54 protein-coding genes (2 of these 54 cut by a window edge) are annotated in these 57,671 nt (G+C 34.0%); 27 read left to right on the top strand and 27 right to left on the bottom strand.

Annotated features, from left to right (window positions below; genetic code table 11):
• From EAH81_RS19640 to metG, 3 genes are all read right to left on the bottom strand, one after another.
• Window positions 1–571, bottom strand: partial view of a hypothetical protein gene (locus EAH81_RS19640; RefSeq protein WP_140510362.1) — the start only. Its footprint begins 935 nt before the window's first position; only the first 571 of its 1,506 coding nucleotides appear in the window; its start codon is at window positions 569–571; its stop codon lies beyond the left edge, outside the window.
• 271 nt (window positions 572–842) lie between these two features.
• Complete coding sequence (locus EAH81_RS19635) at window positions 843–1,118, bottom strand: hypothetical protein (RefSeq protein ID WP_140510360.1); 276 nt, start codon at window positions 1,116–1,118, stop codon at window positions 843–845.
• Between the two features lie 571 nt (window positions 1,119–1,689).
• Entirely contained in the window at window positions 1,690–3,747 is a 2,058-nt protein-coding gene (gene metG, locus EAH81_RS19625; RefSeq protein ID WP_140510356.1) for a methionine--tRNA ligase, read from the bottom strand.
• 1,202 nt (window positions 3,748–4,949) lie between these two features.
• Between metG and EAH81_RS19620 the strand changes: the two genes are divergently transcribed.
• Together EAH81_RS19620 and EAH81_RS19615 are read left to right on the top strand one after the other, a co-directional pair.
• Window positions 4,950–5,177 (top strand): CDGSH iron-sulfur domain-containing protein, encoded by a 228-nt coding sequence (locus tag EAH81_RS19620; protein WP_042563543.1) that lies wholly within the window; start codon window positions 4,950–4,952, stop codon window positions 5,175–5,177.
• A gap of 159 nt (window positions 5,178–5,336) precedes the next feature.
• Window positions 5,337–6,467 (top strand): DinB family protein, encoded by a 1,131-nt coding sequence (locus EAH81_RS19615; protein ID WP_140510354.1) that lies wholly within the window; start codon window positions 5,337–5,339, stop codon window positions 6,465–6,467.
• A 37-nt stretch (window positions 6,468–6,504) separates the two neighbouring features.
• Here EAH81_RS19615 and EAH81_RS19610 read toward each other — a convergent pair whose 3' ends face one another.
• The 8 genes from EAH81_RS19610 to EAH81_RS19575 all read right to left on the bottom strand — a co-directional run bounded on the left by EAH81_RS19610 (window position 6,505) and on the right by EAH81_RS19575 (window position 10,823).
• The gene (locus EAH81_RS19610) at window positions 6,505–7,404 is read right to left on the bottom strand and encodes a PhzF family phenazine biosynthesis protein (RefSeq protein ID WP_140510352.1); all 900 of its coding nucleotides are present in this window, start codon (window positions 7,402–7,404) and stop codon (window positions 6,505–6,507) included.
• 100 nt (window positions 7,405–7,504) lie between these two features.
• A complete protein-coding gene (locus EAH81_RS19605) occupies window positions 7,505–7,921 on the bottom strand; it encodes a hypothetical protein (RefSeq protein WP_140510350.1) in 417 nt (138 codons plus the stop codon).
• A gap of 25 nt (window positions 7,922–7,946) precedes the next feature.
• Window positions 7,947–8,504 (bottom strand): YdeI/OmpD-associated family protein, encoded by a 558-nt coding sequence (locus tag EAH81_RS19600; RefSeq protein ID WP_140510348.1) that lies wholly within the window; start codon window positions 8,502–8,504, stop codon window positions 7,947–7,949.
• Window position 8,505: 1 nt separating this feature from the next.
• Window positions 8,506–8,997, bottom strand: a complete 492-nt coding sequence (locus tag EAH81_RS19595; protein ID WP_140510346.1) for a hypothetical protein — start codon at window positions 8,995–8,997, stop codon at window positions 8,506–8,508.
• A 225-nt stretch (window positions 8,998–9,222) separates the two neighbouring features.
• Window positions 9,223–9,639 (bottom strand): hypothetical protein, encoded by a 417-nt coding sequence (locus EAH81_RS19590; protein ID WP_140510344.1) that lies wholly within the window; start codon window positions 9,637–9,639, stop codon window positions 9,223–9,225.
• A gap of 37 nt (window positions 9,640–9,676) precedes the next feature.
• Window positions 9,677–9,958: a hypothetical protein gene (locus EAH81_RS19585; RefSeq protein ID WP_140510342.1), complete on the bottom strand. Its 282-nt coding sequence runs from the start codon at window positions 9,956–9,958 to the stop codon at window positions 9,677–9,679.
• Window positions 9,951–10,298, bottom strand: coding sequence for a hypothetical protein (locus tag EAH81_RS19580; protein ID WP_140510340.1), 348 nt, complete (start codon window positions 10,296–10,298; stop codon window positions 9,951–9,953). The genes EAH81_RS19585 and EAH81_RS19580 overlap by 8 nt, the downstream gene beginning before the upstream one ends.
• A 75-nt stretch (window positions 10,299–10,373) precedes the next feature.
• Complete coding sequence (locus EAH81_RS19575; protein WP_140510338.1) at window positions 10,374–10,823, bottom strand: protease complex subunit PrcB family protein; 450 nt, start codon at window positions 10,821–10,823, stop codon at window positions 10,374–10,376.
• A gap of 257 nt (window positions 10,824–11,080) precedes the next feature.
• On the opposite strand from EAH81_RS19575, the gene EAH81_RS19570 reads away from it, so the two are divergent.
• Window positions 11,081–11,485: a helix-turn-helix domain-containing protein gene (locus tag EAH81_RS19570; protein ID WP_140510337.1), complete on the top strand. Its 405-nt coding sequence runs from the start codon at window positions 11,081–11,083 to the stop codon at window positions 11,483–11,485.
• A 357-nt stretch (window positions 11,486–11,842) separates the two neighbouring features.
• Complete coding sequence (locus tag EAH81_RS19565; protein ID WP_140510335.1) at window positions 11,843–12,256, top strand: helix-turn-helix domain-containing protein; 414 nt, start codon at window positions 11,843–11,845, stop codon at window positions 12,254–12,256.
• Between the two features lie 148 nt (window positions 12,257–12,404).
• Here the strand turns inward: EAH81_RS19565 and EAH81_RS19560 are convergent, their stop codons facing one another.
• Genes EAH81_RS19560 through EAH81_RS19550 form a run of 3 tightly spaced genes read right to left on the bottom strand, consistent with a single transcriptional unit; the run spans window position 12,405 to window position 14,424 of the window.
• A complete protein-coding gene (locus EAH81_RS19560) occupies window positions 12,405–13,097 on the bottom strand; it encodes an outer membrane beta-barrel protein (protein ID WP_140510333.1) in 693 nt (230 codons plus the stop codon).
• 11 nt (window positions 13,098–13,108) lie between these two features.
• Entirely contained in the window at window positions 13,109–13,699 is a 591-nt protein-coding gene (locus tag EAH81_RS19555) for a hypothetical protein (protein WP_140510331.1), read from the bottom strand.
• Window positions 13,700–13,701: 2 nt separating this feature from the next.
• A complete protein-coding gene (locus EAH81_RS19550) occupies window positions 13,702–14,424 on the bottom strand; it encodes a hypothetical protein (protein ID WP_140510329.1) in 723 nt (240 codons plus the stop codon).
• A gap of 216 nt (window positions 14,425–14,640) precedes the next feature.
• Between EAH81_RS19550 and EAH81_RS27650 the strand changes: the two genes are divergently transcribed.
• The 5 genes from EAH81_RS27650 (at window position 14,641) to EAH81_RS19530 (ending at window position 18,296) form a co-directional block, all read left to right on the top strand.
• Window positions 14,641–14,811 (top strand): hypothetical protein, encoded by a 171-nt coding sequence (locus EAH81_RS27650; protein ID WP_170214144.1) that lies wholly within the window; start codon window positions 14,641–14,643, stop codon window positions 14,809–14,811.
• 68 nt (window positions 14,812–14,879) lie between these two features.
• Window positions 14,880–15,422, top strand: a complete 543-nt coding sequence (locus EAH81_RS19545; RefSeq protein ID WP_140510327.1) for a DUF4375 domain-containing protein — start codon at window positions 14,880–14,882, stop codon at window positions 15,420–15,422.
• A gap of 189 nt (window positions 15,423–15,611) precedes the next feature.
• The gene (locus tag EAH81_RS19540; protein WP_140510325.1) at window positions 15,612–16,178 is read left to right on the top strand and encodes a hypothetical protein; all 567 of its coding nucleotides are present in this window, start codon (window positions 15,612–15,614) and stop codon (window positions 16,176–16,178) included.
• Between the two features lie 99 nt (window positions 16,179–16,277).
• Entirely contained in the window at window positions 16,278–16,640 is a 363-nt protein-coding gene (locus EAH81_RS19535; RefSeq protein WP_140510323.1) for a PKD domain-containing protein, read from the top strand.
• 111 nt (window positions 16,641–16,751) lie between these two features.
• On the top strand, window positions 16,752–18,296 hold the full coding sequence (locus tag EAH81_RS19530; protein WP_140510321.1) for a patatin-like phospholipase family protein: 1,545 nt from the start codon (window positions 16,752–16,754) through the stop codon (window positions 18,294–18,296).
• A 145-nt stretch (window positions 18,297–18,441) separates the two neighbouring features.
• On the opposite strand, the gene EAH81_RS19525 is transcribed toward EAH81_RS19530, so the two are convergent.
• The 4 genes from EAH81_RS19525 to EAH81_RS19510 are packed head-to-tail and all read right to left on the bottom strand — an operon-like array spanning window position 18,442 to window position 21,039.
• Window positions 18,442–18,999, bottom strand: coding sequence for an isochorismatase family cysteine hydrolase (locus tag EAH81_RS19525; protein WP_140510319.1), 558 nt, complete (start codon window positions 18,997–18,999; stop codon window positions 18,442–18,444).
• A gap of 5 nt (window positions 19,000–19,004) precedes the next feature.
• Window positions 19,005–20,285, bottom strand: coding sequence for an MFS transporter (locus EAH81_RS19520; protein ID WP_140510317.1), 1,281 nt, complete (start codon window positions 20,283–20,285; stop codon window positions 19,005–19,007).
• 4 nt (window positions 20,286–20,289) lie between these two features.
• Window positions 20,290–20,598, bottom strand: coding sequence for a hypothetical protein (locus EAH81_RS19515; RefSeq protein WP_140510315.1), 309 nt, complete (start codon window positions 20,596–20,598; stop codon window positions 20,290–20,292).
• 12 nt (window positions 20,599–20,610) lie between these two features.
• On the bottom strand, window positions 20,611–21,039 hold the full coding sequence (locus EAH81_RS19510; protein WP_140510313.1) for a MarR family winged helix-turn-helix transcriptional regulator: 429 nt from the start codon (window positions 21,037–21,039) through the stop codon (window positions 20,611–20,613).
• Between the two features lie 326 nt (window positions 21,040–21,365).
• Between EAH81_RS19510 and serS the strand changes: the two genes are divergently transcribed.
• From serS to proC, 7 genes are all read left to right on the top strand, one after another.
• Window positions 21,366–22,637 (top strand): serine--tRNA ligase, encoded by a 1,272-nt coding sequence (serS, locus tag EAH81_RS19505; RefSeq protein ID WP_140510311.1) that lies wholly within the window; start codon window positions 21,366–21,368, stop codon window positions 22,635–22,637.
• A 93-nt stretch (window positions 22,638–22,730) separates the two neighbouring features.
• Window positions 22,731–23,555 (top strand): prolipoprotein diacylglyceryl transferase, encoded by an 825-nt coding sequence (gene lgt / locus EAH81_RS19500; RefSeq protein ID WP_140510309.1) that lies wholly within the window; start codon window positions 22,731–22,733, stop codon window positions 23,553–23,555.
• A 111-nt stretch (window positions 23,556–23,666) separates the two neighbouring features.
• Window positions 23,667–25,448, top strand: coding sequence for a tetratricopeptide repeat protein (locus EAH81_RS19495; protein WP_140510307.1), 1,782 nt, complete (start codon window positions 23,667–23,669; stop codon window positions 25,446–25,448).
• 124 nt (window positions 25,449–25,572) lie between these two features.
• Entirely contained in the window at window positions 25,573–25,884 is a 312-nt protein-coding gene (locus EAH81_RS19490; protein WP_140510305.1) for a DUF4286 family protein, read from the top strand.
• 294 nt (window positions 25,885–26,178) lie between these two features.
• Window positions 26,179–26,958: a 16S rRNA (adenine(1518)-N(6)/adenine(1519)-N(6))-dimethyltransferase RsmA gene (gene rsmA, locus EAH81_RS19485; RefSeq protein WP_140510303.1), complete on the top strand. Its 780-nt coding sequence runs from the start codon at window positions 26,179–26,181 to the stop codon at window positions 26,956–26,958.
• Window positions 26,948–28,354 carry a magnesium transporter gene (gene mgtE / locus EAH81_RS19480; protein ID WP_140510301.1) on the top strand — a complete coding sequence of 469 codons (1,407 nt, stop codon included), beginning with the start codon at window positions 26,948–26,950 and terminating at the stop codon, window positions 28,352–28,354. Before rsmA ends, mgtE begins: the two co-directional genes overlap by 11 nt.
• Window positions 28,355–28,555: 201 nt before the next feature.
• Complete coding sequence (gene proC / locus EAH81_RS19475) at window positions 28,556–29,332, top strand: pyrroline-5-carboxylate reductase (protein WP_140510298.1); 777 nt, start codon at window positions 28,556–28,558, stop codon at window positions 29,330–29,332.
• A gap of 212 nt (window positions 29,333–29,544) precedes the next feature.
• Here proC and EAH81_RS19470 read toward each other — a convergent pair whose 3' ends face one another.
• The 3 genes from EAH81_RS19470 to nhaA all read right to left on the bottom strand — a co-directional run bounded on the left by EAH81_RS19470 (window position 29,545) and on the right by nhaA (window position 31,718).
• Window positions 29,545–30,087, bottom strand: a complete 543-nt coding sequence (locus tag EAH81_RS19470; protein WP_140510296.1) for a hypothetical protein — start codon at window positions 30,085–30,087, stop codon at window positions 29,545–29,547.
• Window positions 30,088–30,098: 11 nt separating this feature from the next.
• A complete protein-coding gene (locus EAH81_RS19465; protein WP_140510294.1) occupies window positions 30,099–30,497 on the bottom strand; it encodes a hypothetical protein in 399 nt (132 codons plus the stop codon).
• Between the two features lie 75 nt (window positions 30,498–30,572).
• Entirely contained in the window at window positions 30,573–31,718 is a 1,146-nt protein-coding gene (nhaA, locus tag EAH81_RS19460) for a Na+/H+ antiporter NhaA (RefSeq protein ID WP_140510292.1), read from the bottom strand.
• Window positions 31,719–32,051: 333 nt separating this feature from the next.
• On the opposite strand from nhaA, the gene EAH81_RS19455 reads away from it, so the two are divergent.
• The 3 genes from EAH81_RS19455 (at window position 32,052) to EAH81_RS19445 (ending at window position 33,921) form a co-directional block, all read left to right on the top strand.
• Window positions 32,052–32,999 carry a 2-hydroxyacid dehydrogenase gene (locus EAH81_RS19455; protein ID WP_140510290.1) on the top strand — a complete coding sequence of 316 codons (948 nt, stop codon included), beginning with the start codon at window positions 32,052–32,054 and terminating at the stop codon, window positions 32,997–32,999.
• Window positions 33,000–33,204: 205 nt separating this feature from the next.
• On the top strand, window positions 33,205–33,630 hold the full coding sequence (locus EAH81_RS19450; protein ID WP_140510288.1) for a DUF805 domain-containing protein: 426 nt from the start codon (window positions 33,205–33,207) through the stop codon (window positions 33,628–33,630).
• A gap of 15 nt (window positions 33,631–33,645) precedes the next feature.
• Window positions 33,646–33,921 carry a TM2 domain-containing protein gene (locus tag EAH81_RS19445; RefSeq protein ID WP_140510286.1) on the top strand — a complete coding sequence of 92 codons (276 nt, stop codon included), beginning with the start codon at window positions 33,646–33,648 and terminating at the stop codon, window positions 33,919–33,921.
• Window positions 33,922–34,248: 327 nt separating this feature from the next.
• Here the strand turns inward: EAH81_RS19445 and EAH81_RS19440 are convergent, their stop codons facing one another.
• The gene (locus EAH81_RS19440) at window positions 34,249–36,051 is read right to left on the bottom strand and encodes a GNAT family N-acyltransferase (RefSeq protein ID WP_140510284.1); all 1,803 of its coding nucleotides are present in this window, start codon (window positions 36,049–36,051) and stop codon (window positions 34,249–34,251) included.
• 118 nt (window positions 36,052–36,169) lie between these two features.
• Here EAH81_RS19440 and EAH81_RS19435 point away from each other — a divergent pair, with 118 nt between their 5' ends.
• The 3 genes from EAH81_RS19435 (at window position 36,170) to EAH81_RS19425 (ending at window position 39,870) form a co-directional block, all read left to right on the top strand.
• A complete protein-coding gene (locus EAH81_RS19435; RefSeq protein ID WP_140510282.1) occupies window positions 36,170–36,931 on the top strand; it encodes an exodeoxyribonuclease III in 762 nt (253 codons plus the stop codon).
• A 219-nt stretch (window positions 36,932–37,150) separates the two neighbouring features.
• Window positions 37,151–38,095 carry an OmpA family protein gene (locus tag EAH81_RS19430; RefSeq protein ID WP_140510280.1) on the top strand — a complete coding sequence of 315 codons (945 nt, stop codon included), beginning with the start codon at window positions 37,151–37,153 and terminating at the stop codon, window positions 38,093–38,095.
• A gap of 737 nt (window positions 38,096–38,832) precedes the next feature.
• Window positions 38,833–39,870: an aldo/keto reductase gene (locus tag EAH81_RS19425; protein ID WP_140510278.1), complete on the top strand. Its 1,038-nt coding sequence runs from the start codon at window positions 38,833–38,835 to the stop codon at window positions 39,868–39,870.
• Between the two features lie 317 nt (window positions 39,871–40,187).
• On the opposite strand, the gene EAH81_RS19420 is transcribed toward EAH81_RS19425, so the two are convergent.
• From EAH81_RS19420 to panC, 5 genes are all read right to left on the bottom strand, one after another.
• On the bottom strand, window positions 40,188–42,152 hold the full coding sequence (locus tag EAH81_RS19420) for a transglycosylase domain-containing protein (protein ID WP_140510276.1): 1,965 nt from the start codon (window positions 42,150–42,152) through the stop codon (window positions 40,188–40,190).
• Window positions 42,153–42,346: 194 nt separating this feature from the next.
• Window positions 42,347–43,708, bottom strand: a complete 1,362-nt coding sequence (gene radA, locus EAH81_RS19415; RefSeq protein WP_140510274.1) for a DNA repair protein RadA — start codon at window positions 43,706–43,708, stop codon at window positions 42,347–42,349.
• On the bottom strand, window positions 43,708–44,862 hold the full coding sequence (locus EAH81_RS19410) for an alpha/beta hydrolase (RefSeq protein ID WP_140510272.1): 1,155 nt from the start codon (window positions 44,860–44,862) through the stop codon (window positions 43,708–43,710). Before EAH81_RS19410 ends, radA begins: the two co-directional genes overlap by 1 nt.
• A 317-nt stretch (window positions 44,863–45,179) precedes the next feature.
• The gene (panD, locus tag EAH81_RS19405) at window positions 45,180–45,530 is read right to left on the bottom strand and encodes an aspartate 1-decarboxylase (RefSeq protein ID WP_017495920.1); all 351 of its coding nucleotides are present in this window, start codon (window positions 45,528–45,530) and stop codon (window positions 45,180–45,182) included.
• Between the two features lie 14 nt (window positions 45,531–45,544).
• Entirely contained in the window at window positions 45,545–46,423 is an 879-nt protein-coding gene (gene panC, locus EAH81_RS19400) for a pantoate--beta-alanine ligase (RefSeq protein ID WP_140510270.1), read from the bottom strand.
• A 78-nt stretch (window positions 46,424–46,501) separates the two neighbouring features.
• On the opposite strand from panC, the gene EAH81_RS19395 reads away from it, so the two are divergent.
• The 5 genes from EAH81_RS19395 to EAH81_RS19375 form a co-directional block, all read left to right on the top strand.
• Entirely contained in the window at window positions 46,502–47,308 is an 807-nt protein-coding gene (locus EAH81_RS19395; RefSeq protein ID WP_140510268.1) for a glycogen/starch synthase, read from the top strand.
• Window positions 47,309–47,329: 21 nt separating this feature from the next.
• Complete coding sequence (locus tag EAH81_RS19390) at window positions 47,330–49,033, top strand: DUF4270 domain-containing protein (RefSeq protein ID WP_140510266.1); 1,704 nt, start codon at window positions 47,330–47,332, stop codon at window positions 49,031–49,033.
• Window positions 49,034–49,042: 9 nt separating this feature from the next.
• Window positions 49,043–50,893, top strand: coding sequence for a glutamine--fructose-6-phosphate transaminase (isomerizing) (gene glmS / locus EAH81_RS19385; RefSeq protein WP_140510263.1), 1,851 nt, complete (start codon window positions 49,043–49,045; stop codon window positions 50,891–50,893).
• 245 nt (window positions 50,894–51,138) lie between these two features.
• On the top strand, window positions 51,139–51,591 hold the full coding sequence (locus EAH81_RS19380; protein WP_140510261.1) for a T9SS type A sorting domain-containing protein: 453 nt from the start codon (window positions 51,139–51,141) through the stop codon (window positions 51,589–51,591).
• 6 nt (window positions 51,592–51,597) lie between these two features.
• Window positions 51,598–57,671: the 5' portion of an FG-GAP-like repeat-containing protein gene (locus EAH81_RS19375; RefSeq protein ID WP_140510259.1), read on the top strand. The gene runs 364 nt beyond the window's last position; only the first 6,074 of its 6,438 coding nucleotides appear in the window; its start codon is at window positions 51,598–51,600; its stop codon lies off the right edge, out of view.

The raw sequence follows: 57,671 nt of genomic DNA, 5'->3' as shown, positions 1-57,671 counted from the left end.
ATGCCGTATATAAGTTTACTTCAGTTGCAGATTCATTGTGAAATTGCAAATTTGACAAATCGATTGTTTTTGTATCTAGATTTCCATCATTATTAGAAATATAAAATTTTAAAATGCTTGTATTTTTAACAATAGTAATTAGATAAAAGACATTGTTTATGGTAAGCTCTTTAACTATTTTTTCCTTTTTTAATTCGAGATTAATTGAAGTTGTTTTGGTTTCTTTTTTAGTAAAATTAAAATATTGTGAATTGATTTCTTTTCTGTTTTCTGATGCCCAAAAAAGAAAATAATTATTATCCTTTTGACTATATCCAATGATATTATCGTATTTTTTTTCTGGCCTTGCAGTAGTCAACGAATCTATAATATTAAACTTTTCATCAAATCTTATAGAGGTAACCTTTTCTTTGTCGTTCAAAAACAGAATAACTTCTTTTTTATCTTCATTAACTACTTGAAAAAAGTCTCTTTTCTTTTCTAATTTCAGATCAAATTCTTTTACAATGTCTTGTGAAAAAGAGCATAAACTATTGAAAAATAAAGAGGCTAAAAGTATTTTTTTTATCATTTTTTGATGGTATTTAATTTTTACGAAGATCTTATTTTTTCTTTTGCAAAAAAAGAAAATGTGCCGTTAGGCACTAAACATTGGTAGAAAATATCAATTGAAAAAAAATAGCGCGCCGTAGGTACGCATCAAAACGTTTCCCATTGCGTACCTACGGCACGCTACATCTATTTAAATTCGTATTTTATTCTACCAACATTTAGTACCTAACGGCACATCTCAAAATTATAATTAATATAAAATTTAGGACTAAATTTGTTTTTGAGTGGTATTATGCATTCATGATTTTCTTGCAGGCATTGTTGATTTCCATATCCGAAAAAGAACCAATCGCATTTGCCAACAATTTACTGGTTCTAATCGAACTTACCATTTTGATTCGGAGATCTTGGTCATCGCCCATTTCGGTTAGGAGAATTGTCTCGAAAATTTCGGACAAATGTTCCGGTTGATCCCTAAAGTCATCTTCAAACCAAAGGTCTGATAGAAATTTTGCCATTGCTTGCATTACATCATTTTCTGATGGTTTTTGATTTTCTCTTGTCATATCGAAAATATTAAACGCACGAAACCCTCGCTTTAGGTGTGACAAAATATTCAGAGAATAGATTAAGGACAGTTTCCTGTTCCAGCACCTTGGCGAGGGTTCGCTTATGTTAACTTTTAATAAGTTTTTTATTAAAGTCTCTAAAATTTTGTCGAGACGAATATACGACTAAAAACTCGGCTAAAAAGAAAAAATATGAGAAATTTCTTATTTTACATGTTTTTGAAGAAGATCAACTATTTATTTTTTAACCATTGTCGCATTTCTAAAATAACATCTTCATTTTTGTGAAAATTTCCATTCTCGATCTCTATACGACTATTCTCAATTGCTATTTTTTGATCATTTGACACTTCATAGAATTCTTGTTCTGATGAATCAAAAATAGTTTGAAGAGTATTTAGAAAATTCAAGTCCATATTACTTATTTAATATGATTAAAATTAAAGATTTATTCTCAGATTGTGTAAATTGAGTATGATTATTTATACAAACGCATTTAAATAAAGAAAGTTATCAGCCAGATGTTTTAGGCTGATAACTTTCTCTTATTTATTGTTTTATCGAAATCTTAGTTTATCGTTTCACCATTTGGTGCATCAGTATCTGGGTTTACAAAAACCAATTTACCTTCAGTATTTGTTGTCATTAAGATCATACCTTGACTTTCAATTCCGCGTAAAGCTCTTGGCGCTAAATTTGCAAGAACCGTAACACGTTTTCCAATGATTTCTTCTGGCGAAAAACTCTCAGCAATTCCCGAAACAATTGTGCGAACATCAATTCCGGTATCAATTTTCAGAACTAGAAGTTTGTTTGCTTTTGGCATTTTTTCTGCTTCGATAATTGTTCCTACACGTAAATCCATTTTGGCGAAATCCTCATATTGAATTAATTCTTTTTGAGGTTCCGGTTGTTTGTTTTCGGCAAGATTTGCAGTTTTTGTAGCTTCCAATTTTTCTATTTGTTTTTGTATTTCTTCGTCTTCGATTTTAGCAAAAAGCAATTCAGCTTCACTAATTTGGTGACCTTCCGGAATCAATTCTGAATTTTCAGAAACGTCATTCCATTTCAATTTACCTTCATTTTTCAATATTCTCGATAATTTCGCCGCAGTAAAAGGCAAGAACGGTTCGGCAAGAATGCTCAAGGCAGCTGAAATTTGTAGCGCCACGTACATTTGAGTTTTTACACGCTCTGGATTGTCTTTCATTACTTTCCAAGGCTCTTCATCGGCAAGATATTTATTTCCCAAACGAGCCACATTCATCAATTCGCCCAATGCTTCACGGAATCTGTAACGCTCCACCGAACTTGAAATTACGGCCGGATACGCTTTTAATTCTGCCAAAGTATTTTCGTCCACTTCAGATAATTCATTTGGCGTTGGGATAAATCCGTTGTAATATTTATTGGTTAAAACCACAACACGATTAATGAAATTCCCGAAAATTGCAACTAATTCGTTGTTGTTTCTCGCTTGGAAATCTTTCCAGGTAAAATCATTATCTTTAGTTTCAGGAGCGTTTGAAGTTAATGCATAACGCAAAACATCTTGTTTCTCCGGAAATTCTTCTAAATATTCATGTAACCAAACCGCCCAGTTTTTAGAAGTCGACAGTTTATTTCCTTCCAAATTCAAAAACTCATTTGCAGGAACATTGTCCGGCAAAATATAGCTTCCTTCGGCTTTAAGCATCGCAGGGAAAATAATACAGTGAAAAACAATATTGTCTTTCCCAATAAAATGAACCAGTTTTGTGTCTTCATCTTTCCAATATGGTTCCCAGTCTTTTCCTTCGCGCAAAGCCCATTCTTTTGTAGACGAAATATATCCGATAGGTGCATCAAACCAAACGTATAGTTTTTTCCCTTCGGCACCTTCAACCGGAACATCAATTCCCCAATCGAGGTCACGCGTCACTGCACGAGGCTCAAGTCCGCCATCAACCCAAGATTTAACCTGTCCGTAAACATTAGGTTTCCAGTCGTTTTTATGCCCAACAAGAATCCATTCTGTTAAGAATTCAGTATATCTGTCAAGAGGTAAAAACCAGTGTTTTGTAGATTTCAATATCGGAGTTTCTCCCGTAATTGTCGATTTTGGGTTAATCAAATCCGTCGCATTCAAAGTCGATCCGCAATTTTCACATTGGTCTCCGTAAGCTCCTTCGTTGCCACATTTTGGACAAGTTCCAACCACAAAACGATCTGCCAGAAACTGATCTGCTTTTGCATCGTACAATTGTTCCGTTATTTCTTCAATAAAATCACCATTATCATACAGTTTTCTAAAGAATTCCTGAGCCGTATCATGATGAATCTTAGCCGAAGTACGAGAATAATTATCAAACGAAATTCCGAAATCAGCAAATGATTTTCTAATAATTCCGTCATATTTATCAATAACTTCTTGTGGTGTAATTCCTTCTTTTTTGGCTTTCATCGAAATTGCAACGCCATGTTCATCACTTCCGCAAATAAACGCAACGTCTTTTCCTTGCAAACGTAAATATCTCGAATAAATATCTGCAGGCACGTAAACCCCCGCCAAATGTCCAATATGTATAGGTCCGTTGGTGTAAGGCAATGCTGCCGTAATAGTATATCTCTTTGGATTTTGTATCATAACTCAATTTTATTGAGTGCAAAAATAAGCAATAGAATTGAGATTTTGTTATTCCACGGAGTTTCACAGAGAAAAAGCACAGAGAATCTGTTTTATCAAATGTGAATTAATCGCGCAAAGACGCAAAGTCGCAAAGAAAATAAGTTCTAAACTTTGCGACTTTGCGTCTTTGCGCGAGATTAATTTTCAATAATTAACTTTCTTTAATATTTTTCAGGAGCTAATCCCGCTATCCGTTACAATCTTTTGCTTTTTAAAGAAAAAAGCAAAAGGATTTTCACTTCTATCGGGGCTAAAAAAACCCGGTTTTATCTATTCTTTATCGTGGCAATGCATATCGTAGACTGGACTGAAGTCCAGCCCTACAAAATAAATCGTTCCTGCGGAACTTTTTCAAGAGAGCTTTAGCTCGAAAGATATTGTAGGGCTGGACTTCAGTCCAGTTTCGACAAAGATTAGCGATTTTAGATACGGAGCTTCTTGTGTGATTTACATTGTCTATTTGTTGTCGTGGCAATGCATATCGTAGACTGGACTGAAGTCCAGCCCTACAAAATAAATCGTTCCTGCGGAACTTTTTTAGAGAGCTTTAGCTCGAAAGATATTGTAGAGCTGGACTTCAGTCCAGTTTCGACAAAGATTAGCGATTTTAGATACGGAGCTTCTTGTGTGATTTACATTGTCTATTTGTTGTCGTGGCAATGCATATCGTAGACTGGACTGAAGTCCAGCCCTAAAAATAAATGGTTCCTGCGGAACTTTTTCAAGAGAGCTTTAGGCTCGAAAGATATTGTAGGGCTGGACTTCAGTCCAGTTTCGACAAAGATTAGCGATTTTAGATACGGAGCTTCTTGTGTGATTTACGTTGTCTATTTGTTGTTGTGGCAATGCATATCTTAGACTGGACTGAAGTCCAGCCCTACAAAATAAATGGTTCCTGCGGAACTTTTTCGAGAGAGCTTTAGGCTCGAAAGATATTGTGGGCTGGACCTCAGTCCAGTCAAAAGTATATATTAAACCTTTGCGCCTTTGCGAGATTATTTCGTCCCTATAAACAAAAACCTTTGTGAATCTCTGCGCTTTTTCTCCGTGCTACTCTGTGAAATAACCCCATAAAATAGAACCAGTTTAAACTAGCACTTCAATTAAAATCTTCGAAATTTATTTTGCAATCTTTGCCCTGAAAAAACAAAGCAAATTTTATGAGCAAGACAAAATTAATCATCAATAAAAATGGATCTATCAAGATAGAAGGCGATTTCGAAATCATGGATTCAGAAGGAACAGTTTATGGGCTTCAAGGAAGATCTGCATTAGGACTTTGCCGTTGCGGATTATCTGCAAACAAACCTTTTTGCGATGGTGGACATCGTAATAACTTCGAACACGATTCAATCGCGTTTGACTTACCACCAATGAAAACGAACTAAGAAATCTATTCTCTAGGTTATCATACAAAAGCTGCATCGTTTGATGCAGCTTTTTTTGTTTCCAATATTTTTGTTTTTGAAAGAATTTTCGAATGATAATTAACAGAAATTCTTAGAAAAAGAATATATATTTACAGAAATTTGTAAGAAAAATAGAAAATGAAAAAAATACCACTTCTAGTACTGTTTTTGAGTTTTGTTTTTGCGCAGGCTCAAACACAAAAAGTTGTTTCGAGCGACTGGACTTCTTTCAATCAGACAATTGCGATTCAAACTTCTGTAAAGAAAAAATTTAAAGTAATCGCTTCCATTAAAGTAGAAACTAGAGAACCAAAATCCTGGGCTGGAGTTTGGGCGCGCGTGGATACTAAAAATGACGAAGACGGTTTTTTCGACAATATGAGTGACAGACCGGTAAAATCAAAAGAATGGCAATCCTACACGGTCGAAGGAACAATCGATGCAAATAGCAAATCATTAAGTTTTGGAGGTTTGTGTTTGTATAACGGAAAATTCTATTTTGATAAATTTGAATTACTTATCGAAAATGATAAAGGTGTTTTTGAGCCTTTAGCGGTTTTAAATTCAAGTTTTGAAACTACAGTAAAAGACGGAAATATCCCTAAATGGGATTTCGGAATATCTAAAGATGCCGTTGTCAAAGTTAAAGAATATAAAATCACTTCGGATAAATCAAGTGCAGACGGAAAAGTTAGTTTATTGATGGAAGGAAGCGGCATAAAACCAAGGCAAGAAGCGAGAATTGGAAATGTTGACGGAGCTTCGCCAAAAATTGGCGATATGATTTCGATGCTCGAAGATCTTAAAGCTCGTGTTGAACGAACGGTTAAGAACATGAGTCAATATGAAATTGATTATTTGCATGATGACGAAGCAAATAGAATTGGCGCATTAGTAATGCATTTGGCTGCAGCCGAAAAATATTACCAGGTTTTTACTTTTGAAAATCGAGGTTTTAATGAAGAAGAAAAGAAGATATGGCAAAAAGCTTTAGATTTAGATCAAGGCGGACGTGACGAATTTAAAGGTCATGATATACAGTATTATTTGGATATATATAATGAAGTTAGAGCAAAAACCATTTCAGAATTAAAGAAAAGAGACGATGCATGGTTTGCCGAAGTTCAGACCAGATACGACTGGACAAATCAATATTGCTGGTTTCATGTTATGGAACATCAGTCGAGTCACTTAGGACAGATTTTGTTTTTAAAGAAGCGAATTCCGCCAGAGCAAAAAAAGACATTGCCACAAGAAATCAAGAAATAAATGTATAAAGAAAGAGCTGCATAACGCAGCTCTTTCTTTATACATAAAGTTCACCTTTCATTGTAATAATAGAAGAACCGCCAACCAAAATATCATTTTCTCTGCACATTACTTCAATTAATGAAGGTTGATTGAGTTTAACACCTTGCAGGATTTTGTATTCTTTATTTAATTTCGCACATTTTTTTTGGGTCAAAAAGCCAATTAACGGACCAGCGGCTGTTCCCGTGGCAGGATCTTCATTTATTCCGATTATTGGATTAAAAAATCGGGTTTCGACTAAATGATCTTCATTTTGACTCATTGCAAAACAATAAAAACCTTCGGCTTGATATTCTTTCGAAATTTCGATTAAAAGTTTATTGTCCGGAACACAATCATTGAGTAATTGACTGTTTTTTATTGGAACCATTGTATGTGTAACTTCTGTTTGCACCACCGAAGGAACAAAATCATTACTGTCTAAATCCTCAATCTTTAAACCAAGTGCCACTGCAATTTTGTAAGTAGGTATTTCTTGTTTGATCACAGCCGGTTTTTGATGCATTTGTACAACAGGATATTGCGTAACAGGGTCAAAACTTACCGATAACGGTATTGGAGCATTTTTCATCATTACAAAACGGTTCGTTTCGTCTTGTTCCTCAAATATGGGTAGTTTTTTAAGTAATGCCCCGCAAACGGCTCCTAATAAATTATGTCCTGCTCCATCTATTTCAAAACCTATAGGCGTAAACGAACGAACATTTAGGGCTTTTTGTGCTGCGGAATAATAAACAAATGAGGTTTCAGAATAACCAAATTCTTTTGCAATGTTTTGATAAACTTCTAATTCTAAATCACCGTCAGTAAAAACAACCGATAATGGGTTTCCCTTATAACTTGTATTAGAAAATACATCTAAAACGTAGTATTGTAATGTGGTTCTTTTTTCCATTGTTTATCTTTTTTAGATGATAAAATACTTTTGCAAATAGTGGTATTACTCCTAAATATTTTATAAAAGTACTATAAAGAACGCAAAGAAAAAGTCAACTTTACTTACTTTTTTGTTTTATTTTATTGTAAAAATAACTGCCAAAGTATATTATCAAAAGGGACGGTAAATAAATTGGATAAAAGAAGAGCACTTTTACGGGCCATCCAATTCCCATGACACTTATTCTTAAGGTTTTTACTTTTTCTAAGTTTTCATGTGCGACATTTTTAAACCTTTCGATGTCATCCATGCCTTCAAAATTATATCCGTAATGCGAAAGAAGAAGTTTGTTTGAAAAGTGAGACCACCAGGCAATAACCAAAACTAAAAAGAAAGTGATTATCAAACTGCTAATGAAATAGGGAATAAATGCGTTTTTTACTTTTCGTTTATTTAATAAATTTAATATCAATATTGGAAAAATGATTAAAGCGGCTAATAACGCAAATGATATTATTTTGATTAAAATCTCCATATTTAGTATGCTATTTTTCTAATTTTTACAACATTCGTTTTTGTTCAGCACTAAATTTTATGGCTTTCTCCAATCTGGAAATTCTTGTTTTTTCTTGTTTGGCGCTCATAATTACATGAATGATTACTTTTTTGTACGATGGTGCCTGATTGTTGAAATATTCCCAAGCTATTTTATTGGCTTTAAATTGCTTTTCGAATTCAGGATCGAGAACATACGCTTCATTTTCATGCGAGTAAATTTTAGATCTTTCTTCAGATCTGAATTCGAAAGCTTTTATTCCGGATTCTTTCATCAGTCCGGCTTTTGTAAGTACTTCGATTTTCTTGATGTTTATGGCGCTCCAAATACTGGTTTTCTTTCTTGGTGTAAACCTGATCGTATAACTTTCTTCATCAATAGATTTGCGAACACCATCAATCCAGCCAAAACAAAGCGCCTGATCTACAGATTCTGACCAGGTCATACATGGTTTTTTGGTACTCACTTTATAGAAACCAACCAATAATTCGGTTTCTTTTTGGTAGTGCTTTTCTAACCATTCTCTGAATTTTTCCTGGGTTGGGAAGAAGGTTGGAATCATATTATAAATGTCGTGATATTATTGCGATTAAAATAGAAACAATTATCACTACAAAAAAATAGGACAAAGCATTTCTTTTTTTCTTGGTTTCAACATAATACTTAAATGAAAATGGAATATTATATTTCATGGATATAATTTTTAACACTTCATTTGCGTACTCATATGATTTTGTTTGACTACTTAATTTTGTTTCCTCGATCACACAAAATCTAAAAAATTCTATTGGTTCTGATTCTTCTTTTTTTAAATAATAGATTGCTGCTTCTTGGCTTAAATTTAAAGCTTTATGAGATATATCTAGTATTTCAAATTGAAATTCCTTGATTTCTTGAGGGAGAAGAATTACTTCTTTTGAGTTTAATTGATATATTATTTTTTCGGCTAAAGCTATTTTCCACTTTATTGTTCGATTAGCCAAGTATAAATATTCGCATTCAATTTTTTCTTCAGTTATTTCAATTTTGCAATTATTGTATGATAATAATGTCATTTAGGACGATTTTAGTTTGCTTGCAAAAAATTTTAAGGAAATAAATATAAAAGCAAAACAGAGAGTAAATTTTAGATAAAGCTTTAAATCATAATTAGATATTCCTTTAATTCCAGGATTCGTAAATTGTTGTATTAAAAAGAAAATCACAATAACAGTCAAAAGCAACCAAATGAAGCTAATTAATTTTCTGGAAAAATTTAAAAATGTTTTCATTAAGGAAGTTTAAATTTTAATTATTTCGATTTCAGGTTTTTCTTTAAAATAATACAAATCAACTAAAATAAAAATTGCAATTATCACATTTCCTAAAACATAAGATAGTCCTTCAAAATCTAAATTGATCATTTTCATGGTGATAGAAATAATCCAAATAATTGATAAGTTGAGATTAAACAGACCAACAAAAGTGTAAAAGAAATTATTTTTAAGCTGAAATTGTTTGCTTTTTCTAAAGAAAGTAATTCTCAATAAAAGTAATAAAATTCCAACTCCTGTTGCCAGCGCAACAAAGGCTAAAAAATTAAAAAACAACGTTAGCGAACTCATTGATCCATTATAATAGGCGAAGAAATTGTATAAAATCCAGATATATATTAAAATAAAAGATAAAGTTACGTGTTTAAAATGTTGTTTAGTCATGTTTTTTATCCATTATTTGTTAGAAAATATTAAATAATTACAAATTCGCAATCGCTCTTATAACCCATAAAAGTACAATAAATGAAAGAAAAGAAAATTGAACTTTATTCACTTTCTGATTTCCGAATTTCCGAACCAGAAAACGATCAATAAGTATGATAAATCCAACCGGAATCAAACCAAACAAAATATAAATTCCCATTAATCCATCTTCTGCCGAATTTCCGTTGATTAGAATTATAGCATAAATTATCCCTGCAATAATCGAAAGTATTCCAAAGACAAAGAATAATGTCAGTTTTTTAGATCCATTATTCATGGCTGCCAGAATTCTCTTTTTTATTTGTGGTTACAATTACAACTCCACCTTCGGCAAAATTTCCATAAATAGCGATTCCCTTTTCTCTGTCCAGCAGAGTTATTTTTTCGATTTGATTTTTATACAAAGGAAGTTTCTCTTTTTCTAAATCCTGAAAACGATAAGGTTTTCCATCAATAACAATTATGGGTTCGGTTTTAATTATTTTTCTATCTGCCATTTGTGTAATGAAATCAGAAAGATAAAACTTGTCTTTTCCCTGATCTTGCAATTCGTATCGGTTTTGCGAGTGCATTGAAAAAGATAAAAGTGAAATAATTGCAATTATAATGGTTCTCATAGTTGTTGTGTTTAAACTGTAAAGTTATATCATATTGTTTATGACCAGATTAAAAATCAACACTTTTTGTAGGTTTTATTTGAAAACTACTTTTTTATTCGTCTTCGGAATTTTAACAATATGGTAAGGTTGGGTAATTACAGTATTAATTCCGCCGGGTTTTAAGTATTCAACTTTAACGAAAATGCTACTATTGGTTTCTATGATTTTGGTTATATCTATAGAATATCCGCCATAATTATAGACGTCGTCAATAACGGCGATCATCTGATATTTGGTAAAATCGACAGTAAGATCAGGAGAAATTACATTTGCATTCGTAATGAAATTGAATTTTAAAAGTAATTTGTTCCATTCAACCTGATCTTTTATAACCAGATTGGCTTTTGGATTGTTATAATCTCCGTTAAAATGATCTCCCTGAAGAATTACGGAATATTTTACTTCTGATGAATTTGAATCATCATTATTGCTGCAGCCTGTTAGCAAAAATAGAATACTAAAAAGGGTAATAATCTGTTTCATGATTTTGGTTTTTGGTGATGAGAAATGCTTTGATATGTTATGCTATTCTCCTTGTTAACAGATAATTATTTTTGTAAAAGGTTGCGTTAGAATGTTATTTTAATTTTTATAAAAATTGAATTTATCTAGCTCGATTTTTATATTTAGGATTACGCAATTTTATTATGAAAATAAGTTCGTAAAGTGTATCTTACAAATACAGTCTTGTTTTCTACCAAATTCCGAAAATGTAACAGAATTTTAAATATCTTTGAATTATGAGCACAGAAATAAAACCAAAACATATTGGGCGAAACATAAGCCGAATCAGAGAGCTTAGAGATATGAAACAAGAAGCACTTGCGATTGCAATTGGCACGACGCAACAATCTATTTCTATTATTGAAGGAAGCGAAAGTGTTGATGACGAAAAATTAAAAGCAATTGCTGAAGCTTTGGGCGTTCCTGCCGAAGTAATTAGGAATTTTTCTGAAGAAGCTGTTTTTAATATTATTGGAAATACTGCAGAAAATAATTCATCTGTAGTTAGTTTCGGATGTACTTTTAATCCATTAGATAAACTTCTTGAAGCATTTGATAAGAATGAAAAACTTTATGAGCGATTGGTTGAAAGTGAAAAAGAAAAAGTTGCTATTTTAGAAAAGTTACTAAGCGAAAAATAATCTACTCGAAAAGCAATTGCTAAATCGTTATACACCTTTGTCAAAGTTTTGAACTTTGACAAAGGTTTTTTTATGTGAAATGTTGTCTTTTTAAAGGAAGAAATGCTATACAAGATCGCGTTAGGAATAGCAGCGAAAAGCCCACAGCCTGACGAAGGAAGTGCGAGGACTTGCAGCGAATAGCCCGACCGAAGGGAACGCCCAAAAAAACATTATTCATTATATTAAAAATCATCAATAGTCAGAAAAATTGTATTTTTGAAGGGTAGAAATCAATTTGTAAAATGTATCTCACAAACACAAGCTTGTTTTCTACCAAACCGGAAAATGTAGCAGAATTTTAAATATCTTTGAACTATGAGCACAGAAATAAAACCAAAACATATTGGGCGAAACATAAGCCGAATCAGAGAGCTTAGAGATATGAAACAAGAAGCACTTGCGATTGCAATTGGCACGACGCAACAATCTATTTCTATTATTGAAGGAAGCGAAAGTGTTGATGACGAAAAACTAAAAGCAATTGCTGAAGCTTTGGGCGTTCCTGCCGAAGTAATTAGGAATTTTTCTGAAGAAGCTGTTTTTAATATTATTGGAAATACTATTGATATAGAAAATAATAATGGTTCTGCAATTAGTTATGGTTGTACTTTTAATCCGTTAGATAAATTTCTTGAATCAATTGAAGAAAATAAAAAACTGTATCAACAATTAATTCAAGCCGAAAAAGACAGAGTTGCTTTTTTAGAAAAGTTACTAAGCGAAAAATAATTTACTCGAAAAGCAATTGCTAAATCGTTATATACCTTTGTCAAAGTTTAAAAACTTTGACAAAGGTTTTTTTATACACTATCTTGTCCTTCTTAAGGTAGTAAAGAGAATAAACCTGTGATTGAAAAGAATAATAAATTAAAGCCAACTATTTTTTGAAATGAAATATGTTATAACTTATTCCAAATGATATAGTATTGGTTTTGCCTTCAAGAGTTGGACCAGTGTAATTATGTGATTCATCATAACTGTTTATTTGTACATCTTGTAATAGATTAGCCATACCCAAGCTATATCTTAAATCAAATCTAAAATTATTATAGCCACCAGTTAAGCCTACGCCGAAACCGTAATTAAATTTTGCAGAATTTGTTAAGTCAGATTCATTAAGCAAGTGGGGCAAATATAGTTGGTCATTAACATCTGCGCCCTTAGAAGGTGCAAGAGGATCTACTACAGCCAGAAACATACCAACCTGAGGTCCCAAAAAGAATTCATCTTCTTCAGGTTTTAAAATGTAGTAATTAACATAAAAACCAAAATTAAGATCGGAGTATTTATATTTTGATTTTTTTGCCTCTTCAAAAGTGTCTTCAACATATTTTACGTCTAAAGTGTTTTGTCTGTAGGCAAATTCTAATTGGAAATTGTAATTTTCATGGTAGCCCATAAGCCCATTTAAACCAATTTGAAAGCCCGGTTTAGATTCACTAAGTAAATCAGATGATTTTAAATTTGTTTGAGAAAACCCTGCGGAAGCATATAATCCTCTTGGGGCCTGACTATACATAGATAAATTGAAAAGTAATGCGCTAATAAAAAGCAATGTTTGGTTTTTCATTATTAAGGTTGTTATTTGCAATTAATATATTCTGTGTCTGAAAAAAAGGATAAGATTGTTTCATTTCTTTCGTCAGCAACATCATATTTTTCAAGTTTTGTTATTAAATCCGGGCAGTCAGGAAAATGTTTTCTAATCATTGCTGCTATTTTCCCCCGCTGTTCTATTTTTTCTTCTGATTTACCAGATCTGGTAATAATTTGCTCTATAACAGTTTCATTGTTATCTATAACATACAATTCATAAAGTGTAGTAGAGCTTGACATTGTTCCCTGAGTTGTTGTTGTAGTTGTGGCTACACCAATAAGTTTTTTATCTGTTTTTTCTCCAAAAACGAAATAGACCTCTGCTCTTTTCTGCTGGTTCAGGTGAAATGATTTTAGCAAACTTGGACCAATTACTGCATAATCGAGATCTTTAAACTTAATGTACTTTTCCCAGCTTTTCCCCACATTTACATATGATATTCTTTTATCGACCAAGAGAACATCGGTTAGTTCTCCTCGAATAAAGGTTTTAGTTCCTTTTTTGTCAACGATGTATGAGTTTTGTGCAAAAGAACTTGAGAAAGTAAAAAGTAGAAGTATTAATAATTTTTTCATTTTTAATTTTCAGTTATTGTTGCGGATGAATTTAATGTAAAGGGAGACTGATCGAAAATTACATTACAAAAAGTAGCTGTTAATTTTCCATTTACTAAGGATACATATACTAATCCACTATTGGCATGCGAGAAAGTAACATAATTCAGGCTAACACACACTTCACTGCTTTTCATGAAAGAAGTTGGACAACTACTGCATATACTGTAAATTCCAGGTATTGGAATTACGTTACTGGCAAACTCTATTTTAAGGGTAGCTTCTAGTGAACCTGCTGTAATATAATAATCATCATTAACATGGGATGAGTACACAGAACCAAATGTAAGCGGACCAAGACCTGCTTTTTCGAAAATCATTGTGTTTTTAACCGGATTACATGGGATATTTGGCGCATTAATGTCAACAACGACAATACTTTCGCTGCTTTCACAGATTCCTTTATTTGTTTTTAGCTTATACTCTCCTGTCATAGAAGGTGTAACACTATTAATAATTGGATTTTGTAAATTGGAGTGAAAGTTATTAGGACCTGACCAATTGTAGCTTACATCTGAACTGTAAGCCGAGTCGGCATTCAATAATAATGTTCCTCCGGGAACTAAAGGTGAGTTGCTCGAAGCTACATTTGCAGGAAGATAACATGTAATTGCTTCGTTTGTTGAGCAGCTAAATAATGAAATACTGCAAACAATGGGCAATAGAAAGAGTAATGTTTTTTTCATAAAATAACGTTTGGTTTTGGATTAAAAAAAGGACTAAAGTATAATATGTTATTAAGGTTTTTACTATTTTTTTTTGATTAAAAAAACATATTACTATGAATGAAAGCTAATTGTCTCATACAGTTTTGTTTGACTAATGAAATGTTTGGTTCTTCATTATTTTAACCGAAATTTGTATCAAACTTTGTACACTGAAATTAACGAAGATCATTTATCATGGCAAAAGGACCCGAAAAAAATACCAAAAACAAGGCTTTGCATACCAAATTGCTGAATAGAAAAAAAGCTAAACTTCAAGCCGAAAAGAAAGAAAGCGCCTTGCGATTGAAAGCTTTGGTTGCAAAAATGAACGAAAAAAAGAATACTGACGGATCTGATGTTATTTAAATTGGATAGTATTTCTTTTCTGTTTTAATTTATCTGAAATTTGCAAAACAATCTCAAAACAAAACAAAATGGAAGAATTTGGTAGAATAATAGTTTCTGAAACGGCAATGAATAGTGAAAATCTTCACGATGTGATTCATTCCAATATTTCGGTAATCAATTTAATGCGCGAGGAAGGTGTTGATGACGAATTTATTCATGAAGATGCATTGATGAGTTATTATTTGGATTATTATTATTCGCAATATGCAGAAGGAAATTTTGCTCAGTTTGTTTACAGATCTGGTTGGAATAAAGAATTGAACGAACTTATCGAAGAAGGTTTGGCTTTGATTGGAGCCGAAAAACATTTGGAATTGTTTCAGCAACAAAGCAAAAAAGTCAAATTGATGAGCAGCGTTAAACTGAATAAATTTGTAAGCGGAAAATTAGAAGGCGTAAACCCAACGCGCGACTTGCTTAATAACGATACATTCTATGAATTAGAAGAAAACCTAATTACATTGAATGCTAATTTCCTGAAAAATCACCCGGATTTCGAAGCGCTTTCTGTTGATGATATGTTTGCTGCCTTGGAGGAATATGTGGGGCATGAGATTAAGAGAGCTTAGTTTTAGGTTCAGAGAGGCAAAAGGTTCAAAGGTACAGAGGTTATGTTTTAATATCGCAAAGTCGCGAAGCCGCAAAGTTTAAAAATAAATTGCTTTGTGACTTCGCGACTTTGTGGTAAATTACTCTTTATAAATATCTGTATTTAAATTAATTACCTTAATTTTAGTTCTATGTAAATTTGATTATTTATGGAAGAACTTACACACATCAAATCAATTATAGGAATTATTCTTGGGTTGAGTTTAACACATCTCATTAGGGGTTCTGTGATATTTATTCAGCATCCCGGGCGAAAGAAAATCTATTTTGTGCATTCGCTTTGGGTGTTTTATGTTTTCTTGCTTATTATTCATTTTTGGTGGTGGGAGTTTAATCTCAAGCTTATTCAGGAATGGTATTTTGTAGACTATTTTTTCATCATTTGTTATATCCTTATTTATTACCTGTTATGCGCTATTTTATATCCGGATGATTTAGTCGATTATACAGGCTATGAAGATTATTTCTATTCGCGAAAAAATTGGTTTTTTGCGATATTGGCCATAAGCTTTATTGCTGATTTGGTTGATACTGCAATCAAAGGCGGCGACTACTTTCTATACAATCAAACAGAATATTATATCAGGATTATTAGTCATGTTTTACTTTGTTTGGTTGCCATCAAAGTTCACAATAAAGTATTCCATACTATTTTGGCAGTGCTTTTTATCGTTTACGAGCTTTCTTATATTTTGAGATTGTTTAATGTTGAATAGAAAAGGCTTTTTGATGATAATTATCAGGAAACTATCGACGAATATTAATTATATTTGTAGAAATGTCAATACAAATACTAATTGAAAAATCCAGATACCATGAAAACGAAATTTAAAATTGTATGTATTGTTGCAGTATTAGTTTTAGGTTATTCTTGCAGCAAATCTGATGTCGAAAAAGGAATTGATTGCTTTGGAGAATCTTTTTTTATGAAATTCAAACATACGACTGATCCTGCAAATGTTAAAAAAGTTGATTTTGTTGTTGACTATACGGGAAGTTATGAGTTTAAATCTGTCAAATGGAATTTTGGCGACGGAACAAGCGAAACCACAACTAGTAAAACATTATCGCATATCTACACTACAGCGGGAACTTATAATGTAAAAGCTGATATCACGATTCAGCACGGAAAGGCAACCTGTACTGCATCGCCAATAAAAAGTGTTACAGTCAATTAAGGAAAAAGGCAAGTTCAAAGAATTATTTTTATTGTTAAAGATTTCATTATTTGAGTTTTAACTTGTTTTAGTTTCTTGTAACTTCGCTTTTTGTGATTTAAAAAAGCCAAAATGAGATATCGATACAGCCAGATAATGTTTCTCCTCTTTCTTCAGATAGGATTTTCTCAAAATAAAATAAGTCTGTTTTCAGAGATCAATTATAATTCTATACCTACTGTATCGTTAAGTGACTACAAATCAGTTCAGGAACGGGACAAAAGGTTTCAAAACCCTAATATTGCGCTTGGAATTGGTATTTCGGGCGGAGGTTCGCGTGCTCAGTTTTTTAGTATGGGCGTACTTTTAGGATTAGAAGAAATTAAGGAAAGTGATGGACAGCGCAATTTTCTAAATGAGATCGATTATTACTCCACCGTTTCCGGAGGCTGTTTTTCGGCGGGATATTATTTGACGATTCTAAAAAATAAATTGTTTTATGACAATTGCACTTTCAATGAATTCTATTTTTCCAAAGCCGATGCTTATAAAGATTACGTTGATAAATCGGCGAATATTTTATCACTTCTAAACAATAGCCGAAACGAAAAAGGCGATAAAATATCGATGACGCAACGAATAGATTCGGATATTTTACAATACGACGCAACGAATCCTGAGAATGCCAATAAGTTTGGAACTCAAATGTTATTATCAGATTTCTTTGTTTCAAAAACGAGTAAGCAAACGCCTTCTTTGCCCATGTTTGTGGCAAACGGAACGGCTTTTAACAACGGAGAGCGCATTCCGTTTATGCCGCATATTATTAGAGGTTTAAATCTCGATTCGTCTTTGGCGCCCAATAAGGCAGATATCGCATTGAATGAAAACAAGATCAATGACGGATATAATTTTCCCGTTACGTATGCCATTACAGCAAGTTCAGCTTTTCCAGGAGTTCTTCCAAAAGTGAAATTTGGAGTAAAAAATAAAGATAAAATATTGTGTATTGTCGATGGCGGTGCTTCAGATAATATGGGCTATAAAACTCTTGTTGAATTACTTCATAATGATACTAAAGTAGACGATAAGAATAAAAAAGCACTTTTTATAGATTGTCTGGGACAAGGAAAAAAAGAACCTTATGTAAACGATGCCAAAATCAAACTGATTTCGTTGTTTGAAACCGCTTCTTTATACACTGTTCAAACCCGATATATGACTTTTGACAAAGATGTCGAAAACACTTTTGAACGCTATAAAATACCCGTTACAAATTATCAAATCATTGGTTTTACTACCATTAGAGATTATTTATTGAAGTTGGATAAAGATCAGCCTTATGAAGATTTAGTGATTGAATTAAAAAATACAAATGACGATTCGAGCAGTTGGTCAAGACTATATGCTAATTTTAAACAAGAACTTCTGAGTAAATTTGGCGAAGATGCCTTCAAAAAAGATAAAGACGGCGTAGTAATCGTTGCCACATTAGACAAAGAAAAGTTTAGCGAATTATCGCCAAGACAAATTTTACTTCTCTATGAATATGCTTCACACGTCGAAACTAAATTAAGAATTACGCCCGAAGAAAGAGAAATGTTACTGCTTTCCGGACGTTTCGCCACCTATTTAAAAACAAACGAATTGAAAGAATTGTTGGTGGAGCATAAATAAGGCGTGTTGTGTCCATGTTTTCAACGGATTAAAATCCGTTGCTACAAAATAGTTCGTTCCTCCGGAACTTGAAGAAAGAGCCTTCGGCTCGATTTATATTGTAGGGATGGATTTTAATCCGTCTTTTTATGCGCAATATTTTATGTTATTCGAGATTCTTCCATTCTTCAATAGTCAACACATTTGCATGACGCAAAAAAACTTTTGTCGTTAAAACGCGGTGAACTTCATCGTCGCGATCTGCACATCCATCAGACAAAATAGTGATTTTATAATCTTTGTCGCTGGCTTCAGTCATCGTCGATAATACAATTCCGCTTGTGGCAACACCGGTAAGAACAAGATGTTTAATGTCATTTGATCTTAAAACTACTTCCAGTTCACTTCCGGTAAAAGCACTCACACGGCGTTTAGTGACAATAATATCGTTAGTTTGTGGCACCAATTCTGGATGTATTTTCGAAAATTCCTCCAGATTAATCTCTTTAATTCGCTCTTTTGTTGTGGCAAAAACCTTGTTATTAGAACTAATTTCCAAAGCTCCGTTATTGAAACCAAGTCGGGCATAAATAATTTGGACGTTTTTGTTTCTTGCAATTTCAATTGCTTTAGCAACATTTTCTATTATTGCAGAAGATTCTGTAAAAGTGGATAGAATCCCCAGTTGCATATCCATTACGAGTAAAGCAGTATTTTGATTCATATTCTTTAAATTTGATTGTTAATAGTATCCGTTTCTTCCGTATTAATTGGAATTAATAATGCACGGTCTCTTTTCTTTTTCTTATAAAATAAATAAAACGAAAGAGCAATAAGCAATGCAATAATTCCCTGAATAAGTAAACTGTTTGGTGCGCCGACATATTTAGAAACCATTCCGATAAATAAACTTCCTATCGGAATCATTCCAAAAGCCGCCATAGCAAAAAAGCTAATTACACGACCTCTCATTGCTTCATCGGCTTCTAATTGTAGAATTGTATTGCAAATTGGGATAAGTGACATCGTTCCAAATCCGCAAATAATTGCGATTGCCATTGCGATTGGAAAAATGTTAAGATGTGAAAACACGATTAAGCTAATTCCCAGAATAACCGTATTTGTAAACAATATTCTATGAAGGTTTGTGCTCGATTTTAACGAAGCCAGATATATTGCTGCGATAACCGCACCAAGACCAATAAAACTATTGATGTAGCCAAATGTTGCAGCGTCGCCTTTAAAAATTACTTTGGCGTAAACAGGTAATAAAGTGTTGTAAGGAACAACTAGCAAGCACAAAAGAGATAACATGATCAGGATAACGCTAATTTTGGGAGTGTTTTTAAGATAAAGCAAACCTTCTTTTAAGTCCGTAGAAATTTTCTTTTTTGTTGGAGTTGGTTTGTACGGAGGCAATTTCATTAGCATTAAGGATATAATTACAGCTATAAAACTTATTGCGTTTACTAAAAAACAGTTTCCAGCGCCAAATTGCGTTAATACAATGCCCGATAAGGAAGGACCAATTAATCTTGCCAGATTATTCAAGGTCGAATTAAGCGCAATCGCATTTGGTAAATCTTCCTTTTTATTGATTATATCGTGAACCAAAGGCTGTCTTGCCGGAATATCAAATGCATTTACAATTCCGAGAAGAACACTTAAACTCAGTATTTCCCAAATAACATAATGCTCCATAAAGACTAAAATGGTTAAAAGCACGGCTTGTAATGCCGAAATTATCTGGGTAATCATTAAAACTTTATAACGATTGTTTCGGTCTGCTACCACTCCGCCAAGAAGCGAAAAAAGAAAAGAAGGAAATTGTTCTGCAAAAACAGTTAATCCCAACATAAAGGTCGAATGTGTCATGCTATAAACAATCCAGACAACAGCAGTTCGCTGCATCCACATTCCGATTCGGGAAATCAACTGACCTCCAAAAAACAAAGCATAATTTCGGCTTTGAAAAGCTTTAAAAGTTCTGATGTTTAAAATGTTTGTCATCGATTTACCCTTTTTCTTTATTAGAAAATCTTTTGCTTAGCCAAATACTTATACAGGCAATTCCCAAGAAGAAAATAAATACCGAGATATTATTTTCCGTCGAAATTTTGGCTTTTATAAAAAGAAGATATCCAATATATAAATTAAACAGCGACCAAAGTACATTCACAGTTGGCGATGATAGCCCTTTTCCCGGCGGATTAGCAAAGGGAGTTGGAAATTTGTTTCCGGAAATTCCGTTGACAAAATGAGGAACAAAGTTGGCGAGAAACATTCCCGACCAGAAACCCATGAAATAATGATACCATTCCATAAAAGTTCTATTTTAGTTAATAGGGACAATTTTATTTAAAACGGGAATTGCTTTTTCGAGTAATTCTATCTCTTCAAGTGTTAAGGTTTGTTCAATAGCTTCAGTAAGCCATTCGTCGCGATCAAATCTTGTTTTTTCCACTGCTTGTTTTCCATATTCCGTTAACGAAATATAGACTTTTCGGCCATCTTTTGTAGAAGGAGTTCTCGTAATGATTTCCAGTTCCTCGAGTTTTTTGATAATCTGAGACATCGATTGTGTTTTAACCCGGGTCAAATTTGCAAGTTCGGATGGAAGTAAAGTCGTATTCCGAATCAAATGCCCAATAGTTTCCATTTCCGTCAATGAAAGAGAATTTACAGAATACATTTGCTTGCGTAAACTCTTATGTAAGATTGATATAACGGTACGCAATGATGAAGCTAATTCTTTAGTTTTCATTTTTATAAAGTTAAACTTGTTAGGTAACCTTACAAAATTAAAACAAAATTGCTTTCCTTGATTGAGGAATTTAATTTTTATGAAAAGTTTCACATAATTAAAATTCGGAAAAGATTTTTGAATTGGATTTTATTTATTTTGTAGGGTTGTCCCGAGGCTTCGCGATAATCCATACAATTGTTAATCTGAAATAGAAAACGGCTGTAAATCTTTGCAGAATAACCTTCAAAATAGCTTTTCCTTTTAAACTTTGTCGTAATCTTATAAAACATTTCCTTAAATTTGCTTCCATTATAAAAAAATACAATAGTTATAAAAAGTAAGCTATGTTACAAATCGCATTTATTAGAGAGAATCAGGAGAAAGTAATCAAGGCTTTGGCAAAACGAAATATCGATGCTAAAAGTGTTGTTGAAGAAGTGGTGCAATTAGACGAAAACCGTCGTGCTACACAAGTTGAATTAGATAATACTTTAGCCGAATCTAATAAATTGTCCAAAGATATAGGCGAATTAATGAAAGCGGGAGAGAAATCTAAAGCCGCAATCTTAAAAGAAAAAACCGTTTCATTAAAAGAAAAAAGCAAAGAATTGGGCGAAAAAGCAGAAGCTTTGGCTGTCGAATTAACCAATAAATTATATACGTTACCAAATCTTCCTGCTGATATTGTTCCTGAAGGAAAAACTCCGGACGATAACCTGAATGTTTTCGAGGAAGGAGATATTCCGGTTTTGCATGAAGGTGCACAACCACACTGGGAATTGGTGAAAAAATACGATATCATCGATTTTGAATTAGGTGTAAAAATTGCGGGTGCAGGATTTCCGGTTTACAAAGGAAAAGGAGCTCGTTTGCAACGTGCCTTAATCAATTATTTTTTAGATAAAAATACCGCCGCAGGATATAATGAAGTTCAGGTTCCGCATTTGGTAAACGAAGCTTCAGGTTACGGAACAGGACAATTGCCGGACAAAGAAGGACAAATGTATCACTCAACAATTGATGATTTATATTTGATTCCAACCGCTGAGGTTCCTGTTACGAATTTATTCCGTGATGTTTTATTAAGCGAAACTGAATTACCGGTTTTATACACCGCATACACGCCATGTTTCCGTCGTGAAGCAGGTTCTTACGGAGCGCACGTTCGTGGATTAAACCGTTTACACCAATTTGATAAAGTAGAAATCGTACGTGTTGAACATCCTGATAACTCGTATGCAGCGCTTGACGGAATGGTTGAGCACGTGAAAGATATTTTGAAAGAATTAAAATTGCCATACCGAGTTTTACGTTTATGTGGTGGCGATATGGGATTCACATCTGCTTTGACCTATGATTTTGAAGTATTTTCTACAGCGCAGGATCGTTGGTTAGAGATTAGTTCAGTTTCTAACTTTGAGACTTTTCAGTCAAATCGTTTGAAATTACGCTTCAAGGACAAAGACGGAAAAAACCAATTGGCACACACGCTTAACGGAAGTTCATTGGCTTTGCCAAGAGTTTTGGCGGGGATTTTAGAAAATTACCAAACACCGGAAGGAATCGTAATTCCAGAAGTTTTACGCCCTTACTGTGGATTTGATATTATAAATTAATTTTATAGTACTTTAGGATTAAACCTAACAGGTTTTTAAAACCTGTTAGGTTTTCTTAATTTAAACTAATACTAAAACAAAAAAAAGAGGAAGATGAAGGGAATTTTAAATTGGAATGTAGATCCTGTTATTGTTATGATAACAGATAGTTTTCCTTTAAAATATTACGGAGCTCTTTTTGCCTGTGGGCTTTTAGTTGGCTATTATATCGTAAGAAATATTTATAAGAAAGAAAATCTTTCGTTAGACAATCTGGATAGTTTACTGGTTTACGTAATCGTAGGAACAATTTTAGGTGCCAGATTAGGGCATTGTTTCTTTTATGAGCCGTCTTATTTTTTGCAACATCCGATAGAAATACTTTTGCCAATTCAAAAATTGGCAGGAGTTTATAAATTTGTTGGTTATCAGGGATTAGCAAGTCACGGAGGATCAATTGGAGTTTTGATAGCAATGATTTTATATTGCCGAAAATATAAAGTGAAGTTCCTATGGCTTTTGGATAAAATGGCAATTGGAGTTCCTGTTACCGGAGCTTTTATCAGATTAGGAAATTTTATGAATTCTGAAATCTACGGAAAGCCAACTAACGGAAACTGGGGAGTTGTTTTTCAAAGAGACGATATGATTCCGAGGCATCCAACGCAATTGTACGAAGCATTTGCTTATCTATTAATTTTTGTAACTTTATATTGGATGTATAATTCCGATAAAATTAGAAAAGCCGATGGATTAATTTTTGGATATTTCCTGACGTTATTGTTTTTAGCAAGATTTATAATTGAATTTTTCAAAGAAAATCAAGAAGCATTTGAAAATAATATGCCAATTAATATGGGACAACTATTAAGTATCCCGTTTATTTTAATTGGTTTATCATTGATCGTTTGGAAAACAAAGAAACGCGTTCAAATTTAGTTTAGTTTACAGTCGCAGTCGCAGTTTTCAGTTTGGATTGCGCTAAAACTGAGACTGAATACTGCGACTGTAAACTGAATACTGCCACTGAATACTAAAAAAGACTGAAATATGAAAAACATCTTTATCTATATCGTTTTGTTGTGGTCTACTTTTGCATTAGCACAAAATGAGCAGCTTGCGCAATATTACTACGATAAAGGTGATTTCGAAAAAGCTAAAATCAGTTATGAAGAGCTTTTAGCCGGTGCACCATCCAATACGCAATATTTTTTAAGAACAGTAGATTGTTACCAGCAATTGCAGCAATATGCGATTGCCGAAAAAGCAATTCAGGATCGATATAACAGATATAAACAAGGAGTTTTTTTGGTAGAATTGGGATATAATTTTCAATTACAGAAAAATGAAGCCAAAGCCAAAAATTACTACGAACAGGCTATAGAAAAAATTAAAACCAGTCCGAATGACGTTTACGGAATTGGAAATTCTTTTGAGAAAAAAGTATTGCTGGAATATGCTTTAAAAGCGTATCAAACCGCTATGGTGGTACAACCAAGTTATAATTTCAATTTCCAAATCGGGATGTTGTACGGACAGTTAGGAAAGACAGATCAAATGATCGAACTTTTATTGACGGAATCCTATAATAATCCACAGAATTCTAATTTAATTCAGACACAATTGTCGCGCTTTATGAGTGGCGAAACAGATAATACGGCTTTTAAAGATGCAATGCGTAAAGCATTAATCCTAAGAACTCAGAAAGATCAGGATGTGTTTTGGAACCATTATTTAAGTTGGTTTTATGTACAGCAAAAAGAATTTGGGAAAGCCTTTATTCAGGAAAAAGCCATTTATAAGCGCGAACCGGAATCCCTTTCGAGTATTGTAAATTTAAGTCAGTTTGCAATGAACGAAGATGACACGGATACTGCGGAGGAAATTCTGAATTTTATTTTGCAGAATACTAAGGATTTAGATTTATTGGTGCAGACTAATTCGTATTTAATGCAAATTAAAATCGATAAAGCACAGGAAAAAGACTATCCAATTATCAATACTGAACTACAACAATTGCTCACAACCTATGAAATAACTCCTTTTACCTTATCTTTGCAAATAATTCAGGCGCATTTCCTGGCTTTCAATCTAAAAAAGACGGAAGAAGGCAAGGCAATTATTAAAAAAGCGCTGGAATTAAATTTGAATGATTATCAGGAAGCAGATGCAAAGATGGAGTTGGCTGATATCTTGCTTTTAGAAGAAAAATTCAATCAGGCGTTAATTTATTATTCACAAATTCAGTTGGATTTAAAGAATGATGTAATGGCGCACGAAGCAAGTTTAAAAGCCGCAAAAACGAGTTATTATAAAGGTGATTTTGAATGGGCTTTAAAACAATTTAAAGAGTTGAAAGCGGCAAATACACAATTGATTGCCAATGATGCTCTTGAATATTTTTTATTGATTAATGATAATACGGTTGCAGATTCGACACAAACAGCTTTAAAGCAGTTTGCAAAAGGTGATTTTCTAATGTATCAGAATAAGAAACCCGAAGCAATTGCACAGTTTCAAAGTATTTTGAAAACTTTCAAAGGGCAGGAAATTGAAGCGGTAACATTGTTGCGTTTAGGTAAAGTTTATGAAAGTCTGAAAGATTTTAATTCGGCTTTAAGCCAATACCAGCAGATCATTGACAATCATAGCGACGGAATTTATGTTGATGAAGCGCTGTTTTTTTCGGCGGAAATTTACAACGATGAATTGCATGATCCTGAAAAAGCAAAGCCTTTGTATGAGAAAGTAATTTTTAACCATCAGGACAGTATTTATTTTGTTGATGCGAGAAAAAAATACAGGGAATTAAGAGGAGATAAGAATTTGTAAATTCCAAAAAGCAAATTCCAATAGATTAAAATTTATAAAGAGATTTAGGGATTTTTAGACATTTAGATTTTAAGCTTTAGCAGAGAATCTAAAATCTAAAATCTAAGATCTAAAATCAAAGAATATGATTATTTACAACGTTACCACCAATATACATGAAAGCGTACATGACCAATGGTTAAAATGGATGCAGGAAAAACACATACCGGAAATTCTGGCTACCAATAAATTTTCTTCAGCAAGAATCGTAAGGGTTTTAATCGAAGAAGAAATGGGCGGAATTACGTATTCGGTTCAATATGTTACTGACAGTAAGGAAACTTTAGATCAATATTATATAGAAGACGAACCCGCTTTTCATCAGGAAGCTTTGGGATTATTTGCTGATAAGATGCTTTCTTTCAGAACAGAATTGGAAGTGATTTCGGAACACTAGTTTTTTAGTTTTCAGTCTCGGTTTTTAGCATGTGAAAGCTTTAACTGAATCTTAATAAAAAATAGCCCACTGATTTTGCGGGTTAAACGGATTTACACAGATAATTTATAATGTTCTGAATTTGTGAAAATTTGTGCAATTCGTGGCGAAAAATAATCGCTAAACAGAATAAAAAAAATAGAGCTTTGTGTCTTTGAGCCTTCGTGGTAAAATAGAAATAAAAAATAAAACTTTGTGTCTTAGCGCCTTCGTGGCAAAAAAACCTTAGTGCCTTCACGGCAAACAATAAATAAAATGGAAAAAGTAAAAGCCAAAAAACATTTAGGACAACACTTCCTGAAAGATGAAAGTATCGCCAAAGCAATTGCAGATACTTTAAGTTTAAAAGGATACGATGAGGTTTTAGAAATAGGACCGGGGATGGGTGTGTTGACTAAGTATTTGCTTGACAAACCAATTAATACGCACGTGATCGAGATTGATGGAGAATCTGTGACGTATTTGGGTGAAAATTATCCGAAATTAAAAGATAAGATTATCTCTCAGGATTTCCTGAAATACAATATAAACGAGGTTTACGAAAATAAGCAGTTCGCTATAATTGGAAATTTTCCATATAATATTTCTACGCAAATCGTTTTTAGAACTTTAGAATACAAACATCAGATTCCGGAATTTTCGGGGATGTTTCAAAAAGAAGTTGCGCAACGAATATGCGAGAAAAAAGGCTCAAAGGCATACGGAATCTTATCCGTATTAGCACAAGCTTTCTATGTTACTGAGTATCTGTTTACGGTAGATGAAAACGTTTTTATTCCTCCGCCCAAGGTGAAATCGGGTGTGATGAAAATGACCCGAAAGGAAGATTATAGTCTTCCTTGTGGTGAGAAGTTATTTTTTACAGTTGTAAAAACGGCTTTTCAGCAAAGACGAAAAACATTACGTAACAGTTTGAAAACATTAAATTTATCAGATGAATTGCGATTAGACACTATCTTTGATAAGCGTCCGGAGCAATTAAGCGTGGAGGAATTTATTGTTTTGACTCAAAAAATAGAAGCCGATGGAGTTTAAAATCAGCAAAGAGCTAATAAAACAAATTGCTCAACTCATTCAAGCTAAAAACAATAAGGAGCTCGAAATTTTATTAAATGACATGCATCACGCGGATTTCGCTGAAATCCTTGATGAAATTGACATTGATGAAGCAACTTATATCTTTAAGGTTTTAGATAGCGAGAAAACAGCCGAGATTCTTCTGGAATTAGAGGATGATTTACGTGAACAAATCTTAAATAGACTTTCTCCTAAAGAAATCGCTGAAGAGCTGGACGAATTGGAGACCAATGATGCGGCAGATATTATTGGTGAACTTTCAAAAGACAGAAAAGCCGAAGTAATCTCAGAACTTCAGGACGTTGAACACGCAAAAGGAATCGTCGATTTACTTCGCTACGACGAAGATACTGCGGGTGGTATCATGCACAAAGAGTTGGTGAAAGTCAACGAAAACTGGAACGTTCTTACTTGTGTAAAAGAAATGCGTATTCAGGCAGAAAATGTTTCACGGGTACATTCTATTTATGTTGTTGATGACGAAAACAGGCTTAAAGGCAGATTGTCACTTAAGGATTTATTGACGACTTCTACAAAAACACAGATTTCTGACATCTATATTAGAAAATTATATCACGTAAACGTTGAAACTCCAGATGTCGAGGTAGCCCGAATGATGGATAAATACGATTTGGAAGCCATTCCTGTTGTAGACGAATTAGGACGTTTGGTAGGTCGCATTACAATTGATGATATTATTGACGTCATAAAAGACGAAATAGAAAAAAGAGATACCGAAGATATTCAGAAATTCGGGGGACTTGAAGCATTAGAATTGCCATACGTTCAAACGCGTCTTGGTGAAATGGTGAAAAAGAGAGCAACCTGGCTTGTTGTTTTATTTATTGGTGAAATGTTTACGGCATCTGCAATGGGATTTTTTGAAGGAGAAATTGAGAAAGCAGTAGTTTTGGCATTATTTGTTCCGCTTATTATTTCGAGTGGAGGAAATTCCGGTTCACAGGCAGCAACATTGATTATTCGTGCAATGGCATTGAAAGAACTGACACTAAAGGATTGGTGGTATGTAATGAAAAAAGAAATTGCATCCGGATTTTTATTAGGAGCTATCTTGGGTGTGGTTGGTTTTATCAGGATTATGATTTGGCAACAAACCGGACTTTATGAATATGGAGAACATTGGCTGGCAATTGGAGCGACAGTTTCACTTTCGTTAGTTTTTATCGTTTTGTGGGGAACGCTTTCAGGATCTATGATACCATTTTTACTGAAAAGACTTAAACTGGATCCCGCAACTTCATCAGCACCATTTGTGGCTACTCTGGTAGACGTAACGGGATTAGTGATTTACTTTACAATCGCATCTTTGTTATTAAAAGGGAAGTTGCTTTAAGAATAAATTGATCCGGTTTATATTGTAAGAGGCTTGTTTATTAAATAATGCTTTTGGAATATCCGGAATGATTCTTGACTTTTAGATTTTTGCCACAAATTGATAGATTACAGTGATTTAAAATCTGTAAAATCTGCGTAATTTACACGTCGAAAAATAGGCTGTTAACCAACCAAAAATAATCAAAAAAACCAACCCGGAATGAAAGTACACATAATAGGAGGAGGGAACCTTGGAGTTTCTATCGCCTTGGGAATTGCAAAGTTCTCAAAAAGTAATCAGGTTACGGTTACCCGAAGAAATACAGCAAGTATTCAATATTTATCAGAGTATGGAATTACGGTTTCATCAGATAACAAACATAATATTCAAGAAGCCGATGTGGTAATTTTAACTATAAAACCCTATCAGGTAGATATCGTATTGGCAGAAATTTTACCGGTAATTCAAGGTAAAACTATTGCATCAGCAGTAAGCGGATTGTCTTTGGACATGCTTCAGGAAAAAACAAATAACGAATATCCGGTAATCCGAATCATGCCAAATATTGCAGCACAATTTGGAGAATCTGCAACTTGTATTTCTTTCCCTGAAAAGGACAGAGAAAAAGCATTGCCAATCGTTGATTTGTTTCAGGATTTAGGAACAGCTCCGGTTATTGACGAAAAATTAATGGATGCTGCAACGGTTCTTGGTGCTTGCGGAACAGCTTATGCGTTAAGATATATTCGTGCTTCGATGCAAGCCGGAATCGAAATAGGATTTGATTCTCAAACCGCTTTAGCAATTGCCGCACAAACGGTAAAAGGAGCTGCAAAAATGTTATTAGAAGAGAAAGTACATCCGGAACAATTAATCGACCGTGTAACAACGCCACAAGGCTGTACAATCGTCGGTTTGAACGAAATGGAACATAATGGCTTTAGTTCTTCTTTGATCAAAGGTATTAAGACTTCTTTGAAACAGATAAAGGGATAATTTTAAAAGAAATTCCAATATAAAAAATCCCAAATTCCAACTTAAATATGGATTTTGGGATTTTTTGTTTTTTTGTCACTTCGACGAAGGAGAAGTCACACTCGTAACTCGTCAAAGATTGGCAACTTTATGCACGGAGTTTCTATTGCAATTTCTCCATTGAAATGACAAGATTGTCGATAATTGGAATTTGGAATTTCAAAAATTGGGATTTATTTTTTTATAAGCTGTATATATTTTCTCCCACACTCTGAAATCTTAGTATACGAATTCATCGAATTACCATAATTCTGAATGGTTAGCGTATCTTTTACATAACTCGCATCAATTCCAACGGGAATTTCAAGTTCCTTATGTTCTGGTTTTTGGTCAGAAATGGAATCAGTTTCATCTTCATTGCTGATATCACCTTCATAATCATCCCATTTAATACTTTCTAAAACAAGATATTTTTCTCCGGATTCATTTGTAGTAAATGTTGCTTTGCCTTTTAATTTTCGAAGTTTAGTTTTTAGAAAATAGAAATAATCATTTTTTACTTTAGAAATTTCAATAGACATTTCACATTCGTCAGCATTATTTGGATCTGGCTGTGTTTTGTATAAACCTTCTATTGATTCTTCACTTTTGGCTTTTTGAGGAACAATAGAATCAAAATTTTTGTTCTCAACAATTGGTTCTGGCTTTTTATTATTACAAGCTGTAATTGATAACAGGATAAAGATTGCGTAGAAAATTTTAGATGTTGATTTCATGCCGTTGACTACTATGGTTTTATTGCTTTACATTTAATTTTTTCTGTCATTTTGTATTCAGATTCAGATACAGTGAAATAATAAATCTTTGTGACTTCACACTCACATTCTTCTTTTCTCAATGATACAGATACAATTCGTGGACCAGTTGGTGGATTATTTCCTCTTCCCCAATTTACAATTTTGAAACCTTTAAGTTTTAATTTTTCAACAAGCTTTAATTTTTCATCTTTATCATCATCAATTTTGTTGGTAAGATTGGCATATAAATCAGGAAATTCAATAGATTCTTCATTTGAATTTTCAATAATTAAGTCAAGCGTTTGATCAATAAAATTGGCTTTTAGTTCTTTGCTTTTGTTGCAAGATAAAAATAAAAAAGTGATGACTAAAAAGTAATAGTTTCTCATTTTATATTGATTGTTTTAGTTTAAGAAGAAAAATAAATCTGCGTTAATCTGCAGAATCCGCGTGAAAAACAATTTCTAAACAACTTTTTTCTTCGAAACCGTATATTTCAGATAGACTAATCCAAAAACGCCGGAAAGTATGGAAGCAATTAAAATGGCGATTTTAGAAAAAACAATAGTTTCGGGATCTTTAAAAGCTAAAATGGTAATGAAGATCGACATTGTAAAACCAATTCCACCCAACATTCCTGCGCCTAAGATATGTGCCCATTTTAAGCTTTTTGGTAAAGTGCATAAACCTGCACTCACGCCAATAGAAGAAAAAAGTAAAATCCCGAGAGGTTTTCCAACAACCAAACCTAAAATGATTCCGAATGTGTTAGGATGATTTAAACCTTCATGCCAGTCAGATTCAATTGCGATACAGGTATTTGCAATCGCAAAAAGCGGTAAAATAAAGAAAGCAACAGGTTTATGTAAAAAGTGCTGCAATTTATACGAAGAAGAATTTTCGTCACCATTTCCAAACGGAATTACAAAAGCCAAAATAACTCCGGTAATAGTTGCATGAACGCCTGAGTTGAGCATAAAGTACCACATTATAACTCCTCCAATTAAGTATGGAATCAAGTTTTGAACTTTCATTCGATTCAAAATAAACAATAAACCCCAAATTCCTAAAGCAATAGAAAGATTTATAAAAGAAATAGTAGTTGTGTAGAAAACTGCAATTACAATAATAGCGCCCAGATCGTCAATAACCGCCAAAGCCGTAAGAAACACTTTAAGCGATGACGGAACTTTTTTTCCTAAAAGTGACAAAATACCAATTGCAAAAGCAATGTCTGTCGCCATTGGGATTCCGGCTCCGTTTTGAGTTGCGGTACCAAAATTTAAAGCCAGGAAAATTGCTGCCGGAACCAACATTCCTCCAAGAGCGGCCATAATTGGTAAAGAAGCATTTTTAATACTCGATAATTCACCATGATAAATTTCGCGTTCCAGTTCAAGACCAATCAGCAAAAAGAAAATAGTCATTAAACCGTCATTAATCCAATGTGTAATCGAATGTCCTCCCAAATCTTTTTCCCAAAAGGCAACATATTCAGTCTGAAAAGAAGAGTTGGCGAGATAAAGTGAGATAATCGTAACAAAGAGTAAAAGTATTCCTCCTGATTTTTCGTTTTCAAAAAAGGCTTTAAAAGTCTTGGTTAGTTTCATATTGGAGGGGAATTATAATTTAGAAAGGATGAATTCAGCGAGAAATGGTGAATCTTATATTTTCAAAGTTAAAAAAAATAATAGCCAATTAAAAATTTTGACTGGTTTAGTGCTTTGATTTGCCACGAAGGCGCTAAGGCACAAAGTTTTTTTATTTCATGTCACAGATTAAAGAATTAAAATGATTCCAAAAAAAATCTGCTAAATCTGCAGAATCTTCGAGAAGAAAAACTTTGCGGCTCTGCGATTTTGCGAGATTGGAAAAGAGTAAACTTAAAGAATAACTTAAATAAAGAATAAACTGTATTTTTGTTTTTATAAATTTTAATAGTAATGAGCATAAAAATTCTACATATCGACAGCAATCATCCCATTCTTTGGAAACAACTTGAAGAAGCGGGTTTTGAAAATCACGCCGATTTTAAATCTTCCAAAGAAGAAATTGAATCTAAAATTCAGGATTATAACGGAATCGTAATTCGAAGCCGTTTTAAAATTGATAAAACCTTTTTGGACAAAGCCACCAATTTGCAGTTTATTGCCAGAGTTGGTGCGGGTTTAGAAAGTATCGATTGTGAGTATGCCGAGACAAAAGGAATCCACTTAATCGCTGCGCCAGAAGGTAATCGCAACGCTGTTGCAGAACATTCGCTTGGCGTAATTCTATCCTTATTTAATAATTTGAATCAGGCCGATGCCGAAATAAAAGCCGGACATTGGAATCGTGAAAGTAATCGTGGTCATGAATTAGACGGAAAAACGGTTGGGATTATTGGTTACGGAAACATGGGAAAAGCTTTTGCTAAAAAACTTCGTGGTTTTCAAGTTGAAGTTTTGTTTCATGATATTCTGGAAAATATAGGCGATGAAAATGCCAGACAAGTTTCGTTGAAAGAATTACAGCAAAAAACAGATGTTTTGAGTTTACATCTCCCGTGGACTCCGGAAACGGACAAAATGGTCAATGCTGATGTTATAAACGCATTTTCGAAGCCATTTTGGATTATAAATACTTCACGTGGTAAAAATATCGTTACAGCAGATTTGGTTGAAGCTATGAAGTCTAAAAAGATTCTGGGAGCAGGATTAGATGTTTTGGAGTATGAGAAATTATCTTTCGAAACCTTATTTCAGGATAATAATACTCCGGAAGCTTTTCAATATTTACTAGAAGCCAAAAATGTTTTGCTTACACCGCATATTGCAGGCTGGACTTTTGAAAGTCACGAACGTTTGGCGCAGGTTATTGTCGATAAAATCAAAGCGGTTTATAAGAAGTAAGTTTTATTTCCTGATAATTACTGAGTTGCGTTTTTCAAGTTCAAATTGTTTGATTTTTAATAACAGGTTTTTTCTGTAAAAGTAACCTTCAGAATTAGTTTATAAGCTTATTTTTTTTTAATATTGTTTCCAAATTTTAACAAAATTTTAAAAAGGAGTATCCGAAAATCCAAAGAGTAGGCGTTAATTAACTAATTTATTTATTATGATTGAATGGTACAAAAAAGTTGTTTTTGAAAATTACAGCAATTTTAAAGGTCGCGCAAGAAGAAGCGAATATTGGTATTTTGCACTTGCCAATGGATTAGTTTCTATTTTACTAATAATTATTGGAGCTAGTATTGGTGGAATTTTTGGAGATGGTATGACAGGTTTTTTCGTTGGATATGGTCTTTTTGTTCTTTATTCTTTGGCTACTCTTTTGCCAGGTTTAGCTGTTATTGCCAGAAGGTTACACGATGTTGGTAAAAGTGGATGGTTTTATTTAGTTGCTTTTATTCCAGTAGTTGGAGCAATCTGGATCTTAATTTTGTTTTGTACTGAAGGAAATCCAGGTCCAAATCAATATGGCCCGGATCCTAAGAATGAAATTGAAGACATTAATGAAATTGGAAAAGTTGAATTACAATAATTAAAAACTGATATAATGGAAAATACAAAACCAGAGTCTTGGAATACTCCATCAACGCCAAGACAAGAAAACAAAAAAGTTGCTGCCGGAATTTTAGGGATTTTAGTTGGAGCTTTAGGGATTCATAAATTCTATTTGGGTTACACTAAAGAAGGAATAATTCAAATACTTCTTAATCTTTTGTGCGGACTAGGCAGTTTAATAGGTCTTATCGAAGGAATTATCTACCTGACAAAAACAGACGAAGATTTTTATCAAACGTATCAGGTTGGTAGAAAGCCTTGGTTCTAAAAAATAAAAGAAATCCCATCCGCATCAGCAGATGGGATTTTTCTTTTTAATCCGTTATTTATAAATATCTTTTTTTCTTGTTTAAATGACTTTTAGGGGATAAATCTAATCTTTTTATAAAGTAATATTGCAACTCTTTACAAGCAAGGTTTAATTGTCTTTTAAAAGGATTTAGATGTAAAATGGACTACATCTGATCTGAAAAATAAAGATTTGGTAAATTGATTGGGGAAGAACAACAAACCTAGTTTGGAGAAGAAATTGTAATTAAAAAATCCCATTCGCTTTTTTAGCAAATGGGATTTTATTTTTTATACTAATCGGTGATTAATCTTCTTTCTCAGATAATTTACGCTCCAATTCTATTTGAAACTCTTCTATAACCGGTTTCATAGTGCTTTCAGGAATATCTGCGATTCTAATGTACATTAAACCATCTATGGCATTGTTGAACAAAGGATCGACGTTGAAAGCTACAACACGGGCATTTTGCTTGATGTACTTTTTGATTAAAACAGGTAAACGTAAATTTCCAGGTTCTAATTCGTCAATGATTTTATCAAATTTATTCAAATCAGATTCTGCTTCATCAAAGATAAAATCTTTATCAGCGTCTTTCAGTTTTACTTTATAAGCCTTTTTCGGGTGGATGTATTGTGCAATATATGGATCGTAATAATTCGATTTCATAAACTCGATCATCAATGATTTAGAGAAATCAGAGAATTGATTGCTAATACTCACACCGCCTAATAAGTATTTATGTTCAGGATAACGTAAAGTAGTATGAATAATACCTTTCCATAAAAGGAACAAAGGCATTGGTTTTTGCTGATATTCTTTGATGATAAAAGCACGACCCATTTCGATCGATTTATGCATCATATCGTGCAATTCAGGTTCGAATCTAAATAAGTCATTCAAATAGAAACCTTCAATTCCGTATTTAGGATAAATTTCAGAACCCAATCCCATGCGGTAAGCACCGGCAATTTTTTTGGTTTCGTCATCCCATAAAAACATATGGTGATAATATTGGTCAAATTTGTCTATGTCGATAGATTCATTCGTTCCTTCACCAACTTCACGGAAAGTAATTTCACGCAAACGACCAATTTCATGCAAGACATTCGGAATAGATTTCGCTCTTGCAAAAAATACTTCATAGTTTTTACTTTGCAATAAGCGGCAGTCGCTATTTCTCAGCATATTCACCTCGTCAATCATTTTTGATTCACTTGCAGGTGTTACGATTTTTTTTGGTGCTTTCGGAATTTTTAAACTTGCTGTATCGATAAGTTTGCTGTCCTTCTCAAAAGGATTTGCCAGCATATAGGTTTTCTTTCTTAAGAACTCAGAATAATCTTCAAACGTTTCAAATTCGTTTTGTTCATTTACAGAAATTGGTTTACCAATACGAACTTTAATTACACGATCCTTCTGCGTAAGCAATTCAGATGGTAATTTTGCAGTTCGCAAAGTATCATCGATTTTAGAAAGCCAATAAAACAATTTGCTGTTTTTGGCATGAAAATAAATCGGAACAACCGGAACTTTAGCTTTTCTGATCAACTTCAAAGCACCTTCTTCCCAAGGTTTGTCCACAACTAATTTTCCGTCTTTATAAGTCGATACTTCCCCGGCAGGGAAAATTCCCAATGGTTTTCCATCGCTTAAGTGGCGTAAAGTTTCTTTGATTCCCACCACACTCGATTTAGCATCCTTATGATTCTCAAAAGGATTAACCGGCATGATATATTTTTTAAGCGGAACAATTCGGTGTAACAAAAAGTTGGCGATGATCTTGAAATTAGGTTCTCTTTCGAGCATTAATTTCAAAAGCAAAATGCCATCAATTCCTCCAAGCGGATGATTTGAAATCGTAATATAAGCACCATCTTTAGGTAAACGCTTTAAATCTTCTTCCGGAATTTCGAACTTAATTTGCAATTCGTCTAATACTCCGTTCAAAAACGCAAGGTCTTCTAAATGTTTATTATGATCGTAAATTTTATTAAGGGTAGAGATCTTAAGGACCTTCATAAGAATCCAGCCTGAAAAAGTACCAAGAACTCCGTACTTATCAACATTTATTGCCTTTGCAACTTCTTTCGCGGTAACTAAACCCATGTACTATTTTTAATTTATTAGAGCAGCGAACAAAGATAACAAAAAACTCTACTTTTCGTTGATTCAAACACAAACTTTCCACTTTTTTATTACATTTGGAATCCTTAAAAAAACACTGATGAAAATTATTTCTTATAATGTAAACGGAATACGTGCCGCGATTACCAAAGGTTTTATCGAATGGCTGCAACAGGCAAATCCAGATGTAATTTGTCTTCAGGAAATAAAAGCGACACAAGAGCAAATTCCCGTTGATGCTATTACTGCTGCGGGTTATCCGTATCAATATTATTATCCTGCAACCAAAAAAGGCTACAGCGGAGTGGCAATTTTGTCTAAAATAAAACCCAATAATGTTGTTTTTGGAACCGGAATTCATCACATGGATTTTGAAGGACGTAACCTTCGAGCTGATTTTGACGATTGTTCCGTAATGAGTTTATACCTTCCGTCAGGAACAAATATTGAGAGATTAGATCATAAATTTATGTTTATGGATGATTTTCAAACGTATATCAACGAATTAAAACTAACGATTCCAAACCTTATTATTTGTGGCGATTACAACATTTGCCATGAAGCAATTGATATTCATGATCCTGTTCGTAACAAAACCGTTTCAGGATTTTTACCTTCAGAACGCGCTTGGCTTGACGGATTTATGAAGTCTGGTTTTGTCGACAGTTTCCGTCATTTCAACAAAGACCCACATCATTATTCATGGTGGAGTTACCGCGCCGGAGCCAGAGGAAACAATAAAGGCTGGCGTATCGATTATAATCTGGTAAGCGATTCGCTGCAACACCGTTTAAAGCGTGCTGTAATTCTTCCGGACGCCATACACTCAGATCATTGTCCGGTTTTAGTTGAAATCGAGTAAAGTTTGGTATTGTTCTTGTTGAAAGGATAGCGAGTTTAGATGTCAATAGTTTGGAATTTGGAATTTTTTTTTTGGAATTTCAAGAAGCTATTTCCTGCTGTCCACTATATCTTTTGTGGCGAACCCCGCCACAAAAGGATGCCGTTCCCATCAGGGCTAGGGCTTTTCGTTAAACAAGAATATTTTGAATTATTAATACGCTCCAAATAAAACTAAAAAATGATTAAAAAGGCCTCCATCGGATTCCTAGTCTTAGCTTTGTCTATGACTTCTTGTGTGTCCAAGAAAATTTACAACGATCTGGAAACAAAATATTCAGATCTAAAAAAAGAAAATCGTTCTGTTACTGATGAAAATGCAAACTTGCAAAAAGCAAAAAATCAGTTAGAATTAGATAAAGATGCTTTAACAAAAGATCTAAACGATACAAAAGCAGATCTTGCCAAACAAAAAGCAGATTTAGCTGCAGCACAAAACAAATTTAAAGTGCTACAGGATTCGTATAATGCATTAGAGAAAAACAGCAACGATGCATTAGAAAGTAATATGGCTAAAAACCGCGAATTATTGGCGCAATTAGAAGCAAAATCTAAAAAACTAGCCGATGAACAAGCACGTTTAGACAAAACGGCAAGCCGTCTTAACGAACTTGAAGCCATGATTGCAGCAAAAGAAGCGGCAATGAAAAAACTAAAAGATACTTTATCGAAAGCCCTAAACGGTTTCGAAGGTAAAGGATTAACAGTTGAACAGAAAAACGGAAAAGTATATGTTTCTATGGAAAACAAATTACTTTTCAACTCTGGAAGTTGGGCTGTTGGAACCGAAGGTAGAAAAGCAGTCGTGGAATTAGGAAAAGTATTAGGTGATAATCCGGATCTTTCGGTTCTTATCGAAGGACATACAGATGATGATCCTTATGCAGGTTCAGGACCAATCGCAAACAACTGGGATTTATCGACTAAAAGAGCAACTGCAATCGTTGCCATTTTAAGTGAAAATACTAAAATCAACAAACAAAAATTAACAGCAGCCGGCCGCAGCGAATTTTCTCCGCTTGCAAGCAACGCAACTCCGGAAGGAAAAGCTAAAAACCGTAGAATCGAAATCATCTTAACACCAAGATTAGATGAAATCGCTGAAATGCTTAATAGTATTAATTAAGGTTCTGAGGCACTGAGTTGCTTAGGTTCTAAGATTTTTTAGACAGAAAGGCTTGAAGTTTATACTTTGAGCCTTTTTTGATTTTTTGTGTTTCCTGTAAGGTTTTGTAATAGTTGTCGAAATTGGTTTGATTATTATTTGGAAAATTAGGTGTAGTCCCATACGGGACATTGTTATTGTGTGTAAACAAAATAGTCTACCAATATATAATCTCTACGAGATAACTTGAAACACTAATTATTTTTAGAATGTTTTTACTATTGTAATAAGTTATCTTAGGAAATACAATTTTGAGAAATACTCCGTTAGGAGTTAAATGTTGGTAGAAAGATGTGGTAGAAAAATATTGGTAGAAAAGAAAAGCAACCCCGAAATGTTGTCCCGTAGGGACTATACATGTTTCGTAAAATTAGAAAAGCATGAGATGTTTTAAAAAAGAAAAAGATAGTTGATCCAGATTTTTTAGAAGAAAAGGATTTATTCTTGACAGAATATAATAAAAAGGTGGAAGCAGGCTTGGACGATGTAAGATATAATAGATTAATTTCGAAAGATGATCTGGAGAGAGAAATGTTAGATTGGGATAATGATTAGATGTAGTTGAATTTATATTCTTATTCTTTTTTTAACTTTTTTCAGATTTCCATTTGGAAAATCTCGCCGTATATTTGAGTTTTATAATTATAAGCAGAAAAGCTTAGCAGCTTAGAATCTCAGAACCTCAGAACCTCAAAAAAATGAAATACACAACATTACCCAACACCGATATAAAAGTTAGTAAAATAAACCTCGGAACAATGACTTTCGGGCAGCAAAACACAGAAGCGGAAGGACATCAACAAATGGATTACGCACTCGAGAGAGGTGTCAATTTTTTTGATACTGCCGAAATGTACTCTGTCCCGGCGCGTGAAGAAACGTACGGAAGCACAGAGAAAATCATTGGAACATGGTTTAAGAAATCAGGAAATCGCGATAAAGTGGTTTTAGCATCTAAAATTGCGGGACCAAATCCAAATTTCACTTACATGCGTGAAAAAGCTGATTTCTCTCCGGAAAGTATTAAATATGCTGTAGAAAACAGCCTAAAACGCCTTCAGACAGATTATATCGATTTGTATCAGATGCATTGGCCGGAACGATTGACGAATTATTTTGGGCAACGCGGTTTTAAAGATCACGATGCTGAATGGGAAGATAATTTTAGAGAAATTCTGGAAACTTTTGACGGATTAATCAAAGAAGGAAAAATAAAGCACATTGGAGTTTCTAACGAAAATGCCTGGGGAATGATGCGTCTTCTGGAAGAAAGCAAATATCAAAACCTGCCAAGAATTAAAACGGTTCAAAATCCGTATAACTTATTAAACCGTCTTTTTGAAGTAGGCTCTGCCGAAGTTTCAAAATATGAGAATGTTGGTTTACTGGCTTATTCTCCTTTGGCATTTGGTGTTTTAACTGGTAAATTTTTAACCGGAGAAGCACATCCAAATGCTAGAATTAATCTTTTTCCGCAATATACACGTTACAATAGCGAACAATGTACAGAAGCAACAAAGTTGTATCAGGAAATTGCTAAAAAACACGGATTAACGTTAACAGAGTTGGCAATGGGATTTGTATTGCAACAGCCCTTTTTGACCAGTGCTATTATCGGCGCCACAACAATGGAACAGCTAAAAGAAAACATCGACACTATTGATGTGTTTTTATCCAAAGAAGTCCTAACTGAGATTGCAGCAGTTCAGGCAATAATTCCAGATCCTGCACCTTAAGACATTCTTGCCACTAAGACACTAAGTCGCAAAGTATTTTTCTTCATTTATAGAAATACTTTGCGATTTCTTGTTTTATGTGTAATTATTTTTTAAGTCTTTTACAAACATAGCCACGCGTATGTCATTTTACACTAGGAACTCCGAATAGAATGTCGCCAATCTTTGTAGAATTACGCGTGTGATTCCTCGTCCCTCGGAATGACAAAAAATGAGAATAAAACATTGCGACTTAACGTCTTTGCGAGATTAAAATATTCAGTAAAGTCAAAAATGAGAATAAGAACTTTGCGTCTTAGTGCCTTCGTGGCAAATAACTACAAATCAAATTCATCACTAATAGACAAAGAATCTGCGGGAACTCCCGTTGAGTCCGGAGCTTTAATGCGAATTAACGAACGCGCATTTCCGGAAATATAAACGGCTGATTGACCAATTGTATCTTCTGGAATTAGTAAACCACGACGAAACATTAAATTCCTTAAGAATTTTTGGTTTTTCACGGCAAAGTCTTTTAAGTTTCCCTGATCGTTAAACTGATACATGAATTTTCTTGGTTTCGGAATTATAGTTGCCAAAAATAAACATTCATCAACATTTAAAGCCGAAGGACTTTTTTGGAAATAGAAATGACTTGCTTCGCCAATTCCGTACACGTTTGGTCCCCATTCTATAATGTTGAAATAAACTTCCAACATTCTTTCTTTGCTTACAACACGATTGTTTTCTAAGATGTAAACCAATAAAATTTCTTCCAGCTTTCGCGAAAGCGTTTTTTCGCGCGTCAGGAAGACATTTTTAATTAACTGCATGCTGATTGTACTGGCACCGCGAGAGAATTTTTTAGTTCGGATATTCTTTAAAATCGATTGTTTGAAAGCTTCATTGATAAAGCCACGATGCGAGAAAAATGACGGATCTTCGGTCGTTAGAACACATTTTCTTAAATAAGGTGAAATCTGGTCTAAAGGAGTGTAATTTGGATTTGCATTTCCAACCAAAACCGGACGTTGCAACACATTCTGAATAATGGCACGATAAACAAATTCCCCATTTAGTTTATTAAGATCGGCTTCTCCGTATTTGGTGATTTTTAAATCTTCTTTGTTTAGTTTACTGTCAAAAACTAAAGTATTGGGTTTGTTTTTATTGAATTTAAAATCCAGTTTGTACTCAAAATTTCCTGTTGCTTCCATTCCCTGAAAGTGTGTAAATAAACCGTCCGGCAATGAACCAATAAAGTTTTGTGCCTGCATTTTCGGGATATTAACTTTCAAAGTATAAACCGTATCTTTTTCAGTATTATAAGATACATACGGGTGCAATTTTATTTGGTTCAACTGCATGGTTGAAGTGCTGTCAATCGAGATAAAATCATTTCCTAATAAAAAACGATAATCAAAACGGGCGTTTTTAATGACTACATCTTTGCTGGCAATCTTTGGGTGATTGATTTTTAGGTTTGTAATCGAAGTGTAACCGTCGATATGCAATTCGCTTCCGTCTTTTTCTATGTTTTGAACATTTAATCGGATCGAATCAAAGCTTGCTTTTAAGTTGTAACGCTCGTCTAAATAAGGCACTCGGATTGCTCCGGTATCTAAATTAAAGAAACGAATGTCGGCTTTTTTGTTTCTTGGATCTGCAAAACCTTTTATGTTCCAGCGCTGGTCAAAATCTTTGCTTTGAACGTGAAGATTAGTTTCTAGTTGTTTATTGTCTAAAACAAGCTTATTAATCGCAATAGACGTTTTTTTGCCATTATCGTCAATTCTGAAATTTAGATTTTTCAAATCCATATCGGTTGGAACCAGGTTTAGCAATTTCGAAATAATACGATAGGCAAAAGTGGCGTATTTTCGCTTTTCGTTTTTATCCGTATCTGATTTGTCTTTTTTCAGGAAAGCATCAAAATTGCGAACATTTCCTTTTTTGACCAATTGAATGTATCCATTGTTGACTTTTAAAGTTCCAACCTGAACGTCTCCAATTAATAGATTCGCTAAGCTAATACTGGTTTCGATTTTTTGAATGTGGCAAAGAGTATCTGCATTTTTTGGAACCAGAATAACATCGGTTAGTTTTATTCCGGATAAACCTTCAAACGTAGCCGATTTTACAGAAAACGTACTGTTATAATCGACAGCCATTTTATGAGTGACTTTAGCAATAGCTTGTTTTAAAAGCGAATCACGAAAGTAGTAAAGCCCAATTAAAAACAATACCAAGATTATGGCAAGTATTTTTAAAGCTTTAAATATTTTTTGTTTTGGAAAAGTCATAGAGTTGATTTCATGAAATTTATGGAATACCACAAAGCTAATATTCTTTTTTGCCACGACCCGAGCGAGAGCGAACAGGCGAAGCAATTCCACAAATTAGACACGAATTTTTATTTGTATTTAATGTGTATTTCATATGTTCAAACAATATATAATTAGGGGAATTAGTGAAATTTGTGGCAAAAAAACAAAAATTACCCAAATAAAATACTGGCAACATCTTCAATTTTAGCCACAAGCTCAATCTTGATTCCGGTATTTTTTAAGGCTATTTTATTGTACTTAGATACAAATATAGTGGTGAATCCTAATTTTTCGGCTTCCTGAATTCTTTGGTCTACACGATTTACAGGTCGGATTTCGCCTGAAAGTCCAACTTCACCGGCAAAACAAAAACCTTTGGTAACCGGAATATCTTCGTTTGATGATAAAATAGCAGCAACAACCGCTAAGTCAATCGCCGGATCATCTACGGAAATTCCCCCCGTAACATTCAGGAAAACGTCTTTTGCTCCTAAACGAAAACCGGCTCTTTTTTCTAAAACTGCTAAAATCATGTTTAGCCTTTTGGCGTTGTAACCAGTGGTACTTCGCTGTGGCGTTCCATAAACGGCTGTACTTACAAGAGATTGTATTTCGATCATTAATGGTCGCATACCTTCCATGGTTGTGGCAATCGCGGTTCCCGACATTTCTTCGTCTTTGTGCGAAATCAAAATTTCTGACGGATTACTTACTTCACGCAAACCGCTTCCGAGCATTTCATATATTCCTAATTCGGCAGTAGAGCCAAAACGGTTTTTTAGCGAACGTAAAATTCGGTAAACGTGATTTCGATCGCCTTCAAACTGTAAAACGGTATCGACCATATGTTCCAGAATCTTTGGTCCGGCGATGTTTCCATCTTTCGTAATATGTCCAATTAGAATAACCGGAATATTGGTTTCTTTGGCAAATTTTATCAGTTCAGCAGTGGTTTCCCTAATCTGAGAAATACTTCCGGCTGTAGATTCAATATAATCTGTATGTAAAGTCTGAATCGAGTCAATAATAACAATTTCAGGCTGAATCGCTTCAATCTGTTTGAATATGTTTTGCGTTTTAGTTTCCGTCAAAATATAGCAATTATCGCTATTTGGCGTTATTCTTTCGGCACGCATTTTTATTTGCTTCTGGCTTTCTTCACCAGAAACATAAAGCGTTTTATAAGGTAATTTTAATGATATCTGAAGTAAAAGCGTACTTTTTCCAATTCCGGGTTCTCCACCTAAAAGGGTTAAAGATCCAGGAACAATTCCGCCACCAAGAACACGATTTAATTCGCCGTCGGTTGTGTCCATGCGGACTTCCAATGCTGAATCGATTTCATTTATTTTTAGCGGACGAGGTGCTTTACCGCTTGAAGTTGGTTCGCTTTTCCATGCTACTTTTTCCTGCTTCTGAATAATTTCTTCGGCAATAGTATTCCATTCTTTGCATGCATTACATTGCCCTTGCCATTTGGCATATTGGGTTCCGCAGTTTTGACAAAAAAAAGAAGTTTTAACTTTTGACATTATTTGGTCTTTTTTGCAAGTGTATTCATTTCGTCGATTTTCTCGTACATCACATCTTTATTCAAATCACCAATTGGCTCCATTTGCGAAGCGTTTTGGTATTTCTTAGAAGCTCTTTTAGGATCTCCCATTTTCTCGTACATCAATCCTAGTTCATATTCTCCTAACATCGCTTTTGGATAATTTACATTTCCAATTTCAGCCATTTTTCCTAATTCGTCGTAGGCATTTTTCTTTAAGATAATATTTTCAATTACTTTGAAATCACTCATTCGAACCGGGATTTGAACACCCATAACTTTTGACATTGTATTGTATTTGTTTTCCAGATAATCGGCGTAACCAGTTTCCAGAACGGCAATCTTATCATTGTATTCGGCGGAATTTATAGGTCTGTAAATTTCAAAAATCTGATATAATGCACTCGGAATTGAATGTAGGACTTCAGTGTAATGAGTTGTTCCTTTAAATAATTCGTATTTATAATTTACTAACGGATTATTGGCAATTTTAATATTGCTGTCTAATTTTTCGATTGGTTCCTTGATTTTCTTAATATCACCATCGGCAGCAGAAAGATAATAGAAGAAAGGTTGTGTTACTTTTGCAAATTTCTCCGGAATACGAACTTCCATTTTTGAAGCAAGTTCAGGGCTTAAGCAGATATAGGCGTTAAAAAGGGGTTCTTCTTTATATAAATAAAAATTGATAAAGCTGGCTGTAATATCATGACCCGCGATAACTCTAAAAGGAGTTGTGCGGTATTTTTTTTCGATATAAGGAACTAGTTCAGCTCCAATAAATTCAAAGAATTTAGCTCCTTTTTCAAAAGGAAGACCTGTATTCTGGTCAATTGTAGAATCGTCCTCACGTTCTCCTTCTTTATTTTGATGAACCCCAATGATTATCATTTCAGGTAAATCATCCCAATAAGCGCCATAACTAAGAGCTCCGGAAAATGGATCGAATAAATAATCGCCATCTAATAGATAAAGTACCGGGTATTTTTTGTCTGGATTGGCTTCATAAGAAGCAGGAAGTCCGATGGTTATTCTTCTTTCTTCTCCAAGTTTTTCAGATTGAATATTGTCGAATTTTTTCTGCGAGAATACAGAAATTGAAATAAAGATAAATAGTAAATAAACTTTTCTCATGATTTGGGGCATTTCAGTGAATTAAAAAGTATTGAAATAATGTAGCAATATAATACTTTATTTGCTTTTCTGTTAATGTGAAATTTTAAAAAAGAAAGAAGTTTAGGACGAACATTAAAATCTCAATTTCATCAAGTTAACCTTTTTTTTAGACAATTAAGGCTAAAAAAAATCGCGCAAAGTCGCAGAGACGCAAAGAAAATGTATGTAAACTTGGCGACTCTGCGACTTTGCGCGAGATATATACGGCAAAAGTAATCCTGTTTGTTCAAAAATAAATTTGACAAATAGTAATAATATAAAGTGTAAAAGGAAACTTACGTTAGAGAATTATCGTTTTCATTAGGGAAAATGATCCATGGTTTGAAGGTTTTAGCTTCTTCAAATTCCAGGGTTGCATAGGATATAATGATAATGATATCGTCTTTTTGAACTTTTCTGGCTGCAGGACCATTTAGTGTGATCTCACCTGAATTTTTTTCTCCTTTAATGGCGTAAGTTTCGAAACGTTCTCCATTATTGATGTTTACAATAGCTACTTTCTCACCTTCAATAATGTTTGAGGCTTCCAGTAATGTTTCGTCGATAGTAATACTGCCAATATAATTTAAATCAGCGCCAGTTACTTTTACACGATGAATCTTTGATTTTATAACTTGAATTTGCATGGTGCAAAGGTAAATTAATTTAATGAAATGGTGTCAATCAACCTTATAGAATTAACAAATACCGCTATAAATGCACGGTAGTTTTTGTCTTTACTTTTGTGATCTATAGGTAATAATGTGGATTCGTCAGCAATTACAAAATATTCGAGATCAAATCTTTCGTTGTCTTTGAAAGAATTTTCCACAAATTTGATGGTTTCTTCGGGTGTACTCGTTTGAAATATTTCTTTTGCTTCTGTTAAAACTTTATAAATAATAGAGGCTTCTTTTCGTTCTTCAGGAGTTAAACGCTCATTTCTGGAGCTCATCGCCAATTGATTTTCTTCTCTAAAAATTGGACAACCAACAACATTTACTGGTAAATCGTTCTTTTCGACCATTTTTTTGACAATCTGCAACTGTTGAAAATCTTTTTCTCCAAAATAAGCATTTGTTGGTGTAACGATTTCAAATAGTCTTTTTACGATGGTTCCGACTCCGTTAAAATGTCCGGGTCTGAACTTTCCTTCCATTTGATTTTCTAATCCGTCAAAGTCAAAAGATTGAGAAATCGTATGTCCTTCATAAATATCATCTACAGAAGGAGCGTATAAAATTATTTTGTCACTTAATCCTCGCATTTTTTTTACGTCTTCTTCGAGTGTTCGTGGGTATTTGTCGAGATCTTCGGCATTGTTGAATTGGGTAGGATTGACAAAAATACTCACAACTGTATCGTCATTTTCTTTAAGTGATCTTTGCATCAAAGCCAAATGCCCTTGGTGTAAAGCGCCCATTGTTGGTACAAATCCAATGGTTGAATTTGCCGTTTTGATAGTTTTTAAATAAGCTATCAAAGCTACTTTACCGTAGAAAATATGCATGCCAGTATTATTAAAATTTAGTGCAAACATAATATATTAGTTATAAACTGCATAAATTTTTGTAATTTTGCAACGTTTTTATTACCAAAAATTAAGTAAAATACTATTATGAAAGATAAGAGGATATTATATGTATCATCTGAAGTCGTGCCTTATTTGGCTGAAAATGAGGTTTCTTTAATGTCTTATGACGTTCCAAAAATGATTAACGATCAAGGAGGTCAGATAAGAATTTTCATGCCAAGATATGGAAATATCAACGAAAGAAGACACCAATTGCATGAAGTTATTAGACTTTCAGGAATGAATTTGGTAGTGAATGACTTGGATATGCCATTGATTATTAAGGTAGCTTCGATTCCCAAAGAGAGAATTCAGGTATATTTTATCGATAATGATGAATATTTTAAGCGTAAAGCAACTTTTGCTGACGAAGAAGGTGTTTTATATCCTGACAATGACGAAAGAGCGATATTTTTTGCAAAAGGAGTTGTTGAAACGGTAAAAAAATTGAATTGGGTTCCTGATATTATTCATGTTCACGGTTGGTTAGCGGCTATGTTGCCAATATACATGAAGCATTACTACAAAAATGAAGCTTTATTTTCTGAAACTAAGATTGTAACCTCAGTTTATGGTCAGTCTTTTGATGAAAATCTAGATTTAGAGATGATAAACAAGGTGAAATTTGACGGCGTTCCACACGAATCTATAGTCGATTTAGAAACACCAAATTACGAAAATATCTTAAAGGCTAGTATCTTACATTCGGATGCCGTAATTATAGCATCTGAAAATGTATCTCCAAGTTTAACAAAATTTATAGAATCTTCAGGAAAACCTTTTTTACCTTTCGCCTCGAAAGATGCATTCGCTGAAGCGTATACAAATTTCTATAAAACGATGGGCCTTTAAAAATTAACATTATTATTAAACATGTATAATACTTCTTTTATTAAGAAAATTCTATTAGTTGCAACTGTTGTTCTTTTGTATTCGTGCGATAAAGATTTTAACGAGATTGGTGAGGGATTAATTGGGGATAATCATTTTGATTTAGTTCCGGAGCAATATGGTGTTACGGCATTCAGCCAGGAAGTAACTCCTGTTCAGTCAAACGGATTGCCATTTTTTGGTTTAGGGATTTATGACAACCCTGTTTTTGGTGTAACAACTGGAAATTTTGTTAGTCAGGTTGGATTGTCTGAGTACAAACCAACTATTGGAGAAAGTCCTGTTATAGAAAGTGTGGTGCTTACAGTGCCTTATTATAATCACGCAACGGCTATTGACCCAAAAGGAGGTAATACTTATGTATTAGATTCTATTTATGGGCCAAAAGATGGAAAACTTAAACTAAGCGTATACGAATCCGGAGCGCAAATGTACAGTAGTTATTATGACAGCAATGGTTCTCTATTTGGAAAGTTGTATTATAGTGATCAGGATACAAATACACCTCCATATCAAGATGAGGTAAATTTTAATACTAAAAAGCTTGGTGTTCCGTTAAATGATTCAAAAGATGAATCGCAGAATGCTAAATTCTTTTTTAGTGCAAAACAAACGATAGATTCAACTGTAGTAGATGCTAATGCTGTTAAGAAAACTTATACCTATCAATATTCTGCACCACAAATGCATTTGGATTTGAATAAAGCTTTTTTTCAGACTAAAATTTTAAATGCTTCGGCTGCAAATCTTTCGGCACAAGATGTTTTTCAGCAGTATTTTAAAGGTTTATATTTTCAGGTTGAAAAAGTAGATGGCAGTCCGTCAAATATGGCATTATTAGATTTTTTAAAACCTGCGGGACCGGCTAAAATTACAATTAAGTACAAAGCAAAAACTGCTATTACGACTGATGGTGATACAACCGAAGATAAAGTTATAACGATTAATTTGACTGGTGCGGCAGCGAGTTTATTAAAGGATAATAAGAATCCTATTTATGCAGCTGCAATAGCAGACAGACTGAATAAAGATATAACCGGTGACGACAGACTTTATATTAAAGGTGGTCAGGGATCAGTGGCGGCTATAGATCTTTTTAGTAAAACAGATCTTATAGGATATGATAGCGACAATAAATTAGTAAATAAGCCTAATCTAGTTTCAGATGAATTGGACGAAATCAGACATAACGTTATAGTTAAAAAATGGCTGGTTAACGAGGCTAATTTAGTTTTTTATATTGATGCAGATAAGATGAAAACTGCAGAAAGAGAACCGAAAAGAATTTATTTGTACGATCTTACTAACAATACAATTATTGCTGATTATGTAGATAATAGTACGAATGCTTTGGATGCAAAACAAAACAGAGCCGTTTTTGGTGGTATCATAACTGTTGATGCAACTACCAAACGTGGAATAAGTTATAAAGTTCGAATTACCAAACATATCAGAAATCTTATAAAAGACGCTACTTTAAAAAACATCAGATTGGGATTGGCGGTAACGGAAGGGATTGATGTTATTGCGTCGAACAAGTTAAGATTGAAAAATGATGTTATTTCAGAAGCGCCAAGAGGTTCCGTTATGGGACCATTAGGAACAATATTATATGGTAATAATGTTTCTGCTGGTGATGCAGACAAGAAATTAAAACTTCAGATTTACTACACGAAACCAAATTAATAAATATATATGTGTGGAATTGTTGGATATATCGGTCATAGAGAGGCGTATCCTATTATAATAAAAGGATTAAAACGACTCGAATACAGAGGATATGATAGTGCTGGTGTTATGTTGTATGATGACCAGGACGGAATAAAACTTTGTAAAACAAAAGGTAAAGTTTCGGATCTTGAAGCAAAGACAAAAGACAATTTTACGACAAATGGAAGTATAGGAATAGGGCATACACGTTGGGCTACACACGGAGTTCCAAATGATGTAAACTCGCATCCGCATGTTTCAAATTCTGGCGAATTGGTGATTATTCACAATGGAATTATTGAGAATTATGCGCCGCTTAAAGAAGAATTGAAAAAAAGAGGCTATACTTTTAAATCGGATACAGATACAGAAGTTTTAGTAAACTTAATAGAAGAAGTTCAGAAAAAGGAAGGTCTTAAATTGGGTAAAGCAGTTCAGATTGCTTTAAATCAGGTTGTAGGTGCATATGCAATTGCAGTTTTTGATAAAAAGAACCCTAACGAAATTGTTGCTGCAAGATTAGGAAGTCCATTGGCAATTGGTGTTGGAGAAGGAGAATATTTTATTGCTTCAGATGCTTCGCCATTTATTGAATATACTTCGAATGCTATTTATCTTGAAGATGGTGAAATGGCAAACATCAGATTGCACAAACCTCTTAAAGTTAGAAAAATAAAAGACGACTCGTTAGTAGATCCTTATATTCAGGAACTTCAAATGAATTTGGAGCAAATAGAAAAAGGCGGTTACGATCACTTCATGCTTAAAGAAATCTATGAGCAGCCAAGTGTTATCAAAGATACTTACAGAGGAAGACTTCATGCAAATGAAGGAATTGTTCAAATGGCAGGTGTTGAGGATAATCTTGAAAAATTCTTAAATGCTGACAGAATCATTATTGTAGCTTGTGGTACTTCATGGCACGCAGGTTTGGTAGCAGAGTATATTTTTGAAGAGTTTACGCGTATTCCGGTTGAAGTAGAATATGCTTCTGAGTTTAGATACAGAAACCCAATTATAAATAAAAACGACGTAGTTATTGCCATCTCTCAATCCGGAGAAACAGCAGATACTATGGCGGCTATTAAATTGGCAAAAGAAAATGGTGCTTTTGTTTTTGGAGTTTGTAATGTGGTAGGTTCTTCTATCTCAAGAGAAAGTCATGCAGGTGCTTATACACACGCAGGACCTGAAATTGGAGTAGCTTCGACGAAAGCTTTTACAACACAAATTACAGTTTTAACGATGATCGCTTTGCGATTAGGAAAAGCTAAAGGAACGTTATCAAATACTGATTTCCATACCTACTTGCAAGAATTAGAAATAATTCCTGAAAAAGTAGCCGAAGCATTAGAAACAAACGACAGAGCAAAAGAAATTGCTGCAGCTTTTAAAGATGCACCAAATTGTTTGTATTTAGGTCGTGGATATAATTTTCCAGTAGCATTAGAGGGCGCTTTAAAACTTAAAGAGATCTCTTATATACATGCCGAAGGTTATCCTGCAGCTGAGATGAAACACGGTCCTATTGCACTTATTGATGAGCATATGCCGGTTATTGTAATTGCACCTAAACAAGGTCATTATGATAAAATTGTAAGTAACATTCAGGAGATTAAATCAAGAAGCGGTAAAATTATCGCTGTAGTTACTAAAGGTGATACACAAGTTCGTGAACTCGCTGATTATGTAATCGAGATTCCGGAAACATCGGATGCTTTATCTCCGTTGATTACAACAATTCCTTTGCAATTACTGTCTTACTATATTGCAGTAATGAGAGGCTGTAATGTCGATCAGCCACGAAATTTGGCAAAATCAGTTACGGTAGAGTAAATACTATAAGATAAATAGAATATTAAAAAACGCGAGATGTGAATCTCGCGTTTTTTTTATGCCTTTTTTTAAGATGTTAAAATAAACAGTTTAAAGTTGTTAAGGCTATGGCTAATCTTTTTTAATATTATAGATCTGTTAATTATATGTTTTTTATTTAAAAGTAAAATTATTTAACAGTATTAATTTTATTATTTGAAATATGTAGTACATTTTTGTAGGAAATATTTCTAATATTAGCCATAATGAAAATAATTCTACTCCCGTTTTTATTCCTGTTCTTTTTTACAGGAAACTCCCAAACCAAAATCACATTCGATTATGATGCCGCCGGAAATCAAATCAACAGAATATTGTGTCTGTCAGGTTGTTCTCCAACTGCAAAACGTGCCGATGTTAAAGAAATCGAAGCCATTACAGAAGATGATTTATTGAAATTTTCTCCACAAGATGTGATCTCCTATTATCCAAATCCGGTAAAAGAAGAATTGTATTTGCAATGGCAGCTTGCCAAAGAGAATTATGTCACTTCGATTATGGTGTATTCCGTAACGGGGCAAATGTTGCAAATGTATCAAATCAATGATAAGACAGAAAGTCTAAATATCCCCTTTCAGAGTTATTCTACGGGTGTATATCTTGTTTTGCTTTCGTACAAAGACGGAGGAGAAAAATCTATTAAAATCATCAAACAATAATTTGCTATGAAGAATATTTACTTAACCCTGGTTTTTTTATTGTTTGGTTCTTTAGGTTTTGGGCAGTCAGCAGAAGTTGGTGTTACAGAAGGACAATTATCCGTTTCTTTATCCGGAGGAGCTAATTATACAATTCCTGTCGCTGTGCCTCCGGGAATCAATGGAATAGTTCCACAAATAAGTTTGGCGTATAATAGTCAAGGTGGTAACGGAATAGCTGGTTATGGGTGGAATATTTCTGGTGTTTCCGCAATTTCCAGAATTCCAGCAACTAAATTTCATGATGGAGTAATTGATGCTGTTGATTTTAATGCTTTAGATCGTTTTGCACTAGATGGACAAAGATTGATTGTGAAAAACGGAACAAATGGAGTTTACGGGGCTGACAAAACTGTTTATGAAACAGAAAGTTTTTCAAATATAAAAGTAACCTCTTTTGGTGTAAACCCAATTGGAGTTAAATATGGTCCTGCATATTTTTTAGTAGAATACCCGGACGGTTCAAAAGCTTATTATGGAAATTCTACAGATTCACGTTCTGCAACAGATTGGGCAATCACCTATTGGGAGAATCCACAAGATATAAGAATTAGTTATGTTTATTCCTTGGCTAATAATATATTGGATATAGTTTCTATAAAATACGGAAGTAGGACTACCGAAACACCTATCAACGAAGTTAAATTTAAATATGGTACTAGAAAACGAGCTGAACAATCCTACATGGGCGGACTAAGTATTATTAGAAATATAATACTTAAAGAAATTAATGTAATTGGTAACGGAATAGGCTTTAGAAATTATGTCTTGGAGCAAGAGGAAACTTCTTTAGGTTATCAGCGCTTGAAGACCCTAACAGAAAAAAATGGCGATAATGCGAAAAGTTATAATCCTACTGTGTTTAATTATGATACAACGGTTAGTGACACACCTCTAAAAGCTGGTACTCCAGCTTTACTTGGGATATCAGGAATTGATTATACAAATAGTGATTATATCTCTGGTGATTTTAATGATGACGGAAAAACGGATATGATTTTGTTTTCACAGACTACATCAAAAAACAAATTTACTCTGTTTTCTAATATAGTATCTGGTAAGCTCAATACAGGTTCGGCATTGAGTGTTGACACTTTCGAGAATATTTTTCCTGCCAGTTATTTGAGTTCAGATAATAAAATGTTGCCGCAAGGTTGGGCAACCTTAAAAAAGACCGATGCAAAGTGTATTATTTCACTTTATGGAACCGGATCAACTTCACCTATTTTCAAGCATTACGAGAAGCAGTACAATTTTAATAAAACAGTATCTATTGCTTCTAACTGGTCTTATTGCGATCCTAAAGATTACACAGGATTAATACTGGAAAATATTCCTATGGAATATATCAGCGGCGATTTTAATGGAGATGGGTTGACTGATGTTATCGCAATCGAGAAGAGTTTTTACTATACTATGAGGGTTTGTAATTTTGGTACTAAAACAACAGAGTATCCACAAACTCGTCATCCGGGAGGAACTGCTTATCTTTTTAATCTTGATAGGCGTCTTACTACAAATGAACCGGAGAATATTGGAAATGTAGTGATTAATACTGTGGCTAATTCAAAACTTTTCGTGGCTGATTTTGATGGGGATGGTAAATCTGATATCTATATTTTTGAACCTGGTTTTATAAAAATTTATAGCTTAAATAAAGACAACAAACTGGTTTTATTATACCAGAATACAATTGCTGATCCAAGTATTGTACTTGACAGAACTATTTTATTAGGAGATTATAATGGTGATGGAAAAACGGATTTTGTAATCCCGAATGAGTTAAATAAAGATAGTTGGAATTTTTATCTTGCTACAGGTACCTCATTTAATAAAACAAATACTGCTGTTGGGGTATCATATCAAAATAAAGGATATGTGGATTATTTTCAGGTAAAAGGTGATGATGGTGTTGTGAGATATCCATACGCTTTAGCTGAAACTACTTATATAGCTAACGATTATAACGGTGACGGCAAAACAGATATTTTATGTCAGCTAAATCTAACCGCTGCAAGTAATGGATTTTATGGTAAAGTAGGATCTCCAATCGTAACAAGGTTGATGTTGCTGGAAAATCAGATGGTTAGAGATTCGGAGGTTAAATTCTCATCAATCTATGCTCCTTATGAGGTTACAGGAATAGGAAGAAATTCTATACCTATATTTACTAATCACAATCAGGTAAATCAAAATTTAGAGTACAGCATAATTTTCGATAATATGATTAAATCTTTTAAAAGTCCAAAAGATAATCGTGAAGATGTGCTGTTAAAAGGAATTACCACTGGTAATGGGGTCAAGGAAACCATTACTTACAAACCCTTGATGCAAGACCCTTATGAGCCAATTTATACCCCTACTGCCTTAACAGAAACTTTTCCGAATGTTGATGTTATAGCTGTTCCGGGCTTTAAGATTGTTTCAATGCTTGAAAAACAGAGTGCAACTGTTTATAAAAAACAGCAATACTTTTATTCAGGAGCAGTTTCAAATGCAGATGGGCTAGGTTTTTTAGGCTTTCGTTCTACATCAAAAACAAATTGGTTTGAGGATTATGATTCAGATATAATTTCAAGCTTGTCTAATAATGATATGAATTTAAGAGGAGCTAATGTAGAGAATTATACTGCATTAGGTTTACGTACCCCTCAAGTGCCCTATCCTAATACAAAAAGGACTCCGAGTACTATTGTTAAAGAAAAAGACTATACCGTATCAGGCACAGAGAATCTGGTGGCGACCCAAAGTATAACACTCAAATCTGGTAGCTGGATAAAAACGGGCAGTACATTTTCAGCTAAAATAAACGAAGATGCCAACATAGGCACATCAATTAATACGCCCACAACTTTTATAACTAAAGCAGTATTGGCTTATGAAAGTGAGTTGCTGCCTAATAAAGTTTTTAAGATTAAAAACAGCAAGACCAGACAATTTAATGGTTTGGATAATACAAGTTCAGAAACTACTGTAGAGTATGATGCTAATAATAATCCTTTAAAATCGACTACCTATTTAAAAGAGTCCGGAGCTACGATTCAAACAACAGTTTCAGATGTAGCATATATTGCCTCTACAGCTTCGCCTTATGTAATAGGAATGCCTAAAAGTAAAAACCAAGGTGTAACAGTTTCTGGTGATGTAATGACATCCGAAGAATTATATTCTTATCAGAACAGTTTATTAACTCAAATCAAGAAAAAAGGAACTAATACAGATTATATTACTGAAGATAACATTTATGATGCCTTTGGTAACATTACTAAAAAAACAATAACAGCATCGGGGCTTACCCCAAGAGTTACAAGTTATGAATATGATCCTTCGGGGCGATTTTTGACAAAAAGTACCGATATCGAAAAGTTGTCTACATCATTTGTTTATAATCCGGACAGTACATTAAAATCTGAAACCAATCCTTATGGATTAACAACTTCTTATCTGTATGATTCGTGGTTTAAGAAAACAACAACAACTGATTATTTAGGTAAAAAGAATAGTTATGTGTATACACGTTCCGGGACAAAAACAATTGTAACATCAACAGCAGATGACGGAAGTGTAAGCGAAGAAACATTTGACGATTTAGGACGAAAAATAAAAGCAGGAAGTAAAAACATAACGGGAACTTTCTCTTATGTAGACTACTTGTATGATGCTCAGAATCGCAATTATAAAGTAAGTGAACCCTATTTTGGATCAACAGGAACGCAGTGGAATGAAACCCAATATGATGTTTATGGAAGGGTAATTAAAAGTATTGCTTTTACAGGCAAAACAACAGATATTACCTATTCCGGACTTACCACGAAAGTAAATGACGGTACAAAATCTAAAAGTTCAATCAAAAATGCTATAGGCAATGTGGTATCTATGACTGATACTCCGGGCGGAACAATTAAGTACACTTACTTTGCCAACGGAAACCTGAAAGAATCTGATTATGCAGACGTAAAAACCACGATTAAACAAGATGGCTGGGGTAGAAAAATAGAATTAAATGATTCATCTGCGGGTACGTATACTTATGCGTACAATGCGTTTGGAGAAACTACAAGCACAACCACACCTAACGGAACTACAACATACACACTAGATCCAGCAGTCGGTAAAGTAACTCAAAAAACTATTAAAGGCACTAATACAGATTCACAAACGACTTATTCGTATGATTCGTCAAGCAAGTTGTTGATCATTAGTGAGTTTACTGATGTGGCAAATGGCTCAAAGAAAACCCTAAACACATTTACTTACGATGATTCAAAAAGAATAAGTACAACGATAGAAGCCACGCCGTATGCCACATTTACAAAAGAATTTAAATATGATGATTTTGGAAGAGTTTTAACAGAAACCTCTATTGCACAAGCAGGCGGAAAATCGAGTTCGAAAACTATTAAAAGTAGCTATAAAAATGGTTCGCATTGGCAATTGTTAGATAATGCTACAAATGCCGTATTATGGCAGACCAATACTGTAAATGCCAGAGGACAGATTACTACAGCGCAAAACGGACCAACAACAATAACAAATATTTACGATGCATATGGCTTAGCTTCTCAATCTAAGTATGATAAAACAGTTGGATCTGTAAATATTTTGACTTTAAATACTGTTTTTGATGCCAAGAAAGGAAATCTGACAAGCAGAACAAACAGTTTGTTTAGCCGAAATGAAAGTTTTAAATACGATGCACAAGATCGTCTGACAGAATTTACTAATGCGACAGGCATACAAGAAAAACAATTGTACGACGATGAAGGAAGAATTACAGAAAATAGCTTAGGAACATATACGTATGCAAAGGATAAACCTTATCAGAATGCAGCAATAACAGTTAAGCCAGAAGCATTAACTTATTATACAGCAAGACCATCACAGAATATAACATACAATGCATTTAAAAGCCCCGTACTGATTGATGAAAAAGGGATAGACAAAATTAGTTTTACTTACAACGATGGAAACGATCGTAGTGCCATGTTTTATGGAGGTTTGCAGGATGAAAAATTGGACAGACCATTACGAAAATACTATTCTGCCGATGGCAGTATGGAGATTAAAGAAAATCGAGGTGTTTTTGAGTTTATAACCTACATTGGCGGTGATGGATATTCTGCGCCCATAGTATTTAGAAGCAACAATACAACACAAGATTATTTATATTTACAAAGAGATTACCAGGGATCTATAGTCGCCATAACCAATCAGGCTGGAGCAATTGTCGAAAAACGATTGTTTGATGCTTGGGGAGCAATAGTAAGTGTGCAAGATGGTGCAGGGAACAAACTTGCAGTATTAACCATTTTAGATCGAGGGTATACCGGTCACGAACATTTGCAAAGTGTAGGACTCATAAACATGAACGGTCGTATTTACGATCCTAAGTTGCATCGCTTTTTACAACCGGATAATTTTGTACAGGATGCCTCTAATACTCAAAACTATAATAGGTATGCATACGTTCTTAATAACCCGTTAAAATATACGGATTTTAATGGTGAGTCCTGGTGGAGTGATAACTGGAAACAAGTTGTTACAGTAGCAGTAGTCGTTGTAGTGGCAGTAGTGGTTACTTATGCAACTGCAGGAATGGCATCACCCTTAGCTGCATCCATGATTACAGGTGCTGCTGCAGGATTTGCGGGAGGCGTAACAGGCTCCGCTTTAAATGGAAATAGTTTTGGGCAAGTTATGCTTGATGGAGCCTATGGAGGAATAAAAGGAGGAGTTTTTGGGGCTTTAGGAGGTTACGCAGCAAGTTTTGCACCTGCTGGGATTTTTAACGGAGCAGCTTATTCTATTGGAACAAATTTAGCCATCAACGCTCTTGGTAATACAATAGAAGGTAAGGACCCGTTTGAAGGAGCTGGTTTTACCATTGCAATATCAGCAATTACAGGTGGTTATCAAGGCGCAAAAGCGGCTCAGGCAAAAGGTTTAGACATTGTAACAGGAGCACCAAAACCATCTGTAATAGCTAAAGGTACCGATGCTTTTACTAAAGATGCACAAATAGCTTATGATAAAGCGATAAG

This window comes from Flavobacterium pectinovorum (assembly GCF_006438875.1).
GTDB classification, from domain to species: domain Bacteria; phylum Bacteroidota; class Bacteroidia; order Flavobacteriales; family Flavobacteriaceae; genus Flavobacterium; species Flavobacterium pectinovorum_A.
The sequence above is the reverse complement of the archived record's forward strand: the minus strand, read 5'-3'. Positions and strand labels throughout refer to the sequence as shown.

Coding starts and splice junctions, on each gene's coding strand:
- EAH81_RS19635 (WP_140510360.1), bottom strand. CDS start 1,118: ATGACAAGAGAAAATCAAAAACCATCAGAAAATGATGTAATGCAAGCA.
- metG (WP_140510356.1), bottom strand. CDS start 3,747: ATGATACAAAATCCAAAGAGATATACTATTACGGCAGCATTGCCTTAC.
- EAH81_RS19620 (WP_042563543.1), top strand. CDS start 4,950: ATGAGCAAGACAAAATTAATCATCAATAAAAATGGATCTATCAAGATA.
- EAH81_RS19615 (WP_140510354.1), top strand. CDS start 5,337: ATGAAAAAAATACCACTTCTAGTACTGTTTTTGAGTTTTGTTTTTGCG.
- EAH81_RS19610 (WP_140510352.1), bottom strand. CDS start 7,404: ATGGAAAAAAGAACCACATTACAATACTACGTTTTAGATGTATTTTCT.
- EAH81_RS19605 (WP_140510350.1), bottom strand. CDS start 7,921: ATGGAGATTTTAATCAAAATAATATCATTTGCGTTATTAGCCGCTTTA.
- EAH81_RS19600 (WP_140510348.1), bottom strand. CDS start 8,504: ATGATTCCAACCTTCTTCCCAACCCAGGAAAAATTCAGAGAATGGTTA.
- EAH81_RS19595 (WP_140510346.1), bottom strand. CDS start 8,997: ATGACATTATTATCATACAATAATTGCAAAATTGAAATAACTGAAGAA.
- EAH81_RS19590 (WP_140510344.1), bottom strand. CDS start 9,639: ATGACTAAACAACATTTTAAACACGTAACTTTATCTTTTATTTTAATA.
- EAH81_RS19585 (WP_140510342.1), bottom strand. CDS start 9,958: ATGAATAATGGATCTAAAAAACTGACATTATTCTTTGTCTTTGGAATA.
- EAH81_RS19580 (WP_140510340.1), bottom strand. CDS start 10,298: ATGAGAACCATTATAATTGCAATTATTTCACTTTTATCTTTTTCAATG.
- EAH81_RS19575 (WP_140510338.1), bottom strand. CDS start 10,823: ATGAAACAGATTATTACCCTTTTTAGTATTCTATTTTTGCTAACAGGC.
- EAH81_RS19570 (WP_140510337.1), top strand. CDS start 11,081: ATGAGCACAGAAATAAAACCAAAACATATTGGGCGAAACATAAGCCGA.
- EAH81_RS19565 (WP_140510335.1), top strand. CDS start 11,843: ATGAGCACAGAAATAAAACCAAAACATATTGGGCGAAACATAAGCCGA.
- EAH81_RS19560 (WP_140510333.1), bottom strand. CDS start 13,097: ATGAAAAACCAAACATTGCTTTTTATTAGCGCATTACTTTTCAATTTA.
- EAH81_RS19555 (WP_140510331.1), bottom strand. CDS start 13,699: ATGAAAAAATTATTAATACTTCTACTTTTTACTTTCTCAAGTTCTTTT.
- EAH81_RS19550 (WP_140510329.1), bottom strand. CDS start 14,424: ATGAAAAAAACATTACTCTTTCTATTGCCCATTGTTTGCAGTATTTCA.
- EAH81_RS27650 (WP_170214144.1), top strand. CDS start 14,641: ATGGCAAAAGGACCCGAAAAAAATACCAAAAACAAGGCTTTGCATACC.
- EAH81_RS19545 (WP_140510327.1), top strand. CDS start 14,880: ATGGAAGAATTTGGTAGAATAATAGTTTCTGAAACGGCAATGAATAGT.
- EAH81_RS19540 (WP_140510325.1), top strand. CDS start 15,612: ATGGAAGAACTTACACACATCAAATCAATTATAGGAATTATTCTTGGG.
- EAH81_RS19535 (WP_140510323.1), top strand. CDS start 16,278: ATGAAAACGAAATTTAAAATTGTATGTATTGTTGCAGTATTAGTTTTA.
- EAH81_RS19530 (WP_140510321.1), top strand. CDS start 16,752: ATGAGATATCGATACAGCCAGATAATGTTTCTCCTCTTTCTTCAGATA.
- EAH81_RS19525 (WP_140510319.1), bottom strand. CDS start 18,999: ATGAATCAAAATACTGCTTTACTCGTAATGGATATGCAACTGGGGATT.
- EAH81_RS19520 (WP_140510317.1), bottom strand. CDS start 20,285: ATGACAAACATTTTAAACATCAGAACTTTTAAAGCTTTTCAAAGCCGA.
- EAH81_RS19515 (WP_140510315.1), bottom strand. CDS start 20,598: ATGGAATGGTATCATTATTTCATGGGTTTCTGGTCGGGAATGTTTCTC.
- EAH81_RS19510 (WP_140510313.1), bottom strand. CDS start 21,039: ATGAAAACTAAAGAATTAGCTTCATCATTGCGTACCGTTATATCAATC.
- serS (WP_140510311.1), top strand. CDS start 21,366: ATGTTACAAATCGCATTTATTAGAGAGAATCAGGAGAAAGTAATCAAG.
- lgt (WP_140510309.1), top strand. CDS start 22,731: ATGAAGGGAATTTTAAATTGGAATGTAGATCCTGTTATTGTTATGATA.
- EAH81_RS19495 (WP_140510307.1), top strand. CDS start 23,667: ATGAAAAACATCTTTATCTATATCGTTTTGTTGTGGTCTACTTTTGCA.
- EAH81_RS19490 (WP_140510305.1), top strand. CDS start 25,573: ATGATTATTTACAACGTTACCACCAATATACATGAAAGCGTACATGAC.
- rsmA (WP_140510303.1), top strand. CDS start 26,179: ATGGAAAAAGTAAAAGCCAAAAAACATTTAGGACAACACTTCCTGAAA.
- mgtE (WP_140510301.1), top strand. CDS start 26,948: ATGGAGTTTAAAATCAGCAAAGAGCTAATAAAACAAATTGCTCAACTC.
- proC (WP_140510298.1), top strand. CDS start 28,556: ATGAAAGTACACATAATAGGAGGAGGGAACCTTGGAGTTTCTATCGCC.
- EAH81_RS19470 (WP_140510296.1), bottom strand. CDS start 30,087: ATGAAATCAACATCTAAAATTTTCTACGCAATCTTTATCCTGTTATCA.
- EAH81_RS19465 (WP_140510294.1), bottom strand. CDS start 30,497: ATGAGAAACTATTACTTTTTAGTCATCACTTTTTTATTTTTATCTTGC.
- nhaA (WP_140510292.1), bottom strand. CDS start 31,718: ATGAAACTAACCAAGACTTTTAAAGCCTTTTTTGAAAACGAAAAATCA.
- EAH81_RS19455 (WP_140510290.1), top strand. CDS start 32,052: ATGAGCATAAAAATTCTACATATCGACAGCAATCATCCCATTCTTTGG.
- EAH81_RS19450 (WP_140510288.1), top strand. CDS start 33,205: ATGATTGAATGGTACAAAAAAGTTGTTTTTGAAAATTACAGCAATTTT.
- EAH81_RS19445 (WP_140510286.1), top strand. CDS start 33,646: ATGGAAAATACAAAACCAGAGTCTTGGAATACTCCATCAACGCCAAGA.
- EAH81_RS19440 (WP_140510284.1), bottom strand. CDS start 36,051: ATGGGTTTAGTTACCGCGAAAGAAGTTGCAAAGGCAATAAATGTTGAT.
- EAH81_RS19435 (WP_140510282.1), top strand. CDS start 36,170: ATGAAAATTATTTCTTATAATGTAAACGGAATACGTGCCGCGATTACC.
- EAH81_RS19430 (WP_140510280.1), top strand. CDS start 37,151: ATGATTAAAAAGGCCTCCATCGGATTCCTAGTCTTAGCTTTGTCTATG.
- EAH81_RS19425 (WP_140510278.1), top strand. CDS start 38,833: ATGAAATACACAACATTACCCAACACCGATATAAAAGTTAGTAAAATA.
- EAH81_RS19420 (WP_140510276.1), bottom strand. CDS start 42,152: ATGACTTTTCCAAAACAAAAAATATTTAAAGCTTTAAAAATACTTGCC.
- radA (WP_140510274.1), bottom strand. CDS start 43,708: ATGTCAAAAGTTAAAACTTCTTTTTTTTGTCAAAACTGCGGAACCCAA.
- EAH81_RS19410 (WP_140510272.1), bottom strand. CDS start 44,862: ATGAGAAAAGTTTATTTACTATTTATCTTTATTTCAATTTCTGTATTC.
- panD (WP_017495920.1), bottom strand. CDS start 45,530: ATGCAAATTCAAGTTATAAAATCAAAGATTCATCGTGTAAAAGTAACT.
- panC (WP_140510270.1), bottom strand. CDS start 46,423: ATGTTTGCACTAAATTTTAATAATACTGGCATGCATATTTTCTACGGT.
- EAH81_RS19395 (WP_140510268.1), top strand. CDS start 46,502: ATGAAAGATAAGAGGATATTATATGTATCATCTGAAGTCGTGCCTTAT.
- EAH81_RS19390 (WP_140510266.1), top strand. CDS start 47,330: ATGTATAATACTTCTTTTATTAAGAAAATTCTATTAGTTGCAACTGTT.
- glmS (WP_140510263.1), top strand. CDS start 49,043: ATGTGTGGAATTGTTGGATATATCGGTCATAGAGAGGCGTATCCTATT.
- EAH81_RS19380 (WP_140510261.1), top strand. CDS start 51,139: ATGAAAATAATTCTACTCCCGTTTTTATTCCTGTTCTTTTTTACAGGA.